The 57,671-nt window shown below is 67.0% G+C and carries 42 protein-coding genes and 1 pseudogene (2 of these 43 only partly in view); 26 read left to right on the forward strand and 17 right to left on the reverse strand.

The genetic code is table 11. The annotated features are described in order from the left end of the window. The 3 genes from rpoH to M9902_RS07095 form a co-directional block, all read right to left on the reverse strand. Positions 1–377: the 5' portion of an RNA polymerase sigma factor RpoH gene (gene rpoH / locus M9902_RS07085; protein WP_297174784.1), read on the reverse strand. 490 nt of this gene lie to the left of the window's left edge; 377 of the gene's 867 nt are visible here — the first part of the coding sequence; the start codon lies at positions 375–377; its stop codon lies off the left edge, out of view. A gap of 79 nt (positions 378–456) precedes the next feature. Then, positions 457–1,215 (reverse strand): uracil-DNA glycosylase, encoded by a 759-nt coding sequence (gene ung, locus M9902_RS07090; RefSeq protein ID WP_297174786.1) that lies wholly within the window; start codon positions 1,213–1,215, stop codon positions 457–459. Positions 1,216–1,258: 43 nt separating this feature from the next. Then, positions 1,259–1,447: a hypothetical protein gene (locus tag M9902_RS07095; RefSeq protein ID WP_297174789.1), complete on the reverse strand. Its 189-nt coding sequence runs from the start codon at positions 1,445–1,447 to the stop codon at positions 1,259–1,261. A 136-nt stretch (positions 1,448–1,583) separates the two neighbouring features. Here M9902_RS07095 and M9902_RS07100 point away from each other — a divergent pair, with 136 nt between their 5' ends. Together M9902_RS07100 and M9902_RS07105 are read left to right on the forward strand one after the other, a co-directional pair. Beyond that, positions 1,584–2,219: a hypothetical protein gene (locus M9902_RS07100; RefSeq protein ID WP_297221822.1), complete on the forward strand. Its 636-nt coding sequence runs from the start codon at positions 1,584–1,586 to the stop codon at positions 2,217–2,219. A gap of 146 nt (positions 2,220–2,365) precedes the next feature. Beyond that, a complete protein-coding gene (locus M9902_RS07105) occupies positions 2,366–3,199 on the forward strand; it encodes an energy transducer TonB (protein WP_297221824.1) in 834 nt (277 codons plus the stop codon). A 68-nt stretch (positions 3,200–3,267) separates the two neighbouring features. On the opposite strand, the gene rho is transcribed toward M9902_RS07105, so the two are convergent. Together rho and trxA are read right to left on the reverse strand one after the other, a co-directional pair. Next, a complete protein-coding gene (gene rho / locus M9902_RS07110) occupies positions 3,268–4,992 on the reverse strand; it encodes a transcription termination factor Rho (protein ID WP_297221826.1) in 1,725 nt (574 codons plus the stop codon). Between the two features lie 249 nt (positions 4,993–5,241). After that, complete coding sequence (trxA, locus tag M9902_RS07115; RefSeq protein ID WP_297170338.1) at positions 5,242–5,571, reverse strand: thioredoxin; 330 nt, start codon at positions 5,569–5,571, stop codon at positions 5,242–5,244. A gap of 210 nt (positions 5,572–5,781) precedes the next feature. Between trxA and rhlB the strand changes: the two genes are divergently transcribed. From rhlB to M9902_RS07170, 11 genes are all read left to right on the forward strand, one after another. Next, positions 5,782–7,503, forward strand: a complete 1,722-nt coding sequence (gene rhlB / locus M9902_RS07120) for an ATP-dependent RNA helicase RhlB (RefSeq protein WP_297221829.1) — start codon at positions 5,782–5,784, stop codon at positions 7,501–7,503. Positions 7,504–7,690: 187 nt separating this feature from the next. Further along, positions 7,691–7,909, forward strand: coding sequence for a hypothetical protein (locus tag M9902_RS07125; protein ID WP_297221831.1), 219 nt, complete (start codon positions 7,691–7,693; stop codon positions 7,907–7,909). 208 nt (positions 7,910–8,117) lie between these two features. Continuing rightward, complete coding sequence (locus tag M9902_RS07130) at positions 8,118–8,795, forward strand: response regulator transcription factor (protein WP_297173538.1); 678 nt, start codon at positions 8,118–8,120, stop codon at positions 8,793–8,795. A 7-nt stretch (positions 8,796–8,802) separates the two neighbouring features. After that, on the forward strand, positions 8,803–10,161 hold the full coding sequence (locus M9902_RS07135) for a HAMP domain-containing sensor histidine kinase (RefSeq protein WP_297221833.1): 1,359 nt from the start codon (positions 8,803–8,805) through the stop codon (positions 10,159–10,161). Positions 10,162–10,280: 119 nt separating this feature from the next. Then, positions 10,281–11,003 (forward strand): SIMPL domain-containing protein, encoded by a 723-nt coding sequence (locus M9902_RS07140; protein ID WP_297173533.1) that lies wholly within the window; start codon positions 10,281–10,283, stop codon positions 11,001–11,003. A 10-nt stretch (positions 11,004–11,013) separates the two neighbouring features. Further along, positions 11,014–11,607 carry an aminodeoxychorismate/anthranilate synthase component II gene (locus M9902_RS07145; protein ID WP_297221835.1) on the forward strand — a complete coding sequence of 198 codons (594 nt, stop codon included), beginning with the start codon at positions 11,014–11,016 and terminating at the stop codon, positions 11,605–11,607. Between the two features lie 153 nt (positions 11,608–11,760). Next, on the forward strand, positions 11,761–12,795 hold the full coding sequence (gene trpD, locus M9902_RS07150; RefSeq protein ID WP_297221836.1) for an anthranilate phosphoribosyltransferase: 1,035 nt from the start codon (positions 11,761–11,763) through the stop codon (positions 12,793–12,795). 31 nt (positions 12,796–12,826) lie between these two features. Beyond that, on the forward strand, positions 12,827–14,002 hold the full coding sequence (gene iadA, locus M9902_RS07155; RefSeq protein ID WP_297221838.1) for a beta-aspartyl-peptidase: 1,176 nt from the start codon (positions 12,827–12,829) through the stop codon (positions 14,000–14,002). A gap of 43 nt (positions 14,003–14,045) precedes the next feature. Further along, a complete protein-coding gene (locus tag M9902_RS07160) occupies positions 14,046–14,888 on the forward strand; it encodes a cyanophycinase (protein WP_297221841.1) in 843 nt (280 codons plus the stop codon). Positions 14,889–14,930: 42 nt separating this feature from the next. Then, positions 14,931–17,711, forward strand: coding sequence for a cyanophycin synthetase (gene cphA / locus M9902_RS07165; RefSeq protein ID WP_297221843.1), 2,781 nt, complete (start codon positions 14,931–14,933; stop codon positions 17,709–17,711). Continuing rightward, on the forward strand, positions 17,708–19,525 hold the full coding sequence (locus M9902_RS07170; RefSeq protein WP_297221845.1) for a Mur ligase family protein: 1,818 nt from the start codon (positions 17,708–17,710) through the stop codon (positions 19,523–19,525). The genes cphA and M9902_RS07170 overlap by 4 nt, the downstream gene beginning before the upstream one ends. Before the next feature lie 360 nt (positions 19,526–19,885). Here the strand turns inward: M9902_RS07170 and M9902_RS07175 are convergent, their stop codons facing one another. The 4 genes and pseudogenes from M9902_RS07175 to M9902_RS07190 all read right to left on the reverse strand — a co-directional run bounded on the left by M9902_RS07175 (position 19,886) and on the right by M9902_RS07190 (position 23,534). Then, positions 19,886–20,173 carry a DUF2782 domain-containing protein gene (locus tag M9902_RS07175; RefSeq protein ID WP_297221847.1) on the reverse strand — a complete coding sequence of 96 codons (288 nt, stop codon included), beginning with the start codon at positions 20,171–20,173 and terminating at the stop codon, positions 19,886–19,888. Between the two features lie 292 nt (positions 20,174–20,465). After that, positions 20,466–20,792, reverse strand: a pseudogene (locus tag M9902_RS07180) (ABC transporter ATP-binding protein); the annotation flags it as partial. Further along, positions 20,788–21,944, reverse strand: a protein-coding gene (locus M9902_RS07185; protein ID WP_297221849.1) for an IS3 family transposase whose coding sequence is annotated in 2 segments (ribosomal slippage) — positions 20,788–21,704 and positions 21,704–21,944 — 1,158 coding nt in all. Because the reading frame shifts where the segments join, the coding sequence is not laid out codon by codon here. The gene M9902_RS07185 and the pseudogene M9902_RS07180, both read right to left, overlap by 5 nt. A gap of 9 nt (positions 21,945–21,953) precedes the next feature. Next, on the reverse strand, positions 21,954–23,534 hold the full coding sequence (locus tag M9902_RS07190; protein WP_297221851.1) for an ABC transporter ATP-binding protein: 1,581 nt from the start codon (positions 23,532–23,534) through the stop codon (positions 21,954–21,956). A 126-nt stretch (positions 23,535–23,660) separates the two neighbouring features. Between M9902_RS07190 and polA the strand changes: the two genes are divergently transcribed. After that, complete coding sequence (polA, locus tag M9902_RS07195) at positions 23,661–26,405, forward strand: DNA polymerase I (protein WP_297221853.1); 2,745 nt, start codon at positions 23,661–23,663, stop codon at positions 26,403–26,405. A 403-nt stretch (positions 26,406–26,808) separates the two neighbouring features. On the opposite strand, the gene M9902_RS07200 is transcribed toward polA, so the two are convergent. The 6 genes from M9902_RS07200 to M9902_RS07225 all read right to left on the reverse strand — a co-directional run bounded on the left by M9902_RS07200 (position 26,809) and on the right by M9902_RS07225 (position 40,613). Beyond that, entirely contained in the window at positions 26,809–31,242 is a 4,434-nt protein-coding gene (locus M9902_RS07200; RefSeq protein WP_297221855.1) for a hypothetical protein, read from the reverse strand. 334 nt (positions 31,243–31,576) lie between these two features. Continuing rightward, the gene (locus tag M9902_RS07205; protein WP_297170346.1) at positions 31,577–33,304 is read right to left on the reverse strand and encodes a M4 family metallopeptidase; all 1,728 of its coding nucleotides are present in this window, start codon (positions 33,302–33,304) and stop codon (positions 31,577–31,579) included. 19 nt (positions 33,305–33,323) lie between these two features. Then, positions 33,324–33,896, reverse strand: coding sequence for a hypothetical protein (locus tag M9902_RS07210; RefSeq protein WP_297221857.1), 573 nt, complete (start codon positions 33,894–33,896; stop codon positions 33,324–33,326). Beyond that, a complete protein-coding gene (locus tag M9902_RS07215) occupies positions 33,893–34,369 on the reverse strand; it encodes a hypothetical protein (RefSeq protein ID WP_297221859.1) in 477 nt (158 codons plus the stop codon). The genes M9902_RS07210 and M9902_RS07215 overlap by 4 nt, the downstream gene beginning before the upstream one ends. Beyond that, entirely contained in the window at positions 34,366–35,592 is a 1,227-nt protein-coding gene (locus M9902_RS07220) for a TIGR03032 family protein (RefSeq protein ID WP_297221861.1), read from the reverse strand. Before M9902_RS07220 ends, M9902_RS07215 begins: the two co-directional genes overlap by 4 nt. Before the next feature lie 68 nt (positions 35,593–35,660). After that, the gene (locus tag M9902_RS07225; protein ID WP_297221863.1) at positions 35,661–40,613 is read right to left on the reverse strand and encodes a hypothetical protein; all 4,953 of its coding nucleotides are present in this window, start codon (positions 40,611–40,613) and stop codon (positions 35,661–35,663) included. Positions 40,614–40,963: 350 nt separating this feature from the next. Here M9902_RS07225 and M9902_RS07230 point away from each other — a divergent pair, with 350 nt between their 5' ends. From M9902_RS07230 to M9902_RS07270, 9 genes are all read left to right on the forward strand, one after another. Further along, complete coding sequence (locus M9902_RS07230; RefSeq protein ID WP_297221865.1) at positions 40,964–41,485, forward strand: c-type cytochrome; 522 nt, start codon at positions 40,964–40,966, stop codon at positions 41,483–41,485. Positions 41,486–41,836: 351 nt separating this feature from the next. Beyond that, positions 41,837–42,511: an alpha/beta fold hydrolase gene (locus tag M9902_RS07235; protein WP_297221867.1), complete on the forward strand. Its 675-nt coding sequence runs from the start codon at positions 41,837–41,839 to the stop codon at positions 42,509–42,511. Next, complete coding sequence (gene zapE / locus M9902_RS07240; protein WP_297170409.1) at positions 42,508–43,608, forward strand: cell division protein ZapE; 1,101 nt, start codon at positions 42,508–42,510, stop codon at positions 43,606–43,608. The genes M9902_RS07235 and zapE overlap by 4 nt, the downstream gene beginning before the upstream one ends. After that, positions 43,605–44,426, forward strand: coding sequence for an NADPH-dependent 7-cyano-7-deazaguanine reductase QueF (gene queF / locus M9902_RS07245; RefSeq protein WP_297221870.1), 822 nt, complete (start codon positions 43,605–43,607; stop codon positions 44,424–44,426). The genes zapE and queF overlap by 4 nt, the downstream gene beginning before the upstream one ends. A 4-nt stretch (positions 44,427–44,430) precedes the next feature. After that, positions 44,431–45,012, forward strand: coding sequence for a hypothetical protein (locus M9902_RS07250; RefSeq protein WP_297221872.1), 582 nt, complete (start codon positions 44,431–44,433; stop codon positions 45,010–45,012). Positions 45,013–45,090: 78 nt separating this feature from the next. Continuing rightward, on the forward strand, positions 45,091–47,313 hold the full coding sequence (locus M9902_RS07255) for an NADP-dependent isocitrate dehydrogenase (RefSeq protein ID WP_297221874.1): 2,223 nt from the start codon (positions 45,091–45,093) through the stop codon (positions 47,311–47,313). 368 nt (positions 47,314–47,681) lie between these two features. Next, positions 47,682–48,542 carry a methyltransferase gene (locus tag M9902_RS07260; protein ID WP_297174686.1) on the forward strand — a complete coding sequence of 287 codons (861 nt, stop codon included), beginning with the start codon at positions 47,682–47,684 and terminating at the stop codon, positions 48,540–48,542. Between the two features lie 86 nt (positions 48,543–48,628). Beyond that, on the forward strand, positions 48,629–49,168 hold the full coding sequence (locus tag M9902_RS07265; protein WP_297221877.1) for a pseudouridine synthase: 540 nt from the start codon (positions 48,629–48,631) through the stop codon (positions 49,166–49,168). Positions 49,169–49,249: 81 nt separating this feature from the next. Beyond that, a complete protein-coding gene (locus M9902_RS07270) occupies positions 49,250–50,389 on the forward strand; it encodes a hybrid sensor histidine kinase/response regulator (RefSeq protein ID WP_297221879.1) in 1,140 nt (379 codons plus the stop codon). 11 nt (positions 50,390–50,400) lie between these two features. Here the strand turns inward: M9902_RS07270 and M9902_RS07275 are convergent, their stop codons facing one another. Beyond that, positions 50,401–50,724, reverse strand: a complete 324-nt coding sequence (locus tag M9902_RS07275; RefSeq protein ID WP_297221880.1) for a hypothetical protein — start codon at positions 50,722–50,724, stop codon at positions 50,401–50,403. Between the two features lie 175 nt (positions 50,725–50,899). Continuing rightward, positions 50,900–53,503, reverse strand: a complete 2,604-nt coding sequence (gene hrpB, locus M9902_RS07280) for an ATP-dependent helicase HrpB (protein ID WP_297221882.1) — start codon at positions 53,501–53,503, stop codon at positions 50,900–50,902. A gap of 86 nt (positions 53,504–53,589) precedes the next feature. Between hrpB and M9902_RS07285 the strand changes: the two genes are divergently transcribed. The 3 genes from M9902_RS07285 to M9902_RS07295 all read left to right on the forward strand — a co-directional run. Then, the gene (locus M9902_RS07285) at positions 53,590–54,393 is read left to right on the forward strand and encodes a TatD family hydrolase (RefSeq protein ID WP_297174701.1); all 804 of its coding nucleotides are present in this window, start codon (positions 53,590–53,592) and stop codon (positions 54,391–54,393) included. A 61-nt stretch (positions 54,394–54,454) separates the two neighbouring features. Further along, positions 54,455–55,537 carry an efflux RND transporter periplasmic adaptor subunit gene (locus M9902_RS07290; RefSeq protein WP_297174704.1) on the forward strand — a complete coding sequence of 361 codons (1,083 nt, stop codon included), beginning with the start codon at positions 54,455–54,457 and terminating at the stop codon, positions 55,535–55,537. Beyond that, positions 55,534–57,671, forward strand: partial view of an efflux RND transporter permease subunit gene (locus tag M9902_RS07295; RefSeq protein ID WP_297221885.1) — the 5' portion only. It continues 970 nt past the right edge of the window; only the first 2,138 of its 3,108 coding nucleotides appear in the window; its start codon is at positions 55,534–55,536; its stop codon lies off the right edge, out of view. Before M9902_RS07290 ends, M9902_RS07295 begins: the two co-directional genes overlap by 4 nt.

The following is a 57,671-nucleotide window of genomic DNA, read 5'->3' on the forward strand; positions in this document are numbered from 1 at the left end:
CGCCAGTTCTTGATGATGAACTCGTGGATCTCGGCACGGATCCAGTGCACGGCGAAGCTGACCAGACGCACGCCCACTTCGGGATCGAAGCGCTTGACCGCCTTCATCAGCCCGATGTTGCCTTCCTGGATCAAATCACCCAGTTGCAGGCCGTAGCCGCTGTAGCCCCGCGCCACGTGGACCACGAAGCGCAGATGCGAGACGATCAACTCCTGCGCGGCGGCCAGATCGCCGTCATCACGCAGTCGATGCGCCAGACGCTGCTCGTCCTCGACGTTCAGGACCGGGATTTGATACACCGCACCGATGTACGCGTCCAGCGAACCGGCGGCGGTCGGGATCGGAAGATTGTTGGCAACCAAGGCGGTCGATGTCATGTTCGCACTCCCCAATGACATGATTTTAGCAGTCGCACTGTATGACTGCTAATCACGGTGGAAGTTCCCTGCGTTCCATTCATGGAACGCCCGCTGCGCCACCATCTTCCCGATTTGGGGTGGGTTCGTTCAGATTCAAGTCCGCGATGGAACCCAGCCGCCAGTCCACCGGGGCCAGACCATTCCTGACAAGATATCGATTTGCCGCCGAAAAATGCCCGCAGCCGAGAAAGCCGCGGTGGGCCGACAGCGGCGAGGGGTGCGGGGCGCGCAGCACCCGGTGGCGGCCGGCGTCGATCATCGCCCCCTTCTTCTGGGCGTAGCTGCCCCAGAGCAGGAACACCAGGTGCTCGCGCTGGCGATCCAGCACCTCGACCACATGGTCGGTGAAGCCCTCCCAACCCTTGCCCTGGTGCGAGCCGGCTTGCCCGGCGTCCACCGTCAGCACGCTGTTGAGCAGCAGCACGCCCTGGCGCGCCCACGGCAGCAGGCAGCCGTGGTCGGGGCGCACGAAGCCGACATCGCGCGCCAGCTCCTTGTAGATATTGTCCAGCGACGGCGGCACCGGCACGCCCGGTCGCACGGAAAAGCACAGCCCGTGCGCCTGCCCCGGCCCGTGATAGGGATCCTGACCGAGGATGACGACTTTCACCGCATCGAACGGGGTCGCGTCAAACGCGGCAAAGATGTTGCGGCTGGCCGGATACACGGTGGCGCCGTTGGCCTTGCGCTGGTGCAGGAACTGCGAAAGCGCGCGCATGTCCTCGCGCGCGAACCAGTCGCCGACCCGGGCTTTCCAGCTCGGCTCCAGTTGCAGGTTGGCAGGGGCAGCAGTCACCGCGGAGCTCAAATCACCAATCACGAATCACCAATCACGGCCCTCAAATCGACCCGCGCTTTTTCTCGAACAGGAAATACGCCACGCCCAGCGCGGCGCCGATCCCCAGCGACACCAGCCAACCCAGCGGGCTGAGCCACTTCAGCAACCCGGCAAGGATCAGGCCGAGTACGACGAACTGCGAATAACGCCAGCGGCTCTCGCGAAAGCTCTTCAGTTCCGGTCCCGCCATGCCGCCCTCCTGCCGCCGGCTCCTGCGACCGGCTTTGCCGGGATTATCCCATCGCCGGCGCGGATCGGGCGCGTGTCCTTCCACGCCGCGATTCTTCGTAAGACTTCAATGAGAAGGATCAACGGAGGCCCGAGCGATGAAACACGCACCGAACTGGATGTGCACGACCTTGGCCCTGTCTGTCGTTCTGGCGCTGGCCGGTTGCGGGCGCGCGCCGGAAACACCTGCCACCGCCACCGCCACCGCTGCGGCGGCGGCAGTGCAGCCCGCGTTGGCCGCACCATCCAGCGCCGACGCCCGGCCTGATCAAGAGCCCGACGAGACCAGCACCGAGGCCAGCCTCGAATCCGGCGCGGCACCCGTGCAAGGCGATGCCGCAAGCCCCTACGCCTTTTCGGTCGACATCACCCTGTCTCCGCCCGCCGCCCAGCAGCTGTCCCGCCACCGGGAAACGATCAAGCTGGCCGCCTTCTATTACGGCTTGCCCAAACCCGGCCTGCCCGAAGGCATCGACAACGAAATGGGGCAGGTCTTCCTCGGTGAAACCGAGCTCGAAATTCCCGGTGCCGACGGCCGCGCGCATTTCGACGGCAAGGGCGTGCAGACCAGCCGGCTCCGCTACATCGAGGGCGAGCCGCAGATCAACCTCAACGTGTACTCGGGACGGCGCTCGTCGGAGGACAACCTGCTCGACTGCGACTTCTTCGAAGACGCGGTGCGCGTGGCGCACGCCGCGCCGCTCAAGATCCACTGCAAGCTGATCGGGGAGTAGCCGGCACGGGACGCCGGACGAACACGGCGGCCGGCCCCGCAGCACGCCGACGATGGCAGCGGATCCGCGGCTGATTCTGCGATATATTGCGTCGATCGAAACTTGGGAACGACGCCATGTTGCGCACGTGGTTGCTGTCTTTTCTGTTGGCGATCGCCGCGACCGCCAGCGCGAGCGCCGGCGTCATCGACCGCTCGCAGATCGAATCCACCATGCTGGTCAACGGGTTCGTCACCATCGATCCCAGCGGTTTGGTTGTCGGGCACGCGCTTGATTCCAACGCGAACCTTTCACCAGAGCTGGTGGCCTTCCTCGACAAATCCATCGAGCGCTGGCGCTTCGAGCCGGTCGTGGTGGATGGCCGGGTCGTGCGCGCGCGGGTGCCCATGTACTTGCGGCTGGTCGCCAAGCCCGCAGGGGATGGCCAATACACAATCCGAATCGCGAGCACGTGGTTTGGGGCTCATACCGGTACTAATACTGGTACTACGCAAGCGGTGAGGGGTGCCCCGACGGCAACCCGCATGGTGCCTCCGAAATATCCGAGAGGCGCCATGAACCGTGGCGGCAAGGGAACCGTCTATCTGCGGGTGACGTTCGGCCCGGACGGCAAGGTGACGCAGGCCTATGCCAGCCAGGTCAATCTGCGCGTGCTTGGAACGCCGGGCCAGATGCAGGAACTGCGCCGTCAGTTCGCGGAAGCATCGCTGGCGGCCGCCCGTCAGTGGGAGTTCGCGCCGCCGACTTCCGGTGAAGACGCCGGAAAGAGCGAGTGGTCGGTCATGGTTCCGGTGACGTATATCCTCGGTAGAGAGACGCCGCCCAAGCCGGGCGAATGGGATTCCTACGTGCCGGGCCCGATGATGGGCCCCTCGGGCGAGATTCTGCCGCAAACCGCCGCCAGCCCCGACGCCCTCCCCGACAGCGGGGTGTTTTCCGCCGAACAGGGCGCCCGGCTGCTGACGCCGCCTTCGGCCTGAGCCGAACACGCTGTCAACAAAAACGCCCCGCACTGCGGGGCGTTTCGTTTTGCGCTGTGCAAACGCGGTCAGCGCCGCATCGCGCTGAAGAACTCGTCGTTGGACTTGGTATTCTTCATCTTGTCGAGCAGGAATTCCATCGCCGCGATCTCGTCCATCGGGTGCAGCAGCTTGCGCAGGATCCAGATCTTCTGCAGCAGCTCGGGCTCGATCAGCAGATCCTCGCGGCGGGTGCCGGACTGGTTGACGCCGATCGCCGGATAGACGCGCTTCTCGGTGATGCGACGATCAAGGTGGATTTCGCTGTTGCCGGTGCCCTTGAACTCTTCGTAGATCACCTTGTCCATCGCGCTGCCGGTATCGACCAGCGCAGTTGCAATGATGGTCAGCGAGCCGCCTTCTTCCACGTTGCGGGCGGCACCGAAGAAGCGCTTGGGCCGGTGCAGGGCATTGCTGTCGACGCCGCCGGTGAGCACCTTGCCGCTGGAAGGCATCACGTTGTTGTAGGCGCGGGCGAGACGGGTGATGGAGTCGAGCAGGATCACCACGTCCTTCTTGTGCTCGACCAGGCGCTTGGCGCGTTCGATCACCATTTCCGCGACCTGCACGTGGCGCGCGGCCGGTTCGTCGAAGGTGGAGGAAATGACCTCGCCGCGCACGGTGCGCTGCATTTCGGTCACTTCTTCCGGGCGCTCGTCGATCAGCAGCACAATCAGGTGCACGTCGGGGTGGTTGTAGGTGATGGCGCTGGCGATCTGCTGCATCATCATCGTCTTGCCGGCCTTCGGCGGGCTGACGATCAGGGCGCGCTGGCCCTTGCCCTGCGGGGCCATCAAATCGAGGATGCGGCCGGTGATGTCTTCGGTCGAACCATCGCCGCGTTCCAGCTTGAAGCGCTTGCGCGGGAACAGCGGGGTGAGGTTCTCGAACAGGTTCTTGTTCTTCGAGGCCTCGGTCGGCTCGCCGTTGATGGTGTCCACCACGTTCAGCGCGAAGTAGCGTTCGCCGTCCTTGGGCCAGCGAATGCGGCCGGAGATGTGGTCGCCGGTGCGCAGGTTGAAGCGACGGATCTGTGACGGGCTGATGTAGGTATCGTCCGGGCCGGCCAGATAGCTGGCCTCGGCCGCGCGCAGGAAGCCGAAACCATCGGGCAGGATTTCCAGCACGCCGTCGGCCTGCACGCCCTCGCCGTGGCGGGCGAGGATCTTGAGGATCGCGAAGATGATGTCCTGCTTGCGCGCGCGCGCCACGCCTTCGCTGATCTGCAATTGTTCGGCGATGTCCAGCAGCCGCGGTGCGGGCATCCGCTTGAGGTCGGACAGGGAATAGGTGGGGAAGCCTTCCGGCACCTGCGGGTGCGGACGCGGCACGAACGGCTCGTTGCTGCTGCCATCCTCCGGGAGCCCCTGCTGCTCGCGGCGTTCGCGCTGGCGTTCGCGGCGGTTCTTGAAACGCTCTCGGCGACTGGCGCGATGGTTGCCGTCGCGCGACTGGAAGCCGTTGCCGGCGTCCTGGCCGGCAGCCTCGCCAGCGGCGGCGGTTTCACCGGCAGCGCCGTCCGCTTCCGCCGCCACGGGGCTGGCAGGCGCGGTGGCGGCGGGCGCCGTCGTGGCGGCTTCGGCGGGCGCGCTCGGGCGGGCCGGCGGCGTTGGCGCGGCTTCGCGGTCTGGCGTGGCGCCGGCGGCAGGGGATGCTTCGGGGGGGATTTCGGCGCTGCGCGCCTTGGCGACGCGGGTCTTGCGCACGCGCTTCTCGGCGACTTCGCCGCTGGCGTCGTTGGTGGGTTCGGACAAGGGAAAACCTCGCTTGCGTTGCGAGAAGCCGCAGCGTGGGTGCGGCGTCACTGACAGTGATTCTTGAAGTGATGCTTCGGAAAAGCGACCGCGAACGCGGCGCATCCGGCGGGCCTGATCCGCGCCGGATGGGGAAACCTAGCATTCCAGTGGCGTCTTGTGCAAGCGCCAGCGCCACGGCGTTGGGCGCGCAGACAGCTTGTGCGGCGGCGTCCGGAGCGGAGGCAGCCCGGACGCGTCCGCCAGGAGTCAGGCCAGCGCCTTGTCCAGCATCTGGGTGAGCTTGGATTCGGGCACCAGGCCGATGCTGGTGTCCTGCACGGCGCCGCCCTTGAACAGCAGCAGCATCGGGATGCTGCGCACGTGGTACTTGAGTGCGGTCTGCTGGTTCTGGTCGACGTCGACCTTGACTACCTTGGCCTTGCCGGCGTAGTTGTCGGCGATTTTTTCCAGCGCCGGGGCGATCATCCGGCAGGGGCCGCACCACGGCGCCCAGAAATCCACCAGCACCGGAACGTCCGCATCGAGGACATGGGTCTGGAAATCGGCATCGGTGGCGTGCTGGATATTTTCGCTCATGGTGACTCCGTGAAAGAGGGCATTGCGCGCCCAAAGGGTACGCAATGCTAGAATCGAAGGGTTGACCGCATTGATTTGCGGCGTCGTGCCGGGAATCGCAAGCCCCGGAACCTTCCCGGCAGTCTGCGCGGCTGCCCCCCATTCATACAAGAGGCGCAGCGCCCCGCGATCCGAGTTCCTCGGCGCCCGCGCCCGCCAAAGGCAGCCCACGTGTCCGACAAGCCACTGACAGACATCACTTTTTCCTCATTCGAACTCAATCCAACCCTGGTCTCCGGACTGGAAGGTGCAGGCTTCACCCGCTGCACACCGATCCAGGCGATGGCGCTGCCGGTGGCGCTGGCCGGCGGCGACGTGGCCGGGCAGGCCCAGACCGGCACCGGCAAGACCCTGGCCTTTCTGGTGACGGTGATCAACCGTCTGCTCACCCGTCCGGCGCTGGCCGACCGCAAGCCCGAGGATCCGCGCGCGCTGATCCTGGCGCCGACCCGCGAACTGGCGATCCAGATCCACAAGGATGCGATGAAGTTCGCCTCCGACCTCGGCCTGAAGTTCGCGCTGGTTTACGGCGGCGTGGATTACGACAAGCAGCGCGAGCAGCTGCAGGCCGGCGCCGACGTGATAATCGCCACGCCCGGCCGGCTGATCGACTACGTCAAGCAGCACAAGGTGGTGAGCCTGCACGCCTGCGAAATCTGCGTGCTGGACGAGGCCGATCGCATGTTCGACCTCGGTTTCATCAAGGACATCCGCTTCCTGCTGCGGCGGATGCCCGAACGCGGCACCCGCCAGACCCTGCTGTTTTCGGCCACCCTCAGCCACCGCGTGCTGGAGCTGGCCTACGAGCACATGAACGAGCCGGAAAAGCTCGTCGTCGAAACCGAACACGTGACGGCCGATCGGGTCCGGCAAAAGCTCTATTACCCGGCCGATGAGGAAAAGCTGCCGCTGCTGCTGGGCCTGCTGTCGCGCAGCGCGGGCGCACGGACGATGGTGTTCGTCAACACCAAGGTGTTCGTGGAACGGGTGGCGCGGGCACTGGATCGCGCCGGCTACCGGGTCGGCGTGCTCTCGGGCGACGTGCCGCAGAAGAAGCGCGAATCGCTGCTCAAGCGCTTCCAGGCCGGCCAGCTCGAAATCCTGGTCGCCACCGACGTGGCCGCACGCGGCCTGCACATCGACGGCGTGGAATACGTCTACAACTACGACCTGCCGTTCGACGCCGAGGACTACGTGCACCGGATCGGCCGCACCGCGCGGCTGGGCGCCGAGGGTGACGCGATCAGCTTTGCCTGCGAGCGCTACGCGATGAGCCTGCCCGATATCGAGGCCTACATCGACCAGAAAATTCCTTCCGAGCCCGTCACCCAGGAACTGCTGACCGCGCTGCCGCGCCCGCCGCGCGTCCGTTCGGCCGCGGATGACGCCGAGGGCGAGAGCATCGGCGAGATCTTCCGGGAAGTGCACGAGGCGCGCGCCGCCGAGCAGGAAAAGCGGGGCGGTGCCCGCGGTCGCGGCGGTCGCGCCGGTGGCCGCACGGACGGCCCGCGTGAGCGCGGCCCGCGCCCGCCGCGCAAGCCGCAGGTGAAGGCCGACGCACCCGCACCCGCGCCCGCGCCCGCTTCCGGCAACGGCGCCGCACGACCGCAGGCGGACGCCCACGCCAAGCCGCAAGCTGCAGGCCTTGGTGAGGCCGAACACAAGCGCAAGCGCCGTCGGCGCCGGCGCGGCCAGCCGGTGGACAACGGCACAGCGAGCGAGCCGACGTCGGCAGGTTCGCCCAAGGCGCCGACCGCGCCCAAGCCCGGCCCGGTGATCCCGCAGTACGTCGCCCCACGTTCCGTGCCCGGCGCCGAGAAACCCTCCTTGCTCGCGCGCATCGGCCGCGGGCTGAAATCCCTGGTTCGGCGTCCACCCAACCGGCACCACTGACCATTCCGCGCGATCGGCGGCGTCCTTGCGCCGCCAAACTTGCTGCCACGGCGGACCGGCCACCGTGAACAATCCTTCATGTTCGCGCCACCCTGGGGTGAGGGCTGCGGGCGCAACCTGTTCTGGCGATGGGGATGTCCCCACCGATGTCCACGACACCCATTCCATAACAGCCAGAGGATTCGCCATGAACACCACCAGCAAGATCCTGTTCGCCGTCGCCCTGTCCGCCGTCGCCGGCGTTGCCATGGCCGCCACCCCGGCCACCACGCCGGCCGCGCCGGCCGCCGCCCAGGCCAAGTCGGCCGCGCCGGCGCCCAAGCACCACCGCACAACGGCACACCACGCCAAGAGCGCCAAGCCCGCAGCGGCGGCGCCGACGGCGGCGGCGCCTGCCGGCAAGTAAGCCACTGGCGCGCGCGGAATCGACACCTCCCCGGTCTTCCGCGCCGCGCCGTTGCGGCCTGGAGCATGCCCCGCAGGGCTCACCTGCGGGGTATGCTTTTTCATGCGGGCGTTCGCCGATCCCGACCCCGTCTTGCGCAGTGGTTCGCACGACGCAGCGGGGATGAAGGAATGCCAAAGACACGATCACGCCATGCCGCGGAGGATTCATGCGCATCCTGCTGATCGAAGACGACGCCCAGACCGCCGCGTTCATCGCCAAAGGGCTGCATGAGGACGGCCACGCCGTCGATCATGCCCCCGACGGCAAGCAGGGGCTGTTTCTGGCCAGCACCGAACGGTTCGACGTGATCGTGCTCGATCGCATGCTGCCGGGCCTCGATGGCCTGGCCGTGTTGCGCACCCTGCGCGGGGCGGGCAATCGGACGCCGGTGCTGCTGCTGACTGCACTTGGCGATGTCGATCACCGCGTCGAAGGCCTGCGGGCCGGCGCCGATGATTACCTCGTCAAGCCGTTTGCATTTTCCGAACTGAGCGCGCGCATCGACGGCATCGTCCGGCGCACGCGCAGCGACGACGATGGCACCCCCATCCGCCTGCACTGCGGCAGTCTGGAACTGGACCTGTTGGCACGCGAGGCGCGGCGCGAAGGCCGCCGGATCGAACTGCAGCCGCGCGAATTCCAGCTGCTGGAATACCTGATGCGCCACGCCGGCCAGGTGGTGACGCGCACCATGCTGCTGGAAGCGGTGTGGGACTACCACTTCGATCCGCAGACCAATGTGATCGACGTGCACATCAGCCGGCTGCGGCAGAAGATTGACCAAGGTTTCACCCGACCGCTGCTGCATACCGTGCGCGGGGCCGGCTACCGGTTGTCGGGCTGAAGTGCCGATGAAGCGCCTGCTGCCTTCGACCAGCGCGCGCCTGGCGCTGGTCGTGATGGGGTCGTTCCTGATCGCGTTCGTGCTGATCGGCGGGGGCGTGTATTTCGCGGTGTCGACCTTGCTGCTCGACGACGCGCGCGGGGCGGTACACGCGGACGCCAGCGACCTCATCGGCCTGCACCAAGCGGAGGGGCTGGCGGCGCTGCGCGCCGAACTCGAGGCCCGAATCAACGACGGCAGCGACGACCCGAACGCGGTGTATGCCTTGGTCGATGGCGCCGGCAACCCGCTGATCGGCCGCTTGCCCGACGCCGGCCGACCCGAAGGCAACCGCGGGCGCTGGGTGGAATTCAACGAACAGGCCAGCGACGATGGCGGCAGCCTGCGCGTGATCGCGGTCGAACGCGCCCTGCCCGGCGGCGGGATCCTGCTGGTGGGCCAGGCGCTGGCGGCGCAGGACCGTCTGCTCGGCCTGATGCAGCAGGCAGCGCTGCTGGCACTGCTGGTGGCCATGGTCGCCGGTGCGCTGGTGGGCTGGCTGACCTCGCGCTGGGTCGCGCGTCGCCTGCGCAACCTCGATGCCACGGTCGGCCGGGTCGCCAACGGTGAGCTGGGCCTGCGCGCCACCCTCGACCACAGCGGCGATGCCTTCGATCAGGTCGCCGGCCGCTTCAACCGGATGCTCGACCGGATCGAAGACCTGCTTGGCGGCGTCCGCCACGCCACCGACCACATCGCCCACGACCTGCGCACGCCGCTGACGCGCCTGCACAACCGGCTGGAAGGCCTGCACCATGAAGCCACCGGCGACAGCACGAGGCTCGGGCTGGCGCGCGCCTTGGCCGACACCGACCAGATCCTGCAATCGTTCGGCGCCCTGCTGCGGCTGGCCAGAATCGAGGCACAGGCACCGGACGCGCAGGCACCGGACCTTGCGCTGCGCCCGCTGGCGGAAGACGCGGTGGAGATGTACGCGCCGATCGCGTCGGTGCGCGGCATCCGGATCGAAACCCGCTTGCACGAAGCCGACGTCCGCGGCGACCGCGACCAGCTGTTCCAGATGCTGGTGAACCTGCTCGACAACGCGCTCAAGTACGCCCCCGCCGACAGCGTGGTGACGGTGACACTGGACACCGACGAAGGCGCGGCCCGGCTGGAAATCGCCGACCGCGGGCCGGGCATCCCGGAGGCCGAGCGCGAGCGCGTGTTCGACCGCTTCCAGCGGCTGGAAGCCCATCGCGGCACGCCCGGCGTCGGCCTAGGCCTGAGCCTGGTGCGCGCGATCGTCCACCACCACGGCGGCCGCGTCGCTCTGCTGGACAACCTGCCCGGACTGCGGGTGCGGGTGATGCTGCCATTGCCGTAAGTTCGGCTGCCTCGCCGCCGGCCTGCGCTATCCTGCACGATCACACTCTCGGCCCCGCACAGCGGTGGAAAGCCGATTGTGGACAGCACTGCGTATTTCGACAAAGAGGACTCGATGTCATGAAAAACACCCTGCTTGCCTTGCTTCTCCTGCTGTATGCGCCGAGCGTGCTCGCGCAGGACGTGAGTAGCCCGCCTTTCATCGCAGTTCATGGTGAGGCAAAGCTGGAAGTGGTTCCTGATATCTTCCCGTTGACCGTGACCTTGCAGGAAACCAGTCTCGAAGCGACGCAAACCCAGGCGCGCATCGAGGGTCTAGCAAAGGAATTCCTGGACTTGGCCAACGCACAGGGAGTGCAGGATGCGGACATGCAGGTCGGCAATCTGGACATCTCGCCGGAAACCGACTACGACGAGCGGACGCAGCGTCAGGTGTTCCTTGGGAATACCTACAAACGCGAACTCACGTTCCGATTCCACACGCTTGACGCACTCAGGCAATTCATCTCGAAAGCGCCGGTTGGAAGACAGGTTCGGATGAGTACCGGCAACTTTGAATATTCGGACAAGGCGGCAGAGCAGAAAAAATTGCTGAGCGCGGCAATTGCCGATGCACGCACGACGGCTGATGAAATGGCAAGGGGAATCGGCATGCGGATCGTGGGCGTGCAGACAATCTCCAACCAAGCGCTCAACATCAGGTATTCGAATTCTTCGAACGCAACAATGTTGGGGGCAGTGACAGTTGCGGGTACTGCATTGCTGGCGCCTGGAATCGTCCTGATGCGAGGAACGATCATCCTGAAACAGGATGTCTATATCGTCTACCTGCTTGACAAATGATGGGTGCCTTGTGCTCTTGATGCTCGACAACTACGACAGCTTCACCTTCAACCTCGTGCAGTACCTGCAGGAGCTGGGTGCCGAGGTGCGGGTGGAACGCAACGATGCGTTGAGCGTGGATCAGATTGCCGCGCTGGCGCCGGATCGGATCGTGATTTCGCCGGGGCCGTGCACGCCGAACGAGGCCGGGGTGTCGTTGGAGGTGATTCGCCAGCTCGGCCCGCGCATCCCGATCTTCGGCGTGTGCCTGGGCTATCAGGCGCTGGGGCAGGTCTACGGCGGCCAGGTGATCCGTGCCGGTCGCATCATGCACGGCAAGACTTCACCGATTCACCACGAAGGCAAGGGCGTGTTCACCGATCTGCCCAGCCCGTTCGAAGCCACCCGCTACCATTCGCTGGTGGTGGACAAGAACGCCGTGCCCGATTGCCTCGAAGTGACGGCCTGGACCGAAAACGACGATGGCACGGTGGAAGAGTTGATGGGCCTGCGCCACCGCGAATTCCCGGTGGAGGGCGTGCAGTTCCATCCCGAATCCATCCTCACCCAGCATGGCCACGCGATGCTGAAGACTTTCCTGGAGCGCCGGGATTGGGGTTCGTGATTGGGGATTCGTGATTGGTGATTCGTCATTCGTGATTGGCAAGAGCCAAAGCGGCCATTTGTTCCCCAATCCCCAATACCCAATCACCAATCCCCAATACCCAATCACCAATCCCCAATACCCAATCACCAATCACCAATCACCAATCACCCCATGCCCATCACCCCCCAAGACGCCCTGCAGCGTGTCATCGAGCACCGCGAAATCTTTTTCGACGAGATGGTCGAATTGATGCGGCAGATCATGCGCGGCGAAGTTTCGCCGACAATGACCGGCGCGATCCTGTCCGGGCTGCGGGTGAAGAAGGAAACCGTGGGCGAAATCGCCGCCGCCGCCTCGGTGCTGCGCGAATTCGCGCGCCCGGTGGCGGTGGCGGATCGTCGCCAGCTGATCGATATCGTCGGCACCGGCGGCGACGGCGCGCACACCTTCAATATCTCCACCGCTTCGATGTTCGTGGTCGCGGCGGCCGGGGCGATGGTCGCCAAGCATGGCAACCGCAGCGTGTCATCCAAATCCGGCAGCGCCGACGTGCTGGAGGCGCTGGGCGCGAAAATCGAATTGCAGCCGGAACAGGTCGCCGACTGCATCGAACGCACCGGCATCGGCTTCATGTTCGCCCCCGTGCATCATCCGGCGATGAAGGCGGTAGCGCCGGTGCGCAAGGAAATGGGCGTGCGCACGATCTTCAATATCCTCGGTCCGCTGACCAATCCGGCGAGCGCGCCCAATACCCTGATGGGCGTGTTCCACCCGGATCTGGTCGGCATCCAGGTGCGCGTGCTGCAAGAGTTGGGCGCCGAGCGCGCGATGGTGGTGTGGGGGCGCGACAACATGGATGAGCTCTCGCTCGGCGCCGGCACCCTGGTCGGCGAACTGCGCAATGGCAAGGTGCGCGAATACGAGCTGCACCCGGAGGATTTCGGGATCGCGATGGCGCACAGCCGCAACCTGAGGGTGGACGACGCCGACGCATCGAAGGCCATGCTGCTGGACGCGCTTGACAACCGTGACGGCCTGCCGCGCGAGATCGTTGCCTACAACGCCGGCGCGGCGCTGTACGTGGCCGGCGTGGCCGAAGACATTTCCGAAGGGATCGCGTTGGCGCGCCGGGTGCTGGCCGATGGCTCGGCACGGGCCAGGCTCGATGCCTTCGTCGCCACCACCCAGGCCCTGGCCGGCGCTTGACCGGCCGACGCGCGCCGCGCAACCTGCCGCCATGACCGACGCGCCCATGCTGCTGCTCAGGAATGCCGATGTGTACGCACCGGAGTCGGTGGGCCTGCGCCATCTGCTGCTGGCGGGCGGCAAGATCGTGTGGATGGGCACGGAGGATCCCGGCCTGCCGGCCGCTCTGGGCGTACAAGCCATCGATCTGCACGGCCAGCGACTGATCCCCGGCTTCATCGACGCGCATGTGCATGTCAGCGGTGGCGGCGGCGAGGCCGGTTTCGCCACCCGCGTGCCGGCGCCGCTGCTGTCGCGCTACACCATGGCCGGGGTCACCAGCGTCATCGGCCTGCTCGGCACCGACACCGTCACCCGCAGCACCGAGGAATTGCTCTCGCACGTCTACGGCCTGCGCGAACAGGGCCTGAACGCGTGGGCCTGGCTGGGCGGCTACCACCTGCCGATCCGCACGCTGACCGGCAGCGTGCGCGGCGATATTGCCTTGCTCGAACCGATGCTCGGGATCGGCGAGCTGGCGATCAGCGATCACCGTTCCAGCCAGCCGACGCTGGACGAACTGCTGCGCACCGCCGCCGAAGCGCACGTCGCCGGCTTGATGAGCGGCAAGGCCGGCATCGTGCACCTGCATCTGGGCGACGGCAGGCGCGGCCTAGAACTGGTGCGTCAGGCGCTCGTTGTCAGCGAACTGCCGGCGCGGGTATTCCAGCCCACCCACGTCAATCGCCGCAAGGCCTTGTTCGAGGAGGCGATCGAACTGGCGCGGCGCGGCTGCCATATCGACATCACCGCCTTCCCGGTGGAAGACGGCGAGGATGCCTGGCCGGCCAGCGTGGCGCTGCGCCGTTATCTGGACAGCGGCGCGCCGCCGCAGCGGGTCAGTATCAGTTCCGATGCCGGCGGCTGCCTGCCCTGTTTCGATGGCGAGGGCCGCGTGTGCGGGATGGACGTGGGGCAGTCCGGCAGCCTGATCCAGACCCTGCGCGAGGTGCTTGCCGACGGGCTGGCACTGGAGCGTGCGCTGCCCGCCTTCACCTGCAACGTGGCCGAGCTGCTGCGGCTGCCGGGCAAGGGGCGGATTGCGGTCGGCGCGGATGCGGATCTGGTCGCGCTGGACGCGGAAGGCGCCATCGATGCGGTGTGGGCGCGCGGGACGGCACAGGTGCAAGGCGGTCGCGCGCTGCGGCATGGTACGTTCGAACACTGAATCGGATTTGTTTGACTGCAACCAGACGAGGAAACTGCAAGCAATGTGTCCCAGCAAGGTGGCCGACGGCGAGACGCGCGGCTGGATCGTCCCGATTGGCGGGGCGGAAGACAAGCAAGCCCATCCCGACGTGCTGTCACGTTTCGTTGCCCTGTGCGGCGGCAAGGACGCGCGCATCGTGGTGATCCCTACCGCCAGTCGAATGGTTGAAACCGGGGCGCAGTACCAACGCCTGTTTCCGACGCTGGGTGCCGGCCACGTGGATGTGCTGGATTTCGACACCCGCCGCGACGCGAGCGAGAAAAACCGGCTGCAGACGCTGGAGCAGGCCACCGGCGTGTTCTTCACCGGCGGCAACCAGCTGCGCCTGTCCACCCTGCTCGGCGGCACCCCGGTCGCCAAACTCATCCGCATCATGAGCGCGCGCGGGGTGACCGTCGGCGGCACCAGCGCCGGCGCCAGCATCCTGTCCGAGCACATGATCGCGTTTGGCAGCGAAGGTGCTTCGCCGCGCGCCAGCAGCGTGCGGCTGGCGCCGGGCCTGGGCCTGACCAACCGCTTCATCATCGACCAGCATTTCCGCCAGCGCGACCGCCTCGGCCGGCTGACCGCGGCGCTGGCCTACAACCCGTTTGCGGTCGGCATCGGGCTGGACGAGGACACCGCCGCCTTCATTGCACCCGACAACACGCTGGAAGTGGAAGGCAGCGGCGCAATTACCGTCGTCGACGCCAGCTCGATGAGCTATTCGTCGATGTCGGAAATCGACCAGAATGACGCGGTGTGCATGCTGGGCCTGACCGTGCATATCCTGACCAAGGGCGCCAGCTTCAACCTGAGCACGCGCAAAGCGAGCGCCGGCGATCTGGCGCACCACAAGGACTGAAGCAGCGGTATCTCAATATCGACACAGGGGCGGGAGGGCGCGATGCGGATCCTGAATCGCAATGTCTACGTGGGGCCTTCGCAGTACGCGAAGTTTCCGGTCATCCGGCTCGAGCTCGACCTGGGCGAGCTCGAACAGTGGCCCACCGCGAAGCTGGGCGAAGGTTTCATCACCGCCCTGCTGGACGCACTGCCGGGGTTGGCCGAACACGGCTGCTCGTACCGCGAACCGGGCGGTTTCGTGCGCCGGATGCGCGAGGGCGAAGGCACCTGGCTCGGCCACGTGCTCGAACACGTCGCCATCGAACTGCAAAATGAGGCCGGCGAAGACGTCACCTTCGGCAAGACCCGCAGCGTCGACGACGGCCGTGCCGGAGTGTATTCGGTGGTCTACGAATACGAGCAGCGCGAGGAAGGCATCGCCGCCGGCGAATTGGCGCTGCGCCTGATCGATTCGCTGCTGCCGGCGCAGCTGCGTACCGTCACCGACGCCAGCTGGCACTGGCAGGACGAGCGCGACACCTTCATCCGCTACGCCCAGCGCCGCGCTCTGGGGCCATCCACCGCCTCGCTGGTGCGCGCCGCGCAGGAACGCGACATCCCGTGGATGCGCCTGAACGAGCAATCGCTGGTGCAGCTCGGGCAGGGCAGATTCCAGCAGCGCATCCAGGCCACGATCACCGGGCGCACCTCCCACATCGCCGTCGAGCTGGCCTGCGACAAGGAAGAAACCAACAAGATCCTGGCCGCACAGGGCCTGCCGGTGCCGCAGCAACATCTGGTGCAGTCGGCCGATGCCGCCTGGCGCGCGGCGCGGCGGCTGGACGGGCCGGTGGTGGTCAAGCCCTACAACGGCAACCACGGCCGCGGCATCACCATCAATATCCGCACTGAAGATGAAGTGCGCGCTGCATTCGAGGCCGCGCACGCGCATTCGCGCTCGGTGCTGGTGGAAACCTACATGGAAGGTGAGGACCACCGCCTGCTGGTGGTCAATGGCGAGTTGATCGCCGCGACCAAGCGCACGCCGGGGCATGTGGTCGGCGATGGCCAATCGACCATTGCCGCGCTCATCGAAGTGGTCAACAGCGACCCGCGCCGTGGCGTCGGCCACGAGAAAGTGCTGACCCGGCTCAAGCTCGACCGCGAGGCCGAGCTGATGATGGAGAGCAAGGGCTATACCGCCGCCAGCGTGCCGCCGGCCGGCGAGATCGTCTACCTGCGCTCCACCGCCAACCTGTCCACCGGCGGCACCGCCACCGACGTGACAGACATCATCCATCCCGACAACCGCGCGATGGCCGAACGCGCGGTGCGCGCGATCGGGCTGGACGTGGGCGGGGTCGATTTCCTCTCGCCCAATATCGCGGAGAGCTACCGCCGCGCCGGTGGCGGCATTTGCGAGGTCAACGCCGCGCCCGGTTTCCGCATGCACATCGCGCCCAGCGAAGGCACTCCGCGTGATGCCGCAGGGCCCGTCATCGACATGCTGTTCCCGGCTGGCACTCCATCGAGGGTGCCGATCGCCGCGGTCACCGGCACCAACGGCAAGACCACCACCGCGCGCATGCTCGCCCACATCGCCAAGATGGCCGGTTACACGCCAGGCCTGACCACCACCGACGGCGTCTACATCGACGGCCAGCGCACGGTGGAAGGCGACATGACCGGGCCGGTGTCGGCGCGGATGGTGCTGGCCGATCCGACCATCGATTTCGCGGTGCTGGAAACCGCGCGCGGCGGCCTGCTGCGCGCCGGCATGGGCGTGTCCGAAGTCGATGTCGGCGCGGTCATCAATGTCGCCTCCGATCACCTGGGCCTCAAAGGCATCGACACGCTGGAACAGCTGGCCGAAATCAAGAGAATCGTGGTCGAGGTCGCCAACGATTGCGCGGTGCTCAACGCCGACGATCCGAACGTGTTGAAGATGTCGGCCTACACTGACGCCAAGGTGATCTGCTACGTGACGATGAACCCCTCGCACCCGCTGGTGCGCGAGCACATCCGCGCCGGTGGCCGCGCCTGCGCGCTGGAAGCCGGCGTCAACGGCCACATGATCACCCTGTACGACAAGGGCAGCCACATCCCGCTGATGTGGACCCACCTGATTCCGGCGACGCTGGAAGGCCGCGCCCTGCACAACGTGCAAAACGCGATGATCGCCGCGGCGATGGCCTATTCGATGGGAATCAAGCTCGACGCGATCCGCCAGGGCCTGCGCACCTTCGACACCACCTTCTTCCAGGCACCGGGACGGATGAACGTGTTCAATGAACACCCGTTCAAGGTGATCATGGATTACGCCCACAACGCGCACGCGGTGGGGATGATGGCCGACCTCGCCCAGCGCCTCGACGCGCAGCGCCGCATCGTGGTGATGGCCGGCCCCGGCGATCGCCGCGACCAGGACTTGATCGATATCGCCCATGCCGTCGCCGGCAAGTTCGATCACTACATCTGCCGCCGCGACGATTCCCTGCGCGGCCGCGACGGCGACGAGGTGCCGCGCATCCTCGCCAGGGCATTGCAGGCTGCGGGCGTTGCTGCCGAGGCCATCAGCCTCATTCCCGACGAGCAGGAATCGATCGACGCCGCGCTGCGCATGGGGCAGCCGGGCGATCTCATCATCATTTTCGCCGACGCGCTGACCCGCTCGTGGAAGCAGATCATCCGCTTCCAGCCCGAGGGCGCACTGCCCAAGCCCGCAGCGAAAGTGGAAACCCCGCTGCTGGAAACCACGCTTGATGCGCAGCTGGTGGCGGCGATGGAAGGCGTGGTGCGTGACGAGCGCGGGCTGCGCTTCGAACGCGAGGAAGCCGATTGAACGCAGCCGATGCCGCGCCGGCCGTACCGTTCGAGGATTCGCGTCGACTGACCGGGGCCAACCAGTATTTCGCCGGCCCCGGCGCAGTGCTGGATGCGCCGGCGACGGTCGCCTTCGACGCCCAGGCCGAGACCCGCTGGCGCGCGCAGGTCGCGCAGCTGCGTGAGGCCTTGCAGTGGCCGGACGGCGCCAGCATCGTGCGTCGCCACGCCGGCGGCGTGAGCCTGGCGATCGCCGCGCCGATCGATCAGTTGTTCACCGCCACCGAAGTCAACGAATACGCGCTGTATCAGGCGCTGGGACGGCGTGCCGGCGCGCAGTCTGTGGATGGCGAAGGTCAGCCGCCGTGCCCGCATCCGGCGCACTTCGACGCGGGCGAGGCGCTGCGACGCCTGCAAGCGGCCGCACGCGCGGAAGCCAATCCCGGCTTGCTCGCCTTGCTGCACGCCGCCGCGATGCATGCGATTCCGGCACGGCTGGATGACGACGCGCTGTCGCTGGGCGAAGGCGAGGCGTCGCGGCTGTGGCCACTTCCAGCCTTGCCGGATCCGGCGAGCGTGCCGTGGGCGCAGTTGCACGCCATTCCCAAGGCGCTCGTCACCGGCTCCAACGGCAAGACCACCACGGTGCGCCTGCTGGCCGCGCTGCTGGCCGCGACCGGGCGCCGGGTCGGCTACAGCTGCACCGATGGCGTGGTGGTGGACGGCACGCGACTCGCGGCCGGCGATTATTCCGGCCCGGCCGGTGCGCGCACCGTGCTGCGCGCTGCGCAAGCGCAGGCGGCGGTGCTGGAAACCGCGCGCGGCGGCCTGCTGCGGCGCGGGCTGGCGGTCGACGGCGCCGGTGCCGCCATCGTCACCAATGTCAGCGAGGATCATTTCGGCGAATACGGCATCGACAGCCTCGCCGACCTCGCCAAGGTCAAGCTGGTGGTGGCCAAAGCCCTTGGCGCGCATGGCGTGCTGGTGCTCAATGCCGCCGACCCGACCCTGGTGACACAGGCACCGCGGACAACGGGCGTGCGGATCGGCTGGTTTGCCCATGAGCTCGACGTCGCCAGCGCGCAAGGCACACTCGCCTGCGGCGTGAAAGACGGCCACCTGCTGCTGCGTGAGGACGGCGAGACCCGCGACCTCGGCGTGATTGCCGACATGCCGCTCAGCCTCGGCGGCGCGGCGCGCTACAACATCGAGAACATCGCCGCCGCCGTGCTGGCCGCGCATGCGCTGGGGGTCCCGTCGAATGTCATGGCCGCAGAGCTGCTGCGCTTCGGCGCGGAACCGCTCGACAATCCCGGACGCCTGCAACGCTGGCGCCTGGGCGACGTGGAGGTGGTGCTCGACTACGCCCACAACCCCGAAGGCCTGCGCGGCTTGCTGGACCTGGCGACCCAATGGCGCGGTCGCCGACTCGGCATCCTGCTCGGGCATGCCGGCAATCGTCGCGACGCGGACTATCGTGCGGTTGCCGAGGTGGTCGCCAAGGCCCATCCCGATCGCGTCTGGTTGAAGGACATCGGTGGAAACTACCTGCGCGGGCGCGCTTCCGGCGAAGTCGCCGGCATCCTGCGCGACAGCCTGCACGCGCAGGGCCTGCCGCTGGAGGCCCTGCCGGTCTGCCTCGACGAGACCGCGGCCGCCCGCGAGGCACTGGCCTGGGCGCAGCCCGGCGACCTGTTGCTGCTGCCGGTGCACGAACCATCCAAGCGCGAAGCGGTGCTGGCCCTGCTCAATCGTCTGCAAGCCGAACGCTGGCACTCTGGCCAGGTGCTGCCAGATCTGCCGGCACAACCGACACTTTCGAAAGACCGCTGACTGCGGCGCTTCGACAGGACGCTGCGGCTGTCCGCACGGTGGCGGGCGGGCGGACAGAACGCGCCTTCAAAGCTGGAAGCCCACCGCGCGCACCAGACCTTCCCCGACATCGCGCAGAGCGCGTAGGCGGTGTCTTCACGGCGCTCGGGACCGCTGGGCAACAGCTGCGCACGCGGCCCTTCGGTACGTAAGGGAATCGGTGCGGACCGCGACGGCGGCAGAGGGCGGACGGCGCTGGCGCCCGGAATGGGTCAGCCCGATGCAGGACAACAGCCCGCAAGCCACCGCTGCGACGTGCAGCAAGGTCAGGCCATGCCATGGCTGCAATGGCGGCAGGCCGAATGCCGGCATGCGGCGGCGCTACCAGCTGAACAGCCGGTAGTAGACCAGCGGGCCGGTTTTCGCATCGCGCTCGTCGACCCGGCCGTCGCCGTTGCGGTCGTAGATGTAATAGGTGACGCCGCGGAACGGCACCACCTTGACCATTTTCAACTGTCCGGCGAGGCGGTATTCGGTGATGACGTCGCCGTTGGATTCGGTGCGGGTGACGGGAACCGCATCTTCCGGAATCGGCGGCGCCGGCTCGGGGGCAACGCTGGCGCAGGCGCTCAGCATCAGCGCAAGGACGAAGGGCAGGCCAAGGCGCATGACGACGGTCTCCGTGGGGGATGTCGCCAGTATGCGACAAGAGCGCCCTCATCCGGCCCCCGCCTTCGCGGGGGCAGGCTCTGCGGCCACCTTCTCCCCGCCGTCGCGGGGAGAAGGGCATGGTTCTTTACTTCCTCGCCCTCTTGCGGAGAGAAGGAAAGCACGAATGACGCCTTTCTTCCTTTCTCCCGTCCACGGCGCAGCGTGCGGCGCTGGCAGCAATCCAGACGCTGCGCCACAGGCTTTTCTCCCTCTTCCCGTGAATGGGGAGAGGATCGGGGTGGGGGGCGCGCTACGCCGGCGCCGCGGCGAGATCCAGAAACCCGCCCGACTGCCGCTTCCACAGCTGTGCGTACAGGCCGCCTTGCGCCAGCAGCTGGGCGTGGCTGCCCTGTTCGACGATGCGGCCGGCGTCCATCACGATCAGGCGATCCATCGCGGCAATGGTCGAGAGCCGGTGCGCAATCGCGATCACGGTCTTGCCCTGCATCAGCCGATACAGGTTTTCCTGGATCACCGCCTCCACTTCCGAATCCAGCGCCGAGGTCGCCTCGTCCAGTACCAGGATCGGCGCGTTCTTGAGCAGCACCCGGGCGATGGCGATGCGCTGGGTTCTACCCCGAAATCACGGACGGTTTGGAAAGAGCTGAAAACTTCTGGTCTTGTCTGATGACTCTGCGTCGCATCCTTGGGTTATGGCGTCGTTCGATATATTCGAACACATCCGCCCTTGCAGCATCGAGTGTCGGGTACTTCGTGCGGTAGACGCGCTCGCGCTTGAGCAGGCCGAAGAAGCCCTCGCAGGCGGCGTTGTCGCCGCAATGACCCACGGCACTCATCGAGCACACCAGATTGTTGGCCGCCAGATAGCGCTGGTAATCGCCGCTTCGGAACTGGCTGCCGCGGTCGGAATGCAAGATCACCGGATAGCTTTCCTGACGCTGCCAGACCGCCATTTGCACGGCCCGGATCACCATCTGTCGGTCCTGCCGGTGATGCATCGACCAGCCCACGACGCGCTGGTCGAACAGGTCCAGCACGATGCACAGGTACAGCTTGCCTTGGCCGGTCTTGAGTTCGGTGATGTCGGTGACCCATTTGGTCTCCGGTTCCAGCGCAGTGAAGTCCCGTTCTAGGTGGTTGCGCACACCCAGAGGCGTCAGCGCGGGGCTCCCGCGCTGACCACGCCGCTTCGGACGCGGCCAGCCTTGCAGTCCGTCAGCAGCCATGATCCGTGCCACCCGGTTCAGGCTTGCCGTCTCGCCTTCCTCGGCAAGATCCTCCTGCATCCGGCCAGCACCCAACGTCCCCCGGCTGTCTTCATGCAGTTCGCGGATGCGGCCAAGCAGGCGCTGGTTGTCGCACTGTCGGTCGCTGGGCAAACGCTTGCTCCAGTCGTAGTAGCCGCTGGCCGATACCTTCAGGCAGCGGCACATCAGTCGAATCGGAAACTCATCGCGGCAACGTTCGATCACCCGATACCTCGGGACGATCCCTTGGCAAAGAACGTCGCCGCTTCGCGCAAAAAATCCCGCTCCTTCTGCACCCGGGCCAGTTCGCGTTTGAGACGCGCCACTTCCTCGTCCCGGGGCGTCCCGGTGCCACCGAATGCGGTCTTGCCCTGCATCTGGGCTTCCCGCTTCCAACGGGTCAGCAGGTTATCCCGGATCCCCAGTTCCCGCGCCACCTGGGCACAGCTGACGCCTGGCCGGCTGGCTTGCTCAACCGCACCACGCTTGAACTCAGTGCTGAACTTCCTTCGCTTCGACATGAACACTCCTCAGGGCCTCGATCGGCCTTCTCGTAAGTGTCCGTGAAAACGGGGGTGAACCCGCTGGCGCTGGCCGCCGGAGAGCTTCACCCCGCGTTCGCCCACCTGCGCATCCAGCCCGCGCTGGCCACGGGAATCCCGCAGTTCGGCGATGAAGCCCTCGGCGTTGGCCTGCCGCACGGCCTCCAGCAGATCGTCCTCGCCGGCATCCGGGCGGCCGTAGAGGATGTTCTCGCGCACCGAGCGGTGCAGCAGCGAGGTGTCCTGCGTCACGACGCCAATCTGCGCGCGCAGCGAATCCTGCTGCACGCTGGCGATGTCGATGCCGTCCACGGTGATGCGGCCAGCCTCGACGTCGTGGAAGCGCATCAACAGGTTCACCAGGGTCGATTTGCCGGCACCGCTGCGGCCCACCACGCCGATCTTCTCGCCCGGCGCGATCGCCAGATCGAGCTGCTCGATCACGCCGCTGCCCTTGCCGTAGTGGAAGGCCACGCCGTCGAAGCGAATCGCGCCGCGCACCGTGGGCAACGCGGGCGCGCCCGGCGCATCGTCCACGGTCGGCGGCAGCGCGATCGAACTGATCCCGTCGTGCACGGTGCCGATGTTCTCGAACAGCGCCGACAGCTCCCACATGATCCAGTGCGACATCCCCAGCAGCCGCAGCGCCAGCGCGCCGGCCACCGCCACCGCGCCGGTCGTGGCCGCCCCGTGCAGCCACAGCCAGATCCCCAGCGCCGCCACCGCGAACAGCAGCAGCATGTTCAGCGCATACAGCAGGCTGTAGACCGTGGTCACCAGCCGCATCTGCCGGTAGACGGTGACCAGGAAGCCGTCCATCGCCTCGCGCGCATAGGCCTGCTCGCGGCGCGAGTGCGAGAACAGCTTGACCGTGGCGATATTGGTGTAGCTGTCGACGATCCGCCCGGTCATGGTCGAACGCGCGTCGGCCTGGGCGCTGGACACCTTGCCCATGCGCGGCACGAACCAGCGCATCAGCAGGCCATAGCCCAGCAGCCAGGCCGCGAACGGCAGCATCATCCGCAGGTCGGCGCTGGCCGCCACCACCAGCATGCCGCCGAAATACACCAGCACGTAGTTGCCGATGTCGAGCAGCTTGATGACGGTTTCGCGCACCGCCAGCGAAGTCTGCATCAGCTTGGTGGCGATGCGGCCGGCAAATTCGTCCTGGAAATAGCCCATCGACTGCCGCAGCAGGTAGCGGTGGACGTTCCAGCGGATCCGCATCGGGAAATTGCCGAGCAGGCTCTGGTGCTGCACCGCCGAGTTGAGCCACACCAGCAGCGGCAGGCACAGCAGCACCAGCGCGCCCATCCACGCCAGCCGCCGGCCTTCGCCGGCGAGGAAGCCGGCCACCCCCAGCGCGGTCATGCGGTCCACCACCGCGCCGACGTAGGCGTACAGGCTCACCTCGGCCACGGCGATCGCGGCCGTGGTGGCCGCCATCAGCGCCAGCCACGGTTCGGCGCCGCGGGTGAAGTGGCGACAGAACGCGTACAGGCTGGCTGGCGGCTGCGCCGGCGGCGCTTCCGGGAACGGGTCAAGGCGGGTTTCGAACCAACGCAGCATGCGGTCATTCCGTGGCAGATGCGCGCATTGTGCCCTTTCGCCTTCAGCGCTCGCGCATGAACACGCGGCTTTGCCCGCAATTCCCTAGAATCGATCCATGAGGATCACCGCACCGAACATCGCCGCATGAACCGCCTCGTCCTGATCGACGGCTCGTCCTACCTGTACCGCGCCTTCCACGCGCTGCCGCCGCTGAGCAATGCCGACGGCGAGCCGACCGGCGCGCTGTTCGGAGTGGTCAACATGCTGCGCGCGCACCTGAAGGAAGCGCCCGAGCACATCGCCTTCGTCATCGACGCGCCGGGAAAGACCTTCCGCGACGATTTGTATCCACAGTACAAGGCCAACCGTCCACCGATGCCCGACGACCTGCGCGCGCAGGTCGAACCGATGCTGGCGCTGGTCGAAGCGCTGGGCATCCCGATCCTGCGCGTGCCCGGTGTCGAGGCCGACGACGTGATCGGCACGCTGGCCCTGCAGGGCGCGGCGGCCGGCATCGATGTCACCATTTCCACAGGCGACAAGGACTTTGCCCAGCTGGTGCGCCCCGGCGTGCGGCTGGTCAACACCATGACCGGCAGCCGGATGGATTCGGATGCGGCGGTGCAGGAAAAGTATGGCGTGCGCGCCGAGCAGATCGTCGATTTCCTCGCCCTGATGGGCGACAAGGTCGACAACGTCCCCGGCGTGGAAAAATGCGGGGAAAAGACGGCGGCGAAATGGCTGGCCGAATACGCCAGCCTCGACGGCGTCATCGCCCACGCCGACGACTTCAAGGGCAAGATCGGCGAACACCTGCGCGCGGCGCTGCCGCGGCTGCCGCTCAACCGCACGCTGGTGACGATCAAGACCGACGTGGCGCTGCCACAAGGACCGACACAGCTCGTACTGCGACCCGCCGACCGCGACGCGCTGCGCGCGCTGTATTCCCGCTACGGCTTCCAGCAGGCGCTGCGCGAGCTGGACAACCCGCACGCTGGCCGTGGCGCCAACGGGAAGCCGCCGACGAGCCGGATCGAGCATCCCGCTGCCGCCCCTGCCCTCAACCCCGCGCTGGCCGCACCCGGCGACTACGAAACCGTGCTCACGCCGGCGCAACTGGCGGCGTGGGTCGAACGCCTCGACGCCGCCGCCGAATTCGCCTTCGACACCGAAACCGATTCCCTAGACCCGCTGCGCGCCAATCTGGTCGGCCTGAGCCTGAGCGTCGAGCCCGGCCGGGCGTGCTACATCCCGCTGGCGCATGTCTATCCTGACGCGCCCAAGCAGCTCGAACGCGACGCGGTGCTGGCCGCGCTGCGCCCGCTGCTGGAAGCCCCCGGCAAGCGCAAGCTGGCGCAGAACGGCAAGTACGACATCCACGTGCTGCACCGCTACGCCATCGCGGTGGCCGGCTACGCCGACGACACCCTGCTGCAAGGCTTCGTGCTCGACGCCGGGCTGGCGCGCAACGATCTGGATTCGCTGGCCAAGCGCCACCTCGGCTACGACACCCTGCGCTACGAGGACGTGGCCGGCAAGGGCGCCAAGGCGATTCCGTTTACCAGCGTGTCCGTCGAAGAGGCCACCCGCTATTCCGGCGAGGATGCCGATATCACCTTGCGCCTGCACCGCACCCTGCGACCGCGCCTCGAAGCCGAACCGGCGCTGCTGTCGGTGTACCGCGACATCGAAATGCCGCTGGTGCCGGTGCTGGCGCGGGTGGAGGAAAACGGCGTGCTGATCGACGTGGCCGAGCTGCGCCGGCAGTCGGCCGATCTGTCGCGGCGGATGCTGGCCGCGCAGCAGCAGGCGTATGCCCTGGCCGGGCGCAGCTTCAACCTGGATTCGCCCAAGCAGCTGGGCGCGTTGCTGTTCGACGAACTGAAGCTGCCGGCGCGGGTGAAAACGCCCGGCGGCGCGCCCTCGACCAACGAGGAGGCGCTGGAAGCGATCGCCGACCAGCACGAACTGCCGCGGCTGATCCTCGACTACCGCGGCCTGGCCAAGCTGCGCAGCACCTACACCGACAAGCTGCCGGAGATGGTCAATCCCGCCACCGGCCGCGTCCACACCAGCTACCACCAGGTCGGCGCGGCGACCGGGCGGCTGTCCTCGTCCGACCCCAACCTGCAGAACATCCCCACCCGCAGCGAAGACGGCCGCCGCATCCGCACCGCCTTCATCGCGCCGCCCGGACGCAAGCTGGTGGCCTTCGACTATTCGCAGGTCGAATTGCGGATCATGGCCCACCTGTCCGGCGACGCGGCCCTGCTGCGCGCCTTCGCGCACGGCGACGACATCCACCGCGCCACCGCCGCCGAGGTGTTCGGCAAACCCATCGCCGAGGTCAGCAGCAGCGAACGGCGCGCCGCCAAGGCCATCAACTTCGGCCTGATGTACGGCATGGGCGCGTTCGGGCTGGCGCGCCAGCTCGGGGTTTCGCGCACCGACGCGCAGGACTACATCGCGCTGTATTTCAGCCGCTATCCCGGCGTCCATGAATTCATGGAGCGCACCCGCCGTCAGGTCCGCGAGCACGGCTTTGTGGAAACCGTGTTCGGACGCCGGCTCAACCTCGACGCCATCCATTCCCGCAGCGCCGCCCAGCGCGCCGGCGCCGAGCGCGCCGCGATCAACGCACCGATGCAGGGCACCGCCGCCGACATCATCAAGCGAGCCATGGTGTCCGTCGACGGCTGGCTGGCTGACCACCGGGCGCGGGCGCTGATGATCATGCAGGTGCACGATGAGCTGGTATTCGAAGTCGATGCCGATTTCGTTCCGGAGCTGGTGGCGGCAGTCACCACGCGGATGCAAGCGGCGGCCGAGTTGCGGGTGCCGCTGGTGGTGGATTCTGGCGCGGGTGACAACTGGGACGAGGCGCATTGAGCCGCGTGACGGGCATCGCAAATCCGGAAACCGTGACTTCGTTCACATGCATTTCGCAGCGCGAGCGCTGACGCGGGCTGGCCGGCAAAATGCAATGAATGCATCCTGAATCGTTATGTAAAAACAGCGAATTCTTCACGAACCATCCATGCTTGACGTGGTCTCATTACCCGTGACAGGTGCAACGCCTGTTGCAGATCACTACCCCTCCCCTGGTGTGATCGACTGGAAGGAACAGGCCCTCCCCAACCTGCCTTCCCCCCCCAGCCCCACGGTCTTCCCCAGGCCGTGGGGTTTTTATTTCTGCCGTCGCACGGACGCATCTACGGCGCGAGCCTGAAGCCAAGCCAACAAAAAGGCCCGGCAGTGCCGGGCCTTTCTGCATTGCGATGGAACGGTTGGATTACCAGGAGTAGCGGAACGAGGCCTGGCCGCCCAGCACGCTGTCGTAGCTGCCACCGTCGGTCCAGTTGCCGCCGATCGTGAAGCCGAACCCGCCGCGCTCCACGCCCACGCCAAACTCGGCCATGAACGCGCTGCCGTTCACCCACGTGTCACCGTGGAACACCCCGCCAATGGTGTACTCGCTCGCACCGCGCGAGTTGTGCACCCAGTTCAGCGAGCCGTACGGCGTCCAGCGGAAGTCACCGCTCTCGATCTGCGTGTTGAAGTCCACGCCCACCCGACCGCGGTTGTAGTGACCGCCGCCCAGCACCAGATTCGCATACTGGCCATGGTAGGCGTCGATCTCATCCACCTGCGTCCAGGTGTACTGGATCTGCGGCACGATGTTGATGTTGCCCACCTTGAACTCGTAGCCGCCTTCCAGGCTCACCGCGTTGGTGTGCACGCGCGACTGCAGGACGCCGCCGACCGAGGTCGAGTACACGTCCGCCGCCATCTTCCGCGCCGTCAGGTCCACGTACCAGCCATTGGGCACATACCAGGTCAGGTACATGCCGAAGGTCATGCCGTCCATCCGGTTGGTGCCCACGCCCGGGTTGTCCAGACGCTGGCGCGAGTCCGCGTTGCCCAGCACCACGCCCGCGTGCAGGTTGCTCCACAGGTTCGCGTTCACGCCCACCTCGGTGCCCCAGCTCGCCTGACGGTAGTCGAAGTTCCCGCCCTGGCCGAAGTTGTGCGCGTTGTGGCCCGGGTTCACGTCGCCGGTCTCGGTGTAGTAGCGCACGTACGCGCTCATCACCTTGCCCGCGTCGCCGTACGGGTTCACGCCCAGACGCTGGCGGAACGTGCCCACCTGCGCGTTCATGAAGTTCGCCGCACCCTGCGCCGTCAGCGCCGCGATCGAACCGGTGTCGTTCAGGCCGTTCACGTCCAGATTGATCGAGAACACGTCATCCACCGTGTTGGTGGCGTCGATCGCGCTGCTGATCGTCAGGTCCACGTCGATGAAGTTCAGCGGGTAGTTGTAGTTCAGCAGGGTGCCCGGGGCGAAGTTGCTCGCCACCGAGTTGCCGGTGATCCACGCAAACGGGATCGTCATGTGCTGGGTGATCGGGAACATCGGGAAGTTCACGTTCACCGTCTGCACCGCGTTTGCCGTCATGTCACCGATCACGTACAGGCTGTCCGCCGTCAGCGCCACCTGGTTCACGTCGATGTTCAGCGAACCCACGCCGCCCAGCACCGGACCCACGGTCAGGGCGTCGTTCACGTGGTTGTCCACCATGTCGATGGTGCCGTTGTTGGTCACCGTGCCGTTCACGCCCGCATCGATGTAGTTGAACAGGCCGTTGGCGAACACCGTGCCGCCGTTCACGAACGCATTGATGCCCGCACCCATGGCGATCGTGCCCGTGTTCAGGTGAACTTCGCCGCCGGCCACGGTGAGGAACGTGTCATCGCCGTCGCCGAAGCCGATCGCCGCCTGGCTGACGATGACATCGCCCGCGTTGCGCAGGTAGTCATTGCCCAGACCGAAGTCGCTGGTGTAGGTGCCGCTGGCATCCCACACGCCGGTCGCGTTGTTGTAGAACGCATCGTCGCCGTCGAACAGATTGATCGCGCCGGTGATCGTGCCGCTGTTGTTGATGGTGTTGATCACGTTCGAGCCGTACACCGCCCAAGCCTGACCGTCCGGACCGAACGCCTGGATGGTGCCGCCGGCCGCGTTGTTCAGCGTGCTGGTGCCCAGCGGGGCTTCCATCTTGACCGCCGCCGCGAAGGTGCCAAGCACGTCCATCGTCGCCGTGATGTCGCCGCTGTTGTTCACCACCACGTCGCCAACGGCCGAGTAGGCGTTGACGCCGTAGGCGTAGTTGTAGGCCGAGACCGCGATGTTGCCGCCGTTGCTCACCGTGGTGTCGCCGCCGGCCGAACGCGCGTCGATGCCGTAGGAAACGAAGTAGGAGCTCGCCGTGATGTCGCCGCTGCTGGTCACGGTGGTGCCGCCGGCGCCGGTCGAACTGGCGAAGATGCCGTTGCCGTACTTGGCGCCACCGTCAGCGGTGATGGTGCCGCTGTTGTCGACCACCACCGTATCGCCCAGCGCCACGATGCCGTAGGCCTTGTCGCCGTACAGCGGCGCCGTCGATGCCGGGAAGCTCGTCGCCGTGATGTCGCCGGCGTTGGTGACGGTCGTCGTCCCCGTCGGCGCATTGGCGAAGATGCCGAACGCATACTTGCCGCCCGATTCGGCCAGGATGTCGCCGCTCGCCGCATTGGTCACGGTGACGTCGCCCACGCCCGCGTAGGCCGCGATGCCGTACGCGCGGCCCGCATCGCTGTGCGCGGTGATGCCGCCGGAGTTGCCCACGGTGACGTTGCCCATCACGGAGTACGCATCCACGCCGTGGCTGTAATACCCCGTTGCAAGCACGGTGCCGCTGTTGGTCACCGCGACGTCGCCGGCGGCCTGCGCCCAGATGGCCTTCGCGTAGTTGTTGGCCGAGGTGGCGGTGATCGCGCCGCTGTTGCTCACCGTGGCGTTGCCCGCCGCGGCAAAGGCGTCGATGCCGATCGCGTAGTAAGCGCCGATGCCAAGGTAAGTGCTGGTGGCGTCGATGGTGCCGGCGTTGGTGACGATGGCATCGCCGTCCGCCGAGTTCGCCAGAATGCCCAGACCCTGGTAGTAGGCCGTGCTGTCGATGCTGCCGGTGGCGGTGTTGGTGACGGTGACGTCGCCGTAGCCAGCGGCGCGGACGCCGTAGGAATAGTAATAGCCGGTCGCGGTGATGGCGCCCGAGTTGGTGACGTTCACGGTGCCGACAGCGCCAAGCAGACCATTGAGCGTGTCGACGCCGAAGGCGTTGTCGGCCGTCACGGTGATGGCGCCGCTGTTGGTGACATCCACGGTGCCGGCGAGGGTGTTGACCACCGCGTACAGGCCGATGGCTTCGCCACCGAAGCCGTTGACGCTGACGTCGATGTCGCCGCTGTTGTCGATCGCCGCGCTGTCCACGCCGTAGACCTGGATGCCGCCGCCGAACATGCCGGCGGCGTTGCTGGTGGCGGTGATGTCACCCGAGTTGGTGACGCTGACATCCGTGCCGTAGGCGAAGATGCCCTCGACCAGACCGCCGCCCAGCGAATCGACGGTGATGTCGCCGCTGTTGTCCACCGTCGCGTCGGTGGCCGCCGAGGCGTAAATGCCCAGCGCGCTGCCGGCACCGCCGGTCTGCGCGCTCAGCGCGCCGGAGTTGGTGATCGTCACCTCATCAAGCAGGCTGTAGCCATGGATCGCGGTGGCGTTGCCGCCAAAGCTGTAGGAATCGATCGCGCCGCTGTTGTCGATGGTGACGGTAGCGGAAACCGAATAGGCGTAGATGCCCCGCGAGTAGGTATTGAAGGAATAGGTGTCGATCGCGCCGCTGTTGGTGACGGTGGCATCGCCATCGGCGTAGACATTGATGCCGATGGAGGCACCACCGGCGTCGGTGCTGATGGCCGCATCGTTGGTGACGGTGGCGTTGCCAAGCAAGGAGGTGGCCGTCAAGCCATACGCAACACCAAGTAAGCCGAAGGAATCGATGGCGCCGGTGTTGGTGATGGTCACATCGCCCAGGCCGAGGCCGAAGATGCCCTGCGCATTGCCCAACCCAGTCGCATCGATCGCGCCGCTGTTGGTGATGGTCTGGTCGCCCAGGCTGGCCGAATAAATCCCGGTCGCGGAGTTGTTGTTGGACGTTGCCGTGATGTCGCCGTTGTTGACGACGGTCGAACCACCGGCGCCGCTGTACAGGTACATGCCGTAGGCCCAGTTGACCGCGGTGGCACTGATATCGCCATCGTTGTCGATCATGATCGAACCGTTGTACGCCTTGCCGACGATGCCGATGGCCGAGCCGCCGCCGGTATTGGTGGTGACGAGGTCGGCGCTGTTGGTGATGCTCAGGTCGGCATAGGCATTGGCATAGATGTTGAACGCGTTGCCCGAGGTGGCATTGGCGGTGAGATCCCCGCTGTTGGTAATGGTGACGTCACCCGGCTGGCTGCCGGAAACACCCGTACTGACAACCAGGATATTGATCGGCCAAGCACCGCTGTCATTCTGCGCCGTGCTGTTGTTGAGCACGATGTCACCCGGCTGGATGATCGGCGGGATCGCGGTCGGCGTCACCGTCGCCACGAGACCTTGCCCCTGCGGCACCAACGACAGATCCTGCACGGCCGCAAAATCGATCGCGGCGCGCTGCAGCTGCAGCGCATGTGCGACCGGCACCTTGTGAGCGGCGGCCGCGGCGGTGCCGCTGGTGGCGCCCAGCGCCAGGGTCAGCGCCGAGGCGGCCAGCACCGAGCGCACGGCGCGGGTCATGGCGGATTGCTTGATGGTGCGGGCAGCCTTGGCCGACCGCGTGACGTTCCGGTTGTCGTTCATCTGTATCACCCACTCCTGATTGTTGTGTCTTCGTGAAGACCGGCAGAACACCTGCATCGGCCTGGCCAGCTAAATCCAGCGGAACGCAAACCCCCTAGAGACACGCTCCCGTCGCCATTGTTCAATGGACCTGTGCGCGTTGTCAAATTTTTCTGTGCGCGGTGTTAAATTCCTCTTAAGGCAGCGCTGGGGAAATTCGCGTTGCCGGACGGCGCCCGCGCTCCAAGCCTGCTCCTCAAGCCTGCTTCCCAAACGAACGGCCCGCTCGCGCGGGCCGTTCGTTTGCTTGACCGCCAATCCCGCCCTGAATGCTGCCGGGGCGGGCGGGTGTTTCTCAGCGGCGACGCTGCGGCAACGGCTGCTGCACAACCGGGGCGGCGTTCACGTTCACGGCCGCCCACGCCGCATTGACGGCGTTGTACTCCGCCGAACCCGCGCCATACAGCGTGGACGCAGCGGCCAGCGTGCCGGTGCGTGCCTGCGCATAGTTGGTGCTGGAGGTGAACTGGGTGGTCAGGGCCACATACCAGATCGCGGCGGCCTTGTCCTTGCCGATCCCGGTCAGCCCGATGTTGCCGTTGCACACCAACGAGGACGGGGTCAGGTTGGCCCAAGTGCCGGCGCCGAAGCCCGCCGGAACCACCGCGCCTTCCGCCAGCAGGTAGAAGAAGTGGTTGGCCACGCCGGAGCTGTAGTGCACGTCGAGGCTGCCCAGCGAGCCGCTGTAGCAGTCCGGGGAGTACGTGGAACCGTACTTGCTGTCCAGGCTCGGCTTGAACATCCAGCGGATGGCTTCGGACATGGTGGAGTTGTTCGGGAACAGCTCCTCGCCCATCACGTAGTCGCCCGGATCGGACGCGTTGTTGGCGTAGAACTCGACCATGGTGCCGAAGATGTCGGAGGTGGCTTCATTCAGGCCGCCCGATTCACCCGAGTAGGTGAGGTTGGCCGTGCGGCTGGTGACACCGTGCGACATTTCATGGCCGGCCACGTCGAGCGACACCAGCGGATAGATGGTCGCGCCGTTGTCGCCATCGCCGAAGGTCATGCAGTAGCAGCCGTCGCTCCAGAACGCGTTGCCGTAGTTGTTGCCGTAGTGCACGCGGCTGATCGCGCCGGTGCCGATGCCGTCGATGCCGTTGCGGCTGTGCTTGTTCTTGTAGTAGTCCCAGGTCATGGCGATGCCGTAGTGGGCATCGACGGCGACGGTGGCGCGATTGCTGAGCGTGCCGCTGCCCCAGGCGTTGTCGGCATCGGTGAACACGTCACCCATGCTGTTGCCGGTCTTGTTGTTCATGTCGTGGGTGGCGTTGTAGCCGGCCGAGCTGCCGCGGGTGCGGTCGACCATCTGGTAGAAGCTGCCGCAGTTGGTGGTGCCGATGGTCACGCTGCCCAGGAACAGGGACGCGCCGGTCCCGGTTGCTGCCGCCGGTGAAGTGCAGGTGCCGCCGCCTTGGCGGCCCGGGCCCGGACGCGCGGCGCCGGTGGAAGCGGTGCGGTTGGTGTGGATGTCATCCCAGCGATCCAGGATCTTGCCGCTGTTGGCATCGACGATGTAGTGCATGCGGGTCGGGGTCTGGTCCTGCTTGATCCCTTCGTAGACCACGTCGTGCGCAAGCACCGGGGTGGCGCCACGGGCGTAGATCACCATCCGCGAGGTCGGGACGCCGCTGAAGCGCATGCCGAACTTCGCGCCGGCTTCGACGATCGCCTGGTCGGCGCTGATGCGCGGGGTCAGGTTCGGGCGCGCGGCGCTTTGCAGGGTCTGGCTGACGCCGGTCAGCTGGCCGTTGCGCGAATGCATGATGAAATCGCCGCCGAGCACCGGCAGGCCGTTCCAGGTGCGGTCATAGCGGACGTGCTCGGTGCCAAGGCGGTCGACGACCACGTCGCGGACGACGAAACGATCGCCGGCATTGCTGTGCAGAATGGCTGGCTGCGCGCTGACGAGCGCATTGGCGCGGTTGACGATATCGGCGCGGTTGCCGTTGGCGGCCTGGGCCGGAGCAAAGGCAAGGGCGGAGGCAATGGCAAGACCCAACAGACTGGCTTGAAGCTTCATGGTGCGTTCTCCGTGTTGATCAGCCCGACTGTTGTTGCGCCGGGAGTGACTGGTTGGTGTTCCTGCGCACACCGCCGTGCCCGGGGGCAACGGCGATTTGCGCCGGCGTTTGCAGCATAGCATCGGCAAAGTAGGAAACGTACAGCCCTTTCCCACGTGGCGAATAACCGATGAAGGTGGCATCGAAGGTCGGCTCGTAGGCATGCGGATACGCCTTGCCCAGTTTGCCGTTTTCGATCTCGAACAGCAGGCCCAGACTCTCGGGGCGTTCCAGCCCGCGATTGAAGTCCTGCAGAATTTGCCTGGATTCCCGCACCATCGGCAGGAACGCTTCCCGCCCCCGCTGCGAGCGTGCGATGTAGATCCGGTAGTAGTACATGGGCTGGCGCAGGCGCGGCAGCACCTTCACGATGGCCGTGGCCACGCCGGCCAGCGCGCCGTCTTGGTCACGCAGCACGCAAATGGCCTGATCCGCGCGCTTGCGCGCTTCGTCCTCGTTGGGGATGGCCTGCTGCTCGCGCCAGAACTCGACCAGTTCCTGTTCCAGCGCCGGGGTCACCTGTTTCCAGACGGTGGCGATATTGGCGTTCACCGGCGATTTTGCCCCGCAGCCGGCGTCTGCCCTTGCGCCTTGGGCGCCAGCGCCTCGACCAGCTTCAGGTATTCGTTGAACTCGAGCTTGCCGTTGCCATTGGCGTCGAAGCGCGACAGCGGCGGGGCGTTGCGTCCGGCCTGCTTGATCAGCAGCAGGTTGCCGTATTCATTCGGATCGACGGCGCTGTTGTGATTGGCGTCGATGGTGGTGAACTGGCGACGCAGGTTGCGGACCGTCTGGAGGGCTTCCTGCGTCTGCCGGAACCCCTGCTGGAATTCCTGCAGGGACAGCTGGCCATCGCCATTCTTGTCCCAGGCGCGGAAAGTGCGGGTGGCTTCATCGACCTGCGGCTGCGCCGGTGCGGCGTTGGCGGGGCGTGCCGGGGCCGCCGGGCGGGTCTGCGCGCTGGCAGCGGGCGCCGCGAGCAGGGCACCGCCGACGATGGCGGTCATGGCAAGGATGCGAATCATGCGGCAGGGGCCTCCACGGGCAGGCTGGACTCGAAAGTGATCAGGTCGCGAATTTCGGCGGTGCGCAGACCGATCATCATCGGGTTCTTGACGTTGGGCAGGAAGCTGATGTCGAAGATCTCGGTGATGTCGCCATCCAGGCGGATCCAGTTCAGCACGTCGCCATTGGTCAGGGAAATGATCTGCACCCCGCACCAGGGTTCCGAATCCCGCTTCTTCAGTTCTTCATCCAGCTGCAAGCCTTCGAAACGCTGGTTGCGCGGCTTGGACAGCCCCACCGCCGCGACGTTGCCGATGATCGACAGGCCGCGGGCAAAGCCCGGGACGAAGGCGTGCGGGACGAAGGCCTTTTTCTCGAAATCGACCCAGCCCAGGTAGCCGGTCCCGGCGTTGAGCAGCCACAGCTTGCCGTCGTGCCAGCGCGGCGAGTGCGGCATCGACAGGCCTTCGCAGACGATTTCATCGGTGCTGACGTCGATGACGATGCCGCCGTCACTGCGACGCTCGCGCCAACCGTCGACGGTATCGCTCTTGCACACCGCCGTCACGTATTTCGGCTCGCCGTCGACCATCGCCAGGCCGTTGAGGTGGCAGCGGTCTTCCGGCGCCAGCTTGCTGATGAAAGTCGGCTTCCAGATTGCCTTGAAGCTGTGGGTGGGGTCGAGCTCGGCGAGGCAGGAATACTTGGTGTTGACGAACACCACGCGGCCATTCTTGCGGATGCCCAGCTCGTGAATGTCGACATCGCCGATGGTCTGCGCGTTGCGCGGCACATAGCACTTGTCGTACTGGCCGTGGATGACCTCGTTGGAACGCAGCACGTTCTCGAAGCGCCACAGCTGGTACAGACCGCCCAGATAGATGCGCTGGGCGTTGCCGATCACGCCCATGGCGCGCTCGAAGATGCGCTCGAAGAACGAGACGCGTCCCTTGGCATCGGAGCCGACCAGATAGATCCGGCCCGACTGGTACGAGGTGATCGCCAGCGACAGACGGTTCTGCGCCAGCCAGCCGGCCAGGCTGCGCGAGCAGCTCCGCTCGACCTTGAACTGGGTCAGGTCCTTCGGCTTTTGCTGCCCCTGTGGCGCCGGCTGCCCGGCCGCCGCTTCCGCGGCTGGCGGCGCGTCCGCCGGACCCGCCACCGCTTCCAATCCCGTTTCCGAATCCGGCGCGTCCTTGCTGGACTCGACGCCGGGGTCTTTCTGCTTTTTGTCTTTGGCCACTTGTAATCCAGACTGCTTGGGAACAACGGGGCCCGGCGTCATCCGCCGGGCCCCGACACTTCTATCGATTACCAGGAGTAGCGGAACGAGGCCTGGCCGCCCAGCACGCTGTCGTAGCTGCCACCGTCGGTCCAGTTGCCGCCGATCGTGAAGCCGAACCCGCCGCGCTCCACGCCCACGCCAAACTCGGCCATGAACGCGCTGCCGTTCACCCACGTGTCACCGTGGAACACCCCGCCAATGGTGTACTCGCTCGCACCGCGCGAGTTGTGCACCCAGTTCAGCGAGCCGTACGGCGTCCAGCGGAAGTCACCGCTCTCGATCTGCGTGTTGAAGTCCACGCCCACCCGACCGCGGTTGTAGTGACCGCCGCCCAGCACCAGATTCGCATACTGGCCATGGTAGGCGTCGATCTCATCCACCTGCGTCCAGGTGTACTGGATCTGCGGCACGATGTTGATGTTGCCCACCTTGAACTCGTAGCCGCCTTCCAGGCTCACCGCGTTGGTGTGCACGCGCGACTGCAGGACGCCGCCGACCGAGGTCGAGTACACGTCCGCCGCCATCTTCCGCGCCGTCAGGTCCACGTACCAGCCATTGGGCACATACCAGGTCAGGTACATGCCGAAGGTCATGCCGTCCATCCGGTTGGTGCCCACGCCCGGGTTGTCCAGACGCTGGCGCGAGTCCGCGTTGCCCAGCACCACGCCCGCGTGCAGGTTGCTCCACAGGTTCGCGTTCACGCCCACCTCGGTGCCCCAGCTCGCCTGACGGTAGTCGAAGTTCCCGCCCTGGCCGAAGTTGTGCGCGTTGTGGCCCGGGTTCACGTCGCCGGTCTCGGTGTAGTAGCGCACGTACGCGCTCATCACCTTGCCCGCGTCGCCGTACGGGTTCACGCCCAGACGCTGGCGGAACGTGCCCACCTGCGCGTTCATGAAGTTCGCCGCACCCTGCGCCGTCAGCGCCGCGATCGAACCGGTGTCGTTCAGGCCGTTCACGTCCAGATTGATCGAGAACACGTCATCCACCGTGTTGGTGGCGTCGATCGCGCTGCTGATCGTCAGGTCCACGTCGATGAAGTTCAGCGGGTAGTTGTAGTTCAGCAGGGTGCCCGGGGCGAAGTTGCTCGCCACCGAGTTGCCGGTGATCCACGCAAACGGGATCGTCATGTGCTGGGTGATCGGGAACATCGGGAAGTTCACGTTCACCGTCTGCACCGCGTTTGCCGTCATGTCACCGATCACGTACAGGCTGTCCGCCGTCAGCGCCACCTGGTTCACGTCGATGTTCAGCGAACCCACGCCGCCCAGCACCGGACCCACGGTCAGGGCGTCGTTCACGTGGTTGTCCACCATGTCGATGGTGCCGTTGTTGGTCACCGTGCCGTTCACGCCCGCATCGATGTAGTTGAACAGGCCGTTGGCGAACACCGTGCCGCCGTTCACGAACGCATTGATGCCCGCACCCATGGCGATCGTGCCCGTGTTCAGGTGAACTTCGCCGCCGGCCACGGTGAGGAACGTGTCATCGCCGTCGCCGAAGCCGATCGCCGCCTGGCTGACGATGACATCGCCCGCGTTGCGCAGGTAGTCATTGCCCAGACCGAAGTCGCTGGTGTAGGTGCCGCTGGCATCCCACACGCCGGTCGCGTTGTTGTAGAACGCATCGTCGCCGTCGAACAGATTGATCGCGCCGGTGATCGTGCCGCTGTTGTTGATGGTGTTGATCACGTTCGAGCCGTACACCGCCCAAGCCTGACCGTCCGGACCGAACGCCTGGATGGTGCCGCCGGCCGCGTTGTTCAGCGTGCTGGTGCCCAGCGGGGCTTCCATCTTGACCGCCGCCGCGAAGGTGCCAAGCACGTCCATCGTCGCCGTGATGTCGCCGCTGTTGTTCACCACCACGTCGCCAACGGCCGAGTAGGCGTTGACGCCGTAGGCGTAGTTGTAGGCCGAGACCGCGATGTTGCCGCCGTTGCTCACCGTGGTGTCGCCGCCGGCCGAACGCGCGTCGATGCCGTAGGAAACGAAGTAGGAGCTCGCCGTGATGTCGCCGCTGCTGGTCACGGTGGTGCCGCCGGCGCCGGTCGAACTGGCGAAGATGCCGTTGCCGTACTTGGCGCCACCGTCAGCGGTGATGGTGCCGCTGTTGTCGACCACCACCGTATCGCCCAGCGCCACGATGCCGTAGGCCTTGTCGCCGTACAGCGGCGCCGTCGATGCCGGGAAGCTCGTCGCCGTGATGTCGCCGGCGTTGGTGACGGTCGTCGTCCCCGTCGGCGCATTGGCGAAGATGCCGAACGCATACTTGCCGCCCGATTCGGCCAGGATGTCGCCGCTCGCCGCATTGGTCACGGTGACGTCGCCCACGCCCGCGTAGGCCGCGATGCCGTACGCGCGGCCCGCATCGCTGTGCGCGGTGATGCCGCCGGAGTTGCCCACGGTGACGTTGCCCATCACGGAGTACGCATCCACGCCGTGGCTGTAATACCCCGTTGCAAGCACGGTGCCGCTGTTGGTCACCGCGACGTCGCCGGCGGCCTGCGCCCAGATGGCCTTCGCGTAGTTGTTGGCCGAGGTGGCGGTGATCGCGCCGCTGTTGCTCACCGTGGCGTTGCCCGCCGCGGCAAAGGCGTCGATGCCGATCGCGTAGTAAGCGCCGATGCCAAGGTAAGTGCTGGTGGCGTCGATGGTGCCGGCGTTGGTGACGATGGCATCGCCGTCCGCCGAGTTCGCCAGAATGCCCAGACCCTGGTAGTAGGCCGTGCTGTCGATGCTGCCGGTGGCGGTGTTGGTGACGGTGACGTCGCCGTAGCCAGCGGCGCGGACGCCGTAGGAATAGTAATAGCCGGTCGCGGTGATGGCGCCCGAGTTGGTGACGTTCACGGTGCCGACAGCGCCAAGCAGACCATTGAGCGTGTCGACGCCGAAGGCGTTGTCGGCCGTCACGGTGATGGCGCCGCTGTTGGTGACATCCACGGTGCCGGCGAGGGTGTTGACCACCGCGTACAGGCCGATGGCTTCGCCACCGAAGCCGTTGACGCTGACGTCGATGTCGCCGCTGTTGTCGATCGCCGCGCTGTCCACGCCGTAGACCTGGATGCCGCCGCCGAACATGCCGGCGGCGTTGCTGGTGGCGGTGATGTCACCCGAGTTGGTGACGCTGACATCCGTGCCGTAGGCGAAGATGCCCTCGACCAGACCGCCGCCCAGCGAATCGACGGTGATGTCGCCGCTGTTGTCCACCGTCGCCGTGGTCGCCGCCGAGGCATAAATGCCCAGCGCGCTGCCGGCACCGCCGGTCTCCGCGCTCAGCGCGCCGGAGTTGGTGATCGTCACCTCATCAAGCAGGCTGTAGCCGTGGATCGCGGTGGCGTCGCCGCCGAAGCTGTAGGAATCGATGTCGCCGCTGTTGTCGATGACGAGCGTGTCGGCATCGCCGAAGATGCCGCGCGAATAGTTGGTGTCGGCCGTGGTTGTGATGGTGCCGGCATTGGTGACATCGACGGTATCGCCGATGGCATAGATGCCGAACGCAACGTCATCCGCGTTTGCCGTGATATCGCTGGTGGTTGTGGTGGTGACCACCACGTCCGCGCCGGCCGCCAGGATACCGACACCCACGCCGCCATCGCTGTTGATCTCGCCCGAGTTGTTCACGGTCACCGCATCAGCGACCGCATAGATGCCCATGGCAGCGCCCGCCGGCGCAATGGCGCCGATGTAGCCGGCGTTGGTGACACTGACGCTGCCCGTGTTGCTCGCGGCCAAGATGCCGTATGCACCCGAGAAGCCATAGGCGTACACATAGTCGTTGTTGGTGACGCTGACATTGCCGGCGCCGCTCTGGGCGATGATGCCGTAGCCGCTATAGAGCCAAGCTTCGGCACGGATGCGCTCGTCGTTGACGACGCTGACGTCGCCGGCACCCGACTGTGCGATCACGCCCGCGGTGTTGCCGAATTTCGAGTAGGTGTCGATCGTGCCGCTGTTGGTGACTGTCACGTCACCGACGCTGTAAGCTTGTACGCCGATGGCGTTTTTGTTGTAACTGTAGGCCGAGATGTCACCGCTGTTGGTGACATTCACGTCGCCGCCGAGGCTGACTGCATAGACGCCGATGGCGTCGTATTTGTAGCTCTTGGCGTCGATCAAGCCGCTGTTGGTGACCCCCGCGTCGCCGTTGACGCTGTAGGCATACACGCCGGTGGCGTCGTATTTGTAGCTGTAGACCGTGATGTCGCCGCTGTTGCCGACGTTCACGTCGCCGTTGATGCTGACGCCACTGACGCCGGTGGCGTCGTAATAATAGCTCTCGGAATCGATCGTGCCGCTGTTGGTGACCCCCACGTCGCCGTTGAGGCTGTAGGCATAGATGCCGTAGGCATTTCCGTAGCGCGCGTAGCTGATGATTTCACCGCTGTTGGTGACGTCAACGCCATCGCTGCCAATCGCCCAGATGCCAAAAGCATTCGCATTGCCGGTGCCGCCATACGAGTACGCACCGATATGGCCCTGGTTGTCGATGGTGATGCTGCCGGTGGGTGCAGCGACAACCAGGCCGCCCGCGTAGTAGTCACCGCCAAATGTCTTGCCGGTCAAATCACTCGTGGCATCGAGGGTGATGTCGGCATCGCCGCCGACATTGGCGTAAATGGCGGCGACGTCATCCGCGGCGGAAGATGCGCTGTAGATGCCGCTCACCGTCGTGGTCAGATCGCCCGGGGTGGATTTGTCGTCGCCGGTGACGAGCGACATCACCGGCGCGCCGAGGGTCTGGGCACCTTGCGGAATCAACGTCAGATCCTGCACGGCCGCGAAATCGATCGCGGCGCGCTGTAGCTGCAGCGCGTGTGCGACCGGCACCTTGTGCGCGGCGGCCGCGGCGGTGCCGCTGGTGGCGCCCAGCGCCAGAGTCAGCGCCGAGGCGGCCAGCACCGAGCGCACGGCGCGGGTCATGGCGGATTGCTTGATGGTGCGGGCAGTCTTGGCCGACCGCGTGACGTTCCGGTTGTCGTTCATGTGTCCCTCTGCTCCTCGATGTGAAAGTGCACTGTTGGCGGCCGACCCCCGGCGCGCGCCGGAACCCAACCAAGATCAAGCTCATCCAAAAGCTCGCAGACACGCGCCCAATGAGGCGCGGCCCCTCCCCTGCCTGCCATTTACGCCGTAAATGGTGATGCCTGTCAACTTCGCAATACGCAGTCGGTCCCTGAAACCGGCCACGGGCGGCGCAAGCAGGCCGAACACCATCGCAGTGCCGTGCAGGCTTCGGAAAAGCTGAATACGGGCCACCCTCGACCTGCGCGGGCCGGTTCTGGAATAATCGGGCAGGCCAAGGCCGCTGTCGGCCACGATCCCAGGGGTATTCCGTGCGCGCGCTCGATCTCGTTTTCCTGAAGAAGTTCTCCATCCTCATCGCGTTTCTGGTCGCAGTGGGGGTCGGGCTGGCGCTGTTCGCGCACTACCTGAATGGAAAGAAGGTCTACCCGGCCGATCCCGGCGCGGTGCGCAGCACGCTGGACCGGATCGCGCCGGAGGGCGCGGTTTACGCCGGCGCCACCGGCGCGGCGCAGCAAGCCGCGGCCGCCGCGGCTGAACAAGCCGCCGCCACGGCCAACGTGCCGTTTGGTGGCAGCACCGACGGCGCGATGATCTTCAATGACGGCCCCTGCACCGCCTGCCACACCGGCGGCGTCGGCGGCGCGCCCAAGCTCGACGCGGCCGGGATCGGCGCGCGGGTGGCCGCGCAGGGCCTGGACGAGCTGATCAAGAAGGCCATCGCCGGCTTCACCGGCACGACCGGCACCATGCCGGCGCGCGGCGGCAACGCCGCCCTGACCGACGAGCAGATGAAGGCTGCGGTGGAATACATGGTGGCGCAGAGCAAGTAGGAGCGCACCGAGGCCGCAAGCCGAGGGGCGCGATCGGAACGCTTCGCGCTGCCCCTCATCCTGCCCCCGCCTTCGCGGGGGCAGGCTCTGCGGCCACCTCACTTCGTGCCCGGCCTTCGCGCACAGCGCTCCGGCGTTCATCGTCGCGCGAACCGGTGGTTCGCAAGCGCTCCTCTTCACCCCCGCGAGCGGGGAGAAGGGAAAGACGGAAGCGCTGGGCGGGCGCTTGTCTCCCTCGCCCCATTGCAGGTGGCACGCAGCGCCGGGTGGGGGCGCTCTTGCGCCGATGCCACGCCTCGGCCAGCGCATGGCTTGCCATCGCCCTGACCCCGCCTCTGGCAGAATCGGCCCATGAGTGCAGTCAATGCCCCAGCGACGGATGGCACCGAACCGCTTGTCATCCCCGGCCCGGCCGGCCGCATCGAGGCCGCGCTGACGCCGGCGCCGGCGCCAGCACAGAACGTGTTGGCGATCGTCTGCCATCCGCTGCCGACCGAAGGCGGCACCATGCACAACAAGGTGGTGACGATGACCGCGCGCGCGCTGCGCGAATCGGGGGTGGCGACGCTGCGCTTCAATTTCCGCGGGGTGGGTGGTTCGGAAGGTCACTTCGATGAAGGCCGCGGCGAACTGGACGATCTGCGGGCGGTGGCGCGCTGGGCGCGCGAACGCCATCCCGACCACGCGCTGTGGCTGGCCGGGTTCAGCTTCGGGGCCTGGATCGCGCTGCGGGCGGCGGCGGAACTGGGGGCGGCGGCGCTGATCACGATTGCGCCGCCGGTGGGGCGCAGCTGGGCGTTCGAGGGCATCGCGCTGCCAACCGTGCCGTGGCTGCTGCTTCAGGGCGATGTCGATGAGATCGTCGATCCCGCGGCGGTGCGGCAGTGGGCGGCGGCGCTGCCGAAGCCGCCGCAGCTGGTCGAGATCGAAGGGGCCAGCCATTTCTTCCATCGCAAGCTGATGGACCTGCGCGGCGCGGTCAAGAATGGCGTCCGCGGCTGGCTGCCGGCGCCGCCTTCGGCATGAGCGCAGCGGCGCTTCCTTCGCAACGCTACATCGAGGGCGTGGCGCGCGGCGACTGGCAGGACGACCCGGCCCAGCGCGCGGCGCTGGCGGCGCTGGATCGCATCCATACCGAACTGCTGGCGGCCCCGCCCGCGCCCGGGCGGCTGCGCCGGCTGCTGGGCGCGCATCCTCCGGAGCCGGTGCGCGGGCTGTATCTGTGGGGTGGGGTCGGGCGCGGCAAGACCTTCCTGATCGACCTGTTCTACGCCGGGCTGCCGCTGGCGAAGAAACGCCGCACCCACTTCCACCGCTTCATGCGTGAGGTGAATGCGGGGCTGCGCGCGCACGCCGACCAGACCGATCCGCTGGCGCTGATCGCCCGTGAATGGCGCAAGACCCTGCAGGTGCTGGTGCTGGACGAATTCTTCGTGATCGACATCGGCGACGCCATGCTGCTGGCGCGGCTGCTGGAACGGCTGTTCGCCGAGGGCGTGACGCTGGTGACCAGCTCGAACTCGGCGCCGGCGGACTTGTACAAGGACGGCCTGCAGCGGGCGCGTTTCCTGCCCGCGATCGATCTGATCCAGCAGCGCTGCCAGGTGCTGGAACTGGTGAGCGCCACCGACTACCGACTGCGGGCGCTGACCCGCTCGCCGGTCTACCGTGCGCCGCTGGATGTGCAGTCCGAGGACTGGCTGGCGCAGCGCTGGCACGAACTGGGCGGCGATGCCGCGCATCGCGACGCCGGGATCATGATCGAGGGCCGGCGGATCCCGGTGCGGGCGCGCAGCGCCGGGCTGTGCTGGTTCGATTTCGACGCCCTGTGCGAAGGCCCGCGCGGCAGCGCCGACTACATCGAGATCGCCAGCGAGTTCCACACCGTGCTGCTGGGCGGCATCCCGCGTCTGGACGCCAGCCGCGACGACGCGGCGCGGCGTTTCGTCAACCTGATCGACGAGCTTTACGACCGCCACGTCAAACTGGTGTGTACCGCGCAGGCCGCGCCAATGGCACTGTATGCCGGCGAGCGGATTGCCGGCGCGTTCGAGCGCACCGCCTCGCGCCTGATCGAAATGCAGTCCACCGATTACCTGACCAAGGCCCACCACGGCTCATGAACGCCGGCATTGGCATCCCTTCTCCGCTCGGCCGTGAGGTTGCTTACCCGACCCGCTACGACCCCGGCCTGCTGTGCCCGATTCCGCGCCAGGTCGGCCGGGCGGCGCTGGGGCTGGCGCAAGACGCGGCGCTGCCGTTCGTCGGCCATGACCGCTGGCAGGCCTGGGAGCTGTCGTGGCTGGATGCGCGCGGTAAGCCGCAGGTGGCGACGGCCACGCTGTGGGTGCCGGCCGATTCGCCCCGCCTGATCGAATCCAAATCGCTCAAGCTGTATCTCAACTCGCTCAACGCCGCGCGCTTCGTGGATGCCCAAGCGCTGCGGGCGCGGATCGAAACCGACCTGACGGCGACGGCGGGCGCGCCGGTGGCGCTGGCGTTCGGGACACCGACGCCGGACGCCGCTGCGGCAGGCGAGAGCATCGACTCGCTGGATATCGCCATCGACCGCTACGGGCCGCCGGACCCGGCGCTGCTGTCCGCCGCTGGCGCCGTGGTGGAAGAAACCCTGTGCAGCGCCCTGCTCAAGTCCAACTGCCCGGTGACGGGGCAACCGGACTGGGCCGATCTGTGCCTGCACTATCGCGGGCCGAGAATCGACCGCTCCGGGTTGCTGCGCTATCTGGTCAGCTTCCGCGAGCACGCCGAATTCCACGAGCAGTGCGTCGAGCGCATCTTCATCGACGTGCGGGCGCGCTGCGCGCCGCTGTGGCTGGCGGTGGAAGCGTGCTACACCCGGCGCGGTGGCCTCGACATCAACCCGTGGCGGGCCACGCCCGGCACGCCGCCGCCGCCGCCGCGGCGAGCGCAGCGGCAGTAGCGCGATGCGACGCATCGTCGGAGCGGGCTGCGGAATCGCGCTGGCGCTGCTGCTGGGCGGCTGCCGCCAGCCGACGCCGACGCCGACACCGACCGCGACCGAACCGGCGCCGCCTGCCGCCAGCGCCACCGTCGCCACGCCCGACCTGGCGCCGCACATCACCGGAGTGGACCTGGGCAACGCGCTCGGCCCCGACCAGCGGGTGCTGCGGCCGCTGCTGGCCTTCGCGCCCGGCGACACCCTGTACGCATCGGTTGCCTACGCCGGGCGGGACCTCACCGCGGCGCACAGGGTCGGCGTGAAATGGAGCTTCGGCCCGACCGAACAGCCGGTGCTGGCGGAATCGAAGATGCTGGCCTTCACCGCGCCCGGCGTGACGGCATTTGCGCTGCGCAAGCCGGACGGCTGGCCGGCCGGCATCTACCGGCTGCAGGTGCTGCTGGACGGCGCGCTGGCCCAGACCCGGCAATTCGAGATCGTGGCACCCCCCGCGCCGCCGCAGGCCCCCGCTGCGCCAACGCCCGCCCCGGTGCCCGCCGCGCCGCAGGCCACCCCGGCGTCGGCGGCGACCGCCACCAGCCGCTGAAGCCCGCCGCCTGCGCCGCGTTTTCCCGTCGCCGCGGATGCGCGACAATGGCGGACTTTCCCGCCCGCGCGAGCCGCCATGTCCAAGATCCTCTACACCCTGACCGACGAAGCGCCGTACCTGGCCACCGCCTCGTTCCTGCCGATCGTGCAGGCCTACGCGAAGACGGCGGGGGTGGCGGTGGAGACGCGCGACATCTCGCTGGCGGCGCGGATCCTGGCGCAATTCCCCGACCTGCTGGGCGACAAGGCGGTGCCCGACGACTTGCGCGAACTGGGCGCGCTGGCGAAAACGCCGGACGCCAACATCATCAAGCTGCCCAACATCAGCGCGTCGATGCCGCAATTGCAGGCGGCGATCCAGGAGCTGCAGGACGAGGGCTACCCGCTGCCGGATTACCCCGACGCGCCGGTGGGTGAAACCGACAAGGACATCAAGGCGCGCTACGACCGGGTCAAGGGCAGCGCGGTGAACCCGGTGCTGCGCGAGGGCAATTCCGACCGCCGTGCGCCCAAGGCGGTGAAGGCCTACGCGAAGAAGCATCCGCACCGGATGGCGCCGTGGAGCCCGGCGTCGAAGACCCACGTCGCGCACATGGACTACGGCGATTTCTACGGCAGCGAGCAGTCCTATACGCTGGCCAACCCGAGCACGATCCGGATCGAGTTCGTCAGCGCCACCGGCAGCACCTTCCCGCTGCGCGCGCCGCTGCAAGTGCAGGCCGGCGAGGTGATCGACGCCACCGCGCTCAGCGCCAAGGCGCTGGCCGATTTCATCGATGCCCAGATCGAGGACGCCAAGCGCGAAGGCGTGCTGTTCTCGCTGCACCTGAAGGCGACGATGATGAAGGTCTCCGACCCGATCATGTTCGGGATCGCGGTCAGCCGCTTCTATGCGCCGGTGCTGGACAAGCACCCCAAGACCATCGCCGAATTGGGCTTTGACCCCAACAACGGCATCGGCGACCTGTACGCCAGGCTGGGCCAGCTGCCGGAGGCCAAACGCGCCGAGATCGAGGCCGATATCGACGCGCTGTACCGCGAACGGCCGGCGCTGGCGATGGTCAATTCCGACAAGGGCATCACCAACCTGCACGTGCCGTCCGACGTGATCGTGGACGCCTCGATGCCGGCCATGATCCGCGACGGCGGCAAGATGTGGAATGCCAAGGGCGAACTGCAGGACGTGAAAGCGGTACTGCCGGACCGCAACTACGCCGACATCTACCAGGTGGTCATCGACGACTGCAAGCAGCACGGCGCGTTCGACCCGGCCACGATGGGCAGCGTGCCCAATGTCGGCCTGATGGCGCAGGCGGCCGAGGAATACGGCAGCCACGACAAGACCTTCAAGATCAGCGGCGACGGGCTGGTGCGGGTGGTCGACGAACAAGGCACGGTGATGCTGCAGCACAAGGTCCGTGCCGGCGATGTCTGGCGCATGTGCCAGACCAAGGACGCGCCGATCCGCGACTGGGTGAAGCTGGCGGTGAGCCGCGCCCGCCTGTCGAACACGCCGGTGGTGTTCTGGCTGGATCCGCAGCGCGACCACGACCGCGGCTTGATCGCCAAGGTCGCGCTCTATCTCAATGACCACGACACCAATGGTCTCGACATCCGCATCCTCAGCCCCGAGGAGGCGATGCGCCACACCCTCAAGCGCGTGCGCGCCGGGCAGGACACCATCTCCGCCACCGGCAACGTGCTGCGCGACTACCTCACCGACCTGTTCCCGATCCTCGAGCTCGGCACCAGCGCCAAGATGCTGTCGATCGTGCCGCTGATGGCCGGCGGCGGCCTGTTCGAAACCGGCGCCGGCGGCAGCGCGCCCAAGCACGTCCAGCAGTTCCTTGCCGAAGACTACCTGCGCTGGGATTCGCTGGGCGAGTTCCTGGCGCTGGCGGCCTCGTTCGAACACCTGGCCAACGTCAGCGGCAACGCCGCCGCGCAGGTGCTGGCCGATGCGCTGGATGCAGCCAATTCGCAGTTCCTCGACAACGACCGTTCGCCCGGCCGCAAACTCGGCACCATCGACAATCGCGGCAGCCATTTCTACGTGGCGCTGTATTGGGCACAGGCGCTGGCGGCACAGACCGCCGACGCGGCGCTGGCGGCCAATTTCGCGCCGCTGGCAAAGGCGCTGGCCGACAACGAGACGAAGATCGTCGAAGAGCTCATCAACGTGCAGGGCAAGCCGGTGGACATTGGCGGCTACTACCATCCGGACAATGCCAAGTTGGCGGCGGCGATGCGGCCTTCGCCCACGCTCAACGCGGCGCTGGCGGGCTTGGCGAACAGCTGAGCACGCACCGCCTGGTGCAGTCGGCGGCACCGAAAGGCACCGCCATCCTCGCGGAGGATGCGTCTTCCCCGCGGTGGCTGTTGCCGTCATTCCCGCGTGCGCGGGAACGACGGGCGGATGCGGATTGCCTGAAAACAGCAACGTCCATGGGTTCCCGCCTGCGCGGGAACGACGATATGCGCGTACGCGAGGCGGCGAATCCCTGAATGGGTTCTCGCCTGCGCGGGAACGCCGGTCACTCTGGGCGAAAGGCCCAACCGCCACCGCATGGGATCCCGCGTGCGCGGGAACGCCGGGGCGGCGGTTCTTCAGCACATCTTCTGCCAGCAGCGGGTAGGCTGGTGCTTCCGCCTGCCCAGGACATCCGCATGATTCGCTCGATCACACTCGCTGCCAGCCTCGGGCTGTGTCTGCTGGTTGCAGCCGCCGCCACGCAAGCGCAGCAAGCATCACCTCCAGCCGCCACCGCTGCACCCGTCGCTGCACCGGGTGTAGCACTGGACGCCGCACTGGCCGGCGCCTGGCGCGCACCGGCCGACGTGCTGCGCGACCGCTACCGCCATCCCGGCCAGACTCTGGCCTTCTTCGGCGTGCAGCCGGATGAAACCGCCATCGAGATCACCCCCGGCGGCGGCTGGTACGCCGACATCCTCGCGCCCTACCTGCGCGCGCACGGCCACTACGTCGCGGCGGTCTGGGACGACGCCATCACCGGCCAGCCGGGCTATCGCTACGCGCTCAACAAGACCCTGCGCGAGAAGTTCGCCGCAAGCCCGGACGTGTACGGACAGCCGGACCTGCGCGCCTTCGACGCCAGTGCGCCGCAGTTTGGTCCGGCCAATTCGGCCGACACCGTGCTGACCTTCCGCAATGCCCACAACTGGGTGGCCGATGGCAATGCCGAGGCCTACTTCAAGGCCTTCTTCGACGTGCTCAAGCCAGGCGGCACGCTGGGCGTGGTCGACCACCGCGCCAAGCCCGGCACCGATCTGGAGACGATGAAGAAAAGCGGCTACCTGACCGAAGACCTGATCATCCAACTGGCCACCCAGGCCGGCTTCGTGCTGGAAGATAAAAGCGAGATCAATGCCAATCCGCGCGACGACACCCACCACCCCAACGGCGTGTGGACCCTGCCGCCGACCAATAGCCACGACGCGGCTGACGACGCCAAATACAAGGCCATCGGCGAGAGCGACCGGATGACGCTGCGGTTTGTGCGACCGTGATTGGTGATTGGTGATTCGGGATTGGGAAGAGCATTCGCGGCATCCTTGCGCTTTTTCAAATCACCAATCACCAATCCCCACCCTCCATGCTCATCACCTTCAACAAGCCCTACGGCGTGCTCTGCCAGTTCACCGACCGCAGCGTACCGGCGCGGCGGACGCTGGCCGAGTTCGGCTTGCCCAAGGACGTGTACCCGGCAGGTCGGCTGGATTTCGATTCCGAGGGCTTGTTGTTGCTGACCGATGACGGTCGTCTGGCGCATCGGTTCACCGACCCGCGCCACAAGCAAGCGAAGACCTATTGGGTGCAGGTGGAAGGCACGCCGTCGGACGCGCAGGTACAGGCACTGGGTGCTGGCGTGCTGCTCAAGGATGGCCCCACCCTGCCTGCGCAAGTGCAAGCCATCGAGCCACCCGCGCTGTGGCCACGCGATCCGCCGGTGCGGTTTCGCAAGACGGTCCCCGACGGCTGGCTGGAATTGACGCTGCGCGAAGGTCGCAACCGCCAGGTGCGGCGGATGACCGCGGCGGTCGGGCTGCCGACCCTGCGGCTGGTGCGGATCGCCATCGGCGCGCACCGACTGCACGACCTGCGCCCCGGTCACTGGCGCGATTGCAGCGCCTGAGCGTTCTGCCCATCGGCATGGTCGCGGCCGCTGGCGTTTGCTACCGTAGCCAGTCCATTCAGGAACGGGAGCCCCTTCGGGGTGCCTGACTCTTCTGCCAGCACTGGCCGCATCCTGATCGTTTCGCTGGAAGGTGAAGCCCCGGCGCTGACGGCACTGTTGCGTGAGGCCGGGCACACCGTGCACCCGGCGCAGGGCGTCGAAGCCGCGCTGATTGCCGTTGCCACCCGCGCCCCGGATCTGGTGCTCCTGGACACGACCGCGCAGGAAGCCGCCGGCATCGAGCTGCTGGCGGCTCTGGCGCAAGACCGCGGGCACACGCAGCTGCCGGTGCTGGTCCTGGGCGGCGGCGAGGAGATTCCGCGCCAGCGCCTGCGGGCCTTCGGCGCCGGCGCTGCCGATTTCCTCGCCCTGCCGTTCGACGAAGAGGAACTGCTGGCGCGGTTGCGCGTGCACCTGCACCAGAAGCAGGCGCGCGAGCGCCTCGAACGTGCGCTGCGACAGCGCCAGGAACTGTTCAACCTGATCGCCCACGACATCAAGAATCCGCTGACTTCGGTACTGTTCGCCCGCGAGATGCTGGCGCTGCCGGACTGCAAGCCGGAGCGCATCCCGCGCTACCTGCAGATCATCGAAGAGAGCACGCGCGAGGCCCTGGGCTACGTGCGCGATTATCTGGAAAGCCAATCCCCGGATGGCCGCAACCACGGGGCGGCCGAAACCGGCACCTCGCTGGGCGATACCCTGCGCTGGCTGGCAGCACGCTACGAATTGCAGCTGGAGGCGCGCGGCCTGCGGCTGTGCACTGACATCCCCGAGCAGGACGTCTGCCTGGCAATCGATGGACAGCTGCTGCGCCACGTGGGCGAAAACCTGATCGGCAACGCGCTCAAATACGCGCGCAGCGGCGGGGAAGTGGCCTTGGGTGGTCTTCCGGGGCGTCCCGACCATTGGCAACTAGTGGTGCAGGACCGCGGCCCGGGCGTCCCCGCCGCGTTTCAACCCCTTCTGTTCAAGCCGTTCCAGCGGGTCGACGGGCATGACGCGCCGGACGGCCTGTCCAACGGCCTCGGGCTGGCGTTGACCCGACAGATCGTGGTCGGCGCCGGGGGCCGGCTCTGGTATGAAGACCGCGCGGGCGGCGGCGCCCGTTTCATCGTCGAATTGCCGACCGTCGCTTGCAGCAATGCGGACGGCGTGGACAAACGCAACCTCGAATGAAGTGCGTTGCGTCAGACGCCGTAATCGTCCTGTTCGAAGTCGCCGCGGCGCACCGCCTGTTGGCGCAGCAGACTGGCTTCCTGCACCTGGCGCTTGCGCGACTGGTGGCGCGCCGCCAGCCACAGCAGCCCGGCTCCGGCCACGACCGCGCCGACCAGATACGGATTGCGGCGAACAAAGCTGCCGGCCACCTTGGAACTGGCGCGCAACGCGCCCAGCGCCGCGCCGGTCTCGACCCACTGCACGGCCTTGTCCGGCACCCGCTTGCGCAGCCCATCGCCGATCTCGCCGATCAGCTCCATCGCCCGATCCTGCGCCCTGTCCAGCTTGCCCATCGTTGCGCTCCTTGAAATCCCGGCACTTGGTGAGTATCGCTCGAAACCGCGCCCGCTTCACAAGTCCCCACCTGCTCGTTCAGCCTGCGGCAGCTTCCGTGTGTCCTTGCCGGTCGTTCATGCCGGCTTTCGCCACCATGACGATGGCATTTGCGAAACCATTCTGATTCGACGCTCACGTCCCACGCGGCTTGGCGCGATGGGTGGCCGTGGCATTCCACGGATCGTCCGGCCAGGGGTGGCGCGGGTAGCGGCCTTTCATTTCCTTCTTCACCTCGGCATAGGTGCTGTTCCAGAAATTGCCCAGGTCCGACGTCACCTGCAAGGGTTTGCCGCCGGGTGAAAGCAGGTGCAGCAGCAAGGGCACGCGGCCATCGGCTACGCGCGGTGTTTGCGCCAGGCCGAACAATTCCTGCAACTTCACCGCCAATATCGGCGGCGCGGGTTGGCCGTGGTCATCCAATCGATAGTCGATGCCGCGATCAAGGCCGGACGGCACCGCGATCCGCGTGGGTGCCAGCTGTTCGATGCGCTGGCGCAGCGTCCAGTCGATGCCGGATTTCAGCGCCTCCGACAATTCGCTGGTGTCCAACGCGTCGAGGCGGGTCTTGCCGGCGAAGGCGGGTTTCAGCCAGCCATCCAGCGTCGTCAGCAGCGCGGCATCGGAGAGGTCGGGCAAGCCCAGTTCCGGCATCCACGTGCGCAGGCATTGCACGCGAATCCGCCATTGCGACAACGCGTCGCTCCACGGCAAGCAGGCCAGGCCCAGCTCGCGCACGGCATCGGTCAAGGCTTGCGTGGCCAACGCGGCATCCACCTTGCCGACGGATTTCGAAGCCAGCACGATGCCGTCGAAGCGTTCGATGCGTTCACTCACCAGCGCCCGCTTGCCGGCATCCCAACGCACCTCATCGCCTTGCCGGAAATGTGCGGCGAAGGCTTCGCGCAAATACATCTCGTCCACCGGCGCACCGCGCAACAGCAGCGCATCCTTGGCTTCAAAGCGCAGCTCACTTGCGACCAGCCACGGCTCGCCGTACAAGGCGCTGTCATCAAACAGGCGCGCCGTGCGGCCATTGGTGAGCAGGTAGCGGCGCGGGTCCTGCGGATGCTGTTTGCCGATGCGATCCGGGAAGGCGTGCGCCAACACATCGCCCAGCGCATGCGCCGCGGAGGATGGCGGCGGCAGTGCGTCGCAGCGCAGGCGACGGCGCCATTGTTTGGACGCTGCGTCGATGGCCGCGAGCGCAGTGCGGCTGGCCTCCGCAGGCACCTTCCCCATGCGAAATGCGGCCAGGGCTTGCCAGCGCTCGATCAGGGCGTCGCCGCGGCTGCGCAGCGGGTCACGGGCTTCGATCAGCGCTGCCACATCACACGCCAATGCGACGCGACTTGGGGCGTCCGTCGCCAACAACATCGCCGCCAGGCGCGGATGGGTGCCGAGGGCGAGCATGCGTTTGCCGAGCGCGCTGATCCTGCCTTGCCCATCCAATGCATCCAGCCGCTGCAACAACTCACGGCCGGCGGCCAAGGCGCCCGGCGGTGGCGCATCGACGAAGCGCAGCGCCGTGCTGCCCCAGGCGGCCAGTTCCAAGGCCAATGCGGCCAACTCCACCTGCGCAATTTCCGGCCTGCGCTGCGGTTCCAGCCGCTGCGACTGCGGCCACAGCCGATAGGCGAAACCCTCGGCCACGCGCCCGGCGCGGCCGGCGCGTTGATCCGCGCTGGCCTGCGAAATCGCCACCACCTCCAGGCGCGAGAAGCCGCTGTTGGGATCAAACTTCGGCTCGCGCGCCAACCCGGCATCGATCACCACCCGCACGCCCGGCAGGGTCACCGAGGATTCCGCCACGTTAGTCGCCAGCACAACGCGGCGACGGCCATCCTCCGCGGGTTGCAGCACGCGGGTTTGCTGTTCGAGCGGGAGCTCGCCGTGCAGGACGAGGATTTCGACTTCGCTGTTTCCTTCTCCCTCCGGGAGAAGGTGCCCGAAGGGCGGATGAGGGTTGGTCGATGGCGAGGATTTCACCAGCACCCCCACCCTCACCCCAACCCCTCTCCCGGCGGGAGAGGGGCTCAAGAGTCGCTCCACCTTCGCAATCTCGCGCTGCCCCGGCAGGAACACCAGCACATCGCCGGGATGTTCGGCCAGCGCGTGTTCCACCGCGCGGCGCACTTGCTGTTCCAGCGCTTCCTCGCGCCGCGCCGGGAAATGCGCGACCGTAACCGGATAGCTGCGGCCCGCGCTCGACAACCGTGGTGCATCGAGGAAGCTGGCGAGATTTTCGCCGTCCAGGGTGGCCGACATCACCAGCAGCCGCAGGTCCTCGCGCAGCCCCGCCTGCACATCCAGCGCCAGCGCCAGGCCGAGATCGCCACTCAGATGCCGTTCGTGGAACTCATCGAAGACAATCGCGCCGATCCCTTCCAGCAAGGGATCGTCCTGCAACATCCGGGTCAGGATGCCTTCGGTGACGACCTCGATCCGCGTGCGTGGCGAGACCTTGCTTTCGAACCGGATCCGGTAGCCAACGGTCGCGCCAACGCCTTCCCCGAGTTGCCGGGCCATGAAGCCGGCCGCCGCCCGCGCCGCCACCCGGCGCGGTTCCAGCATCACGATTTTCCTGCCCCCCAGCCAATCGGCCGCCAGCAAGGCCAGCGGCACCTGCGTGGTCTTGCCCGCCCCCGGCGGCGCTTCCAGCACCAAACGTGGATGCTGCGCCAGCGACGCAAGGATGTCCGGCAGCAGCGGCATGATCGGAAAGTGCATGCGCGCCATTGTAGGAGCGCACCGCAGGGGCGCGATGCCTTTGCAGGATGCTGCACAGCGTTCGCGCCCCTGCGGTGCGCTCCTACAATAGGCGGATGCAACTCATCGACATCGGCCTGAACCTCGGCCACGACAGCTTTGACCGCGACCGCGACGCCGTCTGGCAACGTGCCGAGGCCGCCGGCGTGCGTCGCGCCATCCTCACCGGCGCCTCGCGCGAGCATTCGCCCAAAGCGCTGGAACTGGCGCGTGCGCGTCCCGGCACGTGGTTTGCCACCGCCGGCGTGCACCCGCATCACGCCACCGAATACACCGACGAATGCGATGCCGAAATGCGCGCCCTGCACGCGCATCCGGAAGTCGTCGCGGTGGGCGAATGCGGGCTGGACTACTTCCGCGATTTCTCGCCGCGTCCGGCGCAGCGCAAGGCTTTCGAACGGCAGTTGCAAATCGCGGTGGACACGCAAAAGCCGCTGTTCCTGCACCAGCGCGATGCGCATGCCGATTTCATGGCGATGTTGAAGAATTTCGATGGCCGCATCGGCCCAGTGGTGGTGCATTGCTTTACCGGCACGCGAGAAGAACTGTTCGCCTATCTCGACCAGGACTGGCATATCGGCATCACCGGCTGGGTGTGCGACGAGCGCCGCGGCGAACACCTGCGCGAACTGGTGAAATCGATTCCGGCGCAGCGCCTGATGGTCGAAACCGATGCGCCCTACCTGCTGCCGCGCACGCTCAAGCCGATGCCCAAGGACCGTCGCAACGAGCCGATGCATCTGGCCCACATTGTTGAGGAACTGGCGCGTGATCGCGGCGAAGACGTGGCGCGCACTGCGGCCAACAGCACCGCTGCCGCCGAAGCGTTTTTCCGCTTGCCGGCACGGGCTGCAAGTTAGTATACCCAGTGGTTTAGTTATGTGTTAGGCTGCGCACCTTCGCCCCACCGGACCGTTGCGCATGCGCCCGCCTTCCCGTCTGTTGCTGCCGGTGCTTGCCCTGGGCGTGGTGCTGCTCTTCACCGCCTGCCACAAGCAGAACACCGCGCCCACGGCCGCTTCCGCACAAGCGGTCAGCGTCACCGCGGCACGGATGCAGCCGATCCAGCGCCGCGTGGCGGCCGCCGGCCCGGTGGCGGCGTGGGAAGAGATGCAGTTGGGGGTCGAACTGTCCGGCTTGCGCGTGACGCGTCTGCTGGTGGACGTGGGCCAGCAGGTGCGTCCGGGCGAGCTGCTGCTGGAACTCGACCATCGCAGCCTGGACAGCGATCTGGCGCAGGCGAACGCGGCCTTGCATCAGGCCGAGGCCGGGGCCGAGCTGGCCCGTTCGAAATACACCCGCGGGCAATCGCTGGTGCAGGGCCATTACATCAGTGCGATGGCACTGGATGAACTGCGTGCCGCACGCACCCAGGCCGAAGCGCAGCTGGGCACCGCCCGTGCGTTGCGCGATGCCGCGGCGCTGCGCCGCAGCTATGCCGAGTTGCGCGCACCGGATGCCGGCACCATTTCCAGGCGGCTGGTGCAGCCCGGGCAGGTGGTGGGCGCGGGCGGCGAGCTGCTGCGGCTGATCCGCCAAGGCCGGCTGGAATGGCGCGCCGAGCTGCCCGAGGCGCAGCTGGCGCAGGTGCAGCCCGGGCAAGCGGTGGTGCTGGATGGCAGCGGTGTGACGGGCCGCGTGCGCGCCGTCACGCCCGGGGTGGACAGCAGCACCCGCACCGGCACCGCCTACGTGGACCTGCCCGAACCCGGGCCGGTGCAGCCCGGCACCTATGTGCAGGGCCGGATTGCCATCGGGCAGGGCAGCGCGCTGATGATCCCGATGACCGCGGTGGTGCGCCGGGATGGCCACGCCTATGCCTTTCGCGTGGGCAGCGACCAGCGCGCGCAGCAAGTGCGCATCGAGACCGGCAGCGCCCAGGGCGACAGCATCGAAGTGCGCAGTGGCCTGAAGGCAGGTGACCGCGTGGTCAGCGCCGGTGCCGGCTTCCTGGCCGAAGGCGATCGCGTGCGCGTGGTGCCGGCGGCGGGCAATTCCCGATGAGCGGCGGCGGCACGCTGTCCAGCTGGGGCATCCGCAACCCGGTGCCCGCCATCATGCTGTTCTTCGTGCTCTGCGTGGCGGGGCTGTGGGGCTTCCACCAGTTGCCGGTGGCGCGCTTTCCCGACATCAGCTTCCCGATGGTGACGGTGGTCATCGTCCAGCCGGGCGCCTCGCCGCAGCAGTTGGAAACCGAGGTGACGCGCAAGGTGGAAGACGCCGTGGCCACCCTCGATCACGTCAAGCGCGTGTTTTCCACGGTGGTGGATGGCCAGTCCACCACGGTCATTGAATTTCACATCGACGCCAATTTGCTGGAGGCACTGAACGACAGCAAGGACGCCGTCACCCGCATCCGCATGGACCTGCCGCAGGACATCCAGGAGCCGGTGATTTCGAAGGTGGACATTGTCGGCTCGCTGCTCACCTATGCGGTGGACGCGCCGGCGATGCAGCCGGATGAAGTGTCGTGGTTCGTCGATCGCTACGTGGCGCGCGCACTGTATGGCGTCAATGGCGTGGCGGCGGTGACGCGCATCGGCGGCGTGGATCGGCAGATTCGCGTGGATCTGAATCCGCAGGCGCTGCTGGCGCAGGGCATCACCGCCGGCGCGGTGAACCAGCAATTGGCGGCGATGCAGGTGGACCGCCCGGGCGGCAAGACCGAGCAGGACGGCGGCCAGCAGAGCGTGCGCACGCTCAACACGGTGGCCGACGCGCAGGCGCTGCGCGGTTTCAGCATTGCCCTGCCCAACGGCCAGCACACAAGGCTGGACGCACTGGCCACGGTACACGATGGCAGCGCCGACCCCACCCAGCTCGCGCTGCTCGACGGCAAGCCGGTGGTGGGGTTTTCGCTGGCGCGCTCACGCGGGGCCGATGAGCTGAAGGTGCGCGACGCGGTGCGCGTAGCGCTGGCCGAGCTGGCCAGGCAGCACCCCGGGGTGTCGTTCCGGCAAGTGACCGACATGTCGGAAGAAACCCAGCGCTCGTATTCGTCCTCGATGACGATGCTGTGGGAAGGCGCGCTGCTGGCGCTGGCGGTGGTGTTCTGGTTCCTGCGCGACTGGCGCGCCACCTGGGTGTCGGCGATTGCGCTGCCGCTGTCGATCATTCCGACCTTCGCGGTGATCCAGTGGCTCGGCTTCAGTTTGAACATGATCACCCTGCTGGCATTGAGCGTGGTGATCGGCTTGCTGGTGGACGATGCCATCGTCGAGATCGAAAACATCGTCCGCCATCTTGGCATGGGCAAGAAACCGCTGGAGGCCGCGCGCGATGCCGCCGACGAAATCGGCACCGCGGTGATCGCCACCTCCATCACCCTGGCGGCGGTGTTCGTGCCGGTGGCCTTCATGCCCGGCGTGTCCGGCAAGTTTTTCCGCGAATTCGGCTGGACCGCGGCCACGGCCGTGCTGTTCTCGCTGCTGGTGGCGCGCCTGCTGACGCCGATGATGGCCGCGCACCTGCTCAAGCCCAAGCCGCACGCGGAAGGCGACGGCAGGCTGATGCAGCGCTATCTGGCTTGGGTGGACAAGGCGCTGCGCCACCGCTGGAAGACCCTGGGCGCGGCGGCGCTGCTGTTCCTCGCTTCGCTGGCCCTGATTCCGCTGATCCCCACCACGTTCATCCCGGTGACCGACCAGGGCCGCAGCATGCTGTCGCTGGAACTGGCGCCGGGCGCACGCATCGAGGACACCGCCGACATGGCCGAGCAGGCGCGCGCGCTGTTGCAGCCGATTCCCGAACTCAAGCAGGTGTTCACCCAGATTGGTTCCGTGCCCAACCTCGGCGACCCCGGCAAAAGCGGGCTGCCGGATCTGCGTCGCGCGGTACTGACTTTGGAATGGGGCGCTTCCGGGACCCGCGATCGCAATCAGCGTGCGCTGGAAGAGGAGGTCCGCACGCGCCTGGCCAACCTGCCCGGCGTGCGCATGAGCTTCATGAGCAATGAGCCCGGCGAACTGATGCAGCTGGTGCTGGCCGGCGATGATGCCGACGCGCTGTACGCCTCGGCGGCGAAAGTGGAGCGCGAGCTGCGCACCCTTCCGGGGCTGGGCAGCGTGTCGTCCTCGGCCTCGCTGCTGCGCCCGGAGGTGCAGATCTTCCCGGATTCGGCCCGCGCCGCCGAACTGGG

This window comes from Thermomonas sp. (assembly GCF_023953935.1).
In the GTDB taxonomy this organism is placed as follows: Bacteria; Pseudomonadota; Gammaproteobacteria; order Xanthomonadales; family Xanthomonadaceae; genus Thermomonas.

What these genes read in the sequence shown, in the direction of transcription:
- M9902_RS07095 (WP_297174789.1), bottom strand. Translation starts at nt 1,447, where the DNA reads ATGGCGGGACCGGAACTGAAGAGCTTTCGCGAGAGCCGCTGGCGTTAT.
- M9902_RS07100 (WP_297221822.1), top strand. Translation starts at nt 1,584, where the DNA reads ATGAAACACGCACCGAACTGGATGTGCACGACCTTGGCCCTGTCTGTC.
- trxA (WP_297170338.1), bottom strand. Translation starts at nt 5,571, where the DNA reads ATGAGCGAAAATATCCAGCACGCCACCGATGCCGATTTCCAGACCCAT.
- M9902_RS07125 (WP_297221831.1), top strand. Translation starts at nt 7,691, where the DNA reads ATGAACACCACCAGCAAGATCCTGTTCGCCGTCGCCCTGTCCGCCGTC.
- M9902_RS07130 (WP_297173538.1), top strand. Translation starts at nt 8,118, where the DNA reads ATGCGCATCCTGCTGATCGAAGACGACGCCCAGACCGCCGCGTTCATC.
- M9902_RS07135 (WP_297221833.1), top strand. Translation starts at nt 8,803, where the DNA reads ATGAAGCGCCTGCTGCCTTCGACCAGCGCGCGCCTGGCGCTGGTCGTG.
- M9902_RS07140 (WP_297173533.1), top strand. Translation starts at nt 10,281, where the DNA reads ATGAAAAACACCCTGCTTGCCTTGCTTCTCCTGCTGTATGCGCCGAGC.
- trpD (WP_297221836.1), top strand. Translation starts at nt 11,761, where the DNA reads ATGCCCATCACCCCCCAAGACGCCCTGCAGCGTGTCATCGAGCACCGC.
- iadA (WP_297221838.1), top strand. Translation starts at nt 12,827, where the DNA reads ATGACCGACGCGCCCATGCTGCTGCTCAGGAATGCCGATGTGTACGCA.
- M9902_RS07160 (WP_297221841.1), top strand. Translation starts at nt 14,046, where the DNA reads ATGTGTCCCAGCAAGGTGGCCGACGGCGAGACGCGCGGCTGGATCGTC.
- cphA (WP_297221843.1), top strand. Translation starts at nt 14,931, where the DNA reads ATGCGGATCCTGAATCGCAATGTCTACGTGGGGCCTTCGCAGTACGCG.
- M9902_RS07175 (WP_297221847.1), bottom strand. Translation starts at nt 20,173, where the DNA reads ATGCGCCTTGGCCTGCCCTTCGTCCTTGCGCTGATGCTGAGCGCCTGC.
- M9902_RS07190 (WP_297221851.1), bottom strand. Translation starts at nt 23,534, where the DNA reads ATGCTGCGTTGGTTCGAAACCCGCCTTGACCCGTTCCCGGAAGCGCCG.
- polA (WP_297221853.1), top strand. Translation starts at nt 23,661, where the DNA reads ATGAACCGCCTCGTCCTGATCGACGGCTCGTCCTACCTGTACCGCGCC.
- M9902_RS07200 (WP_297221855.1), bottom strand. Translation starts at nt 31,242, where the DNA reads ATGAACGACAACCGGAACGTCACGCGGTCGGCCAAGGCTGCCCGCACC.
- M9902_RS07205 (WP_297170346.1), bottom strand. Translation starts at nt 33,304, where the DNA reads ATGAAGCTTCAAGCCAGTCTGTTGGGTCTTGCCATTGCCTCCGCCCTT.
- M9902_RS07215 (WP_297221859.1), bottom strand. Translation starts at nt 34,369, where the DNA reads ATGATTCGCATCCTTGCCATGACCGCCATCGTCGGCGGTGCCCTGCTC.
- M9902_RS07225 (WP_297221863.1), bottom strand. Translation starts at nt 40,613, where the DNA reads ATGAACGACAACCGGAACGTCACGCGGTCGGCCAAGACTGCCCGCACC.
- M9902_RS07235 (WP_297221867.1), top strand. Translation starts at nt 41,837, where the DNA reads ATGAGTGCAGTCAATGCCCCAGCGACGGATGGCACCGAACCGCTTGTC.
- zapE (WP_297170409.1), top strand. Translation starts at nt 42,508, where the DNA reads ATGAGCGCAGCGGCGCTTCCTTCGCAACGCTACATCGAGGGCGTGGCG.
- queF (WP_297221870.1), top strand. Translation starts at nt 43,605, where the DNA reads ATGAACGCCGGCATTGGCATCCCTTCTCCGCTCGGCCGTGAGGTTGCT.
- M9902_RS07250 (WP_297221872.1), top strand. Translation starts at nt 44,431, where the DNA reads ATGCGACGCATCGTCGGAGCGGGCTGCGGAATCGCGCTGGCGCTGCTG.
- M9902_RS07255 (WP_297221874.1), top strand. Translation starts at nt 45,091, where the DNA reads ATGTCCAAGATCCTCTACACCCTGACCGACGAAGCGCCGTACCTGGCC.
- M9902_RS07260 (WP_297174686.1), top strand. Translation starts at nt 47,682, where the DNA reads ATGATTCGCTCGATCACACTCGCTGCCAGCCTCGGGCTGTGTCTGCTG.
- M9902_RS07265 (WP_297221877.1), top strand. Translation starts at nt 48,629, where the DNA reads ATGCTCATCACCTTCAACAAGCCCTACGGCGTGCTCTGCCAGTTCACC.
- M9902_RS07275 (WP_297221880.1), bottom strand. Translation starts at nt 50,724, where the DNA reads ATGGGCAAGCTGGACAGGGCGCAGGATCGGGCGATGGAGCTGATCGGC.
- hrpB (WP_297221882.1), bottom strand. Translation starts at nt 53,503, where the DNA reads ATGGCGCGCATGCACTTTCCGATCATGCCGCTGCTGCCGGACATCCTT.
- M9902_RS07285 (WP_297174701.1), top strand. Translation starts at nt 53,590, where the DNA reads ATGCAACTCATCGACATCGGCCTGAACCTCGGCCACGACAGCTTTGAC.
- M9902_RS07290 (WP_297174704.1), top strand. Translation starts at nt 54,455, where the DNA reads ATGCGCCCGCCTTCCCGTCTGTTGCTGCCGGTGCTTGCCCTGGGCGTG.